The 56,613-nt window shown below is 72.7% G+C and carries 48 protein-coding genes, 5 tRNA genes, 1 pseudogene and 1 riboswitch (2 of these 55 cut by a window edge); of the genes and pseudogenes, 23 read left to right on the forward strand and 31 right to left on the reverse strand.

Annotation, left to right across the window (positions count from 1 at the left end; genetic code table 11):
• Positions 1-25 carry the beginning of a PP2C family protein-serine/threonine phosphatase gene (locus tag ACIBH3_RS10085; protein ID WP_396311457.1) on the reverse strand. It extends 1,529 nt beyond the left edge of the window, so 25 of the gene's 1,554 nt are visible here — the first part of the coding sequence; its start codon is at positions 23-25; its stop codon lies off the left edge, out of view.
• A gap of 564 nt (positions 26-589) precedes the next feature.
• On the opposite strand from ACIBH3_RS10085, the gene ACIBH3_RS10090 reads away from it, so the two are divergent.
• On the forward strand, positions 590-1,243 hold the full coding sequence (locus tag ACIBH3_RS10090) for a bifunctional DNA primase/polymerase (protein ID WP_396311458.1): 654 nt from the start codon (positions 590-592) through the stop codon (positions 1,241-1,243).
• A 188-nt stretch (positions 1,244-1,431) separates the two neighbouring features.
• Here the strand turns inward: ACIBH3_RS10090 and ACIBH3_RS10095 are convergent, their stop codons facing one another.
• From ACIBH3_RS10095 to ACIBH3_RS10110, 4 genes are all read right to left on the reverse strand, one after another.
• Positions 1,432-2,424, reverse strand: coding sequence for a DUF5926 family protein (locus tag ACIBH3_RS10095; RefSeq protein WP_396311459.1), 993 nt, complete (start codon positions 2,422-2,424; stop codon positions 1,432-1,434).
• Between the two features lie 57 nt (positions 2,425-2,481).
• Complete coding sequence (locus tag ACIBH3_RS10100) at positions 2,482-3,099, reverse strand: ATP-binding protein (RefSeq protein ID WP_396311590.1); 618 nt, start codon at positions 3,097-3,099, stop codon at positions 2,482-2,484.
• A 312-nt stretch (positions 3,100-3,411) separates the two neighbouring features.
• Entirely contained in the window at positions 3,412-4,311 is a 900-nt protein-coding gene (locus ACIBH3_RS10105; protein ID WP_396311460.1) for a glycerophosphodiester phosphodiesterase family protein, read from the reverse strand.
• Positions 4,312-4,481: 170 nt separating this feature from the next.
• On the reverse strand, positions 4,482-5,870 hold the full coding sequence (locus tag ACIBH3_RS10110; RefSeq protein WP_396311461.1) for a purine-cytosine permease family protein: 1,389 nt from the start codon (positions 5,868-5,870) through the stop codon (positions 4,482-4,484).
• 43 nt (positions 5,871-5,913) lie between these two features.
• A riboswitch (TPP riboswitch) is annotated at positions 5,914-6,065 on the reverse strand.
• 265 nt (positions 6,066-6,330) lie between these two features.
• Here ACIBH3_RS10110 and ACIBH3_RS10115 point away from each other — a divergent pair.
• The 5 genes from ACIBH3_RS10115 (at position 6,331) to ACIBH3_RS10135 (ending at position 11,426) form a co-directional block, all read left to right on the forward strand.
• Entirely contained in the window at positions 6,331-8,070 is a 1,740-nt protein-coding gene (locus ACIBH3_RS10115; RefSeq protein WP_396311462.1) for a S1C family serine protease, read from the forward strand.
• A 73-nt stretch (positions 8,071-8,143) separates the two neighbouring features.
• Positions 8,144-8,231 (forward strand) — tRNA-Ser (locus ACIBH3_RS10120).
• A 259-nt stretch (positions 8,232-8,490) separates the two neighbouring features.
• A complete protein-coding gene (locus ACIBH3_RS10125; protein ID WP_396311463.1) occupies positions 8,491-9,084 on the forward strand; it encodes a hypothetical protein in 594 nt (197 codons plus the stop codon).
• A 779-nt stretch (positions 9,085-9,863) separates the two neighbouring features.
• On the forward strand, positions 9,864-10,049 hold the full coding sequence (locus tag ACIBH3_RS10130) for a hypothetical protein (RefSeq protein ID WP_396311464.1): 186 nt from the start codon (positions 9,864-9,866) through the stop codon (positions 10,047-10,049).
• A gap of 531 nt (positions 10,050-10,580) precedes the next feature.
• A complete protein-coding gene (locus tag ACIBH3_RS10135) occupies positions 10,581-11,426 on the forward strand; it encodes a S8 family serine peptidase (protein WP_396311591.1) in 846 nt (281 codons plus the stop codon).
• 432 nt (positions 11,427-11,858) lie between these two features.
• Here the strand turns inward: ACIBH3_RS10135 and ACIBH3_RS10140 are convergent, their stop codons facing one another.
• Positions 11,859-12,242: a hypothetical protein gene (locus ACIBH3_RS10140; RefSeq protein WP_396311465.1), complete on the reverse strand. Its 384-nt coding sequence runs from the start codon at positions 12,240-12,242 to the stop codon at positions 11,859-11,861.
• A gap of 608 nt (positions 12,243-12,850) precedes the next feature.
• Between ACIBH3_RS10140 and ACIBH3_RS10145 the strand changes: the two genes are divergently transcribed.
• The 4 genes from ACIBH3_RS10145 (at position 12,851) to ACIBH3_RS10160 (ending at position 17,033) form a co-directional block, all read left to right on the forward strand.
• A complete protein-coding gene (locus ACIBH3_RS10145) occupies positions 12,851-13,705 on the forward strand; it encodes a MerR family transcriptional regulator (RefSeq protein ID WP_396311466.1) in 855 nt (284 codons plus the stop codon).
• A 110-nt stretch (positions 13,706-13,815) separates the two neighbouring features.
• Positions 13,816-15,228: an FAD-binding oxidoreductase gene (locus ACIBH3_RS10150; RefSeq protein WP_396311467.1), complete on the forward strand. Its 1,413-nt coding sequence runs from the start codon at positions 13,816-13,818 to the stop codon at positions 15,226-15,228.
• Positions 15,229-15,712: 484 nt separating this feature from the next.
• Positions 15,713-16,042, forward strand: a complete 330-nt coding sequence (locus ACIBH3_RS10155) for a hypothetical protein (RefSeq protein WP_396311468.1) — start codon at positions 15,713-15,715, stop codon at positions 16,040-16,042.
• A gap of 280 nt (positions 16,043-16,322) precedes the next feature.
• A complete protein-coding gene (locus tag ACIBH3_RS10160; protein ID WP_396311469.1) occupies positions 16,323-17,033 on the forward strand; it encodes a pyridoxal 5'-phosphate synthase in 711 nt (236 codons plus the stop codon).
• A gap of 204 nt (positions 17,034-17,237) precedes the next feature.
• Here ACIBH3_RS10160 and ACIBH3_RS10165 read toward each other — a convergent pair whose 3' ends face one another.
• Positions 17,238-18,371, reverse strand: coding sequence for an EamA family transporter (locus ACIBH3_RS10165; RefSeq protein WP_396311470.1), 1,134 nt, complete (start codon positions 18,369-18,371; stop codon positions 17,238-17,240).
• 151 nt (positions 18,372-18,522) lie between these two features.
• Between ACIBH3_RS10165 and ACIBH3_RS10170 the strand changes: the two genes are divergently transcribed.
• The 3 genes from ACIBH3_RS10170 to ACIBH3_RS10180 all read left to right on the forward strand — a co-directional run bounded on the left by ACIBH3_RS10170 (position 18,523) and on the right by ACIBH3_RS10180 (position 22,707).
• Positions 18,523-19,404, forward strand: coding sequence for a DUF1906 domain-containing protein (locus ACIBH3_RS10170; RefSeq protein ID WP_396311471.1), 882 nt, complete (start codon positions 18,523-18,525; stop codon positions 19,402-19,404).
• Positions 19,405-19,481: 77 nt separating this feature from the next.
• On the forward strand, positions 19,482-20,873 hold the full coding sequence (locus ACIBH3_RS10175) for a hypothetical protein (RefSeq protein WP_396311472.1): 1,392 nt from the start codon (positions 19,482-19,484) through the stop codon (positions 20,871-20,873).
• A gap of 172 nt (positions 20,874-21,045) precedes the next feature.
• Positions 21,046-22,707: a long-chain fatty acid--CoA ligase gene (locus ACIBH3_RS10180; protein ID WP_396311473.1), complete on the forward strand. Its 1,662-nt coding sequence runs from the start codon at positions 21,046-21,048 to the stop codon at positions 22,705-22,707.
• A gap of 106 nt (positions 22,708-22,813) precedes the next feature.
• Here the strand turns inward: ACIBH3_RS10180 and ACIBH3_RS10185 are convergent, their stop codons facing one another.
• Entirely contained in the window at positions 22,814-26,800 is a 3,987-nt protein-coding gene (locus ACIBH3_RS10185) for a PAS domain-containing protein (protein ID WP_396311474.1), read from the reverse strand.
• 177 nt (positions 26,801-26,977) lie between these two features.
• Here ACIBH3_RS10185 and ACIBH3_RS10190 point away from each other — a divergent pair.
• The 3 genes from ACIBH3_RS10190 (at position 26,978) to ACIBH3_RS10200 (ending at position 27,539) form a co-directional block, all read left to right on the forward strand.
• Positions 26,978-27,068 (forward strand) — tRNA-Ser (locus ACIBH3_RS10190).
• 252 nt (positions 27,069-27,320) lie between these two features.
• Positions 27,321-27,393, forward strand: a tRNA-Arg gene (locus tag ACIBH3_RS10195).
• A gap of 70 nt (positions 27,394-27,463) precedes the next feature.
• Positions 27,464-27,539, forward strand: a tRNA-Arg gene (locus tag ACIBH3_RS10200).
• A 77-nt stretch (positions 27,540-27,616) separates the two neighbouring features.
• On the opposite strand, the gene ACIBH3_RS10205 is transcribed toward ACIBH3_RS10200, so the two are convergent.
• Both ACIBH3_RS10205 and ACIBH3_RS10210 read right to left on the reverse strand, forming a co-directional pair.
• Positions 27,617-28,819, reverse strand: coding sequence for a globin domain-containing protein (locus ACIBH3_RS10205; protein WP_396311475.1), 1,203 nt, complete (start codon positions 28,817-28,819; stop codon positions 27,617-27,619).
• Positions 28,820-28,829: 10 nt separating this feature from the next.
• Positions 28,830-29,249: a globin domain-containing protein gene (locus ACIBH3_RS10210; protein ID WP_396311476.1), complete on the reverse strand. Its 420-nt coding sequence runs from the start codon at positions 29,247-29,249 to the stop codon at positions 28,830-28,832.
• 277 nt (positions 29,250-29,526) lie between these two features.
• Here ACIBH3_RS10210 and ACIBH3_RS10215 point away from each other — a divergent pair, with 277 nt between their 5' ends.
• Together ACIBH3_RS10215 and ACIBH3_RS10220 are read left to right on the forward strand one after the other, a co-directional pair.
• Complete coding sequence (locus tag ACIBH3_RS10215; protein WP_396311477.1) at positions 29,527-30,414, forward strand: hypothetical protein; 888 nt, start codon at positions 29,527-29,529, stop codon at positions 30,412-30,414.
• A 188-nt stretch (positions 30,415-30,602) separates the two neighbouring features.
• A complete protein-coding gene (locus tag ACIBH3_RS10220) occupies positions 30,603-31,928 on the forward strand; it encodes an SPFH domain-containing protein (protein WP_396311478.1) in 1,326 nt (441 codons plus the stop codon).
• Between the two features lie 136 nt (positions 31,929-32,064).
• On the opposite strand, the gene ACIBH3_RS10225 is transcribed toward ACIBH3_RS10220, so the two are convergent.
• Positions 32,065-33,033 (reverse strand): aldo/keto reductase, encoded by a 969-nt coding sequence (locus ACIBH3_RS10225; protein WP_396311479.1) that lies wholly within the window; start codon positions 33,031-33,033, stop codon positions 32,065-32,067.
• A 162-nt stretch (positions 33,034-33,195) separates the two neighbouring features.
• Here ACIBH3_RS10225 and ACIBH3_RS10230 point away from each other — a divergent pair, with 162 nt between their 5' ends.
• A complete protein-coding gene (locus ACIBH3_RS10230; RefSeq protein ID WP_396311480.1) occupies positions 33,196-33,396 on the forward strand; it encodes a hypothetical protein in 201 nt (66 codons plus the stop codon).
• A 36-nt stretch (positions 33,397-33,432) separates the two neighbouring features.
• Here the strand turns inward: ACIBH3_RS10230 and ACIBH3_RS10235 are convergent, their stop codons facing one another.
• The 8 genes and pseudogenes from ACIBH3_RS10235 to ACIBH3_RS10270 form a co-directional block, all read right to left on the reverse strand.
• The gene (locus tag ACIBH3_RS10235; protein WP_396311481.1) at positions 33,433-34,461 is read right to left on the reverse strand and encodes an endo alpha-1,4 polygalactosaminidase; all 1,029 of its coding nucleotides are present in this window, start codon (positions 34,459-34,461) and stop codon (positions 33,433-33,435) included.
• Positions 34,462-34,582: 121 nt separating this feature from the next.
• Positions 34,583-35,281, reverse strand: a complete 699-nt coding sequence (locus ACIBH3_RS10240) for a spherulation-specific family 4 protein (protein ID WP_396311482.1) — start codon at positions 35,279-35,281, stop codon at positions 34,583-34,585.
• Positions 35,278-36,198: an NAD-dependent epimerase/dehydratase family protein gene (locus tag ACIBH3_RS10245; protein WP_396311483.1), complete on the reverse strand. Its 921-nt coding sequence runs from the start codon at positions 36,196-36,198 to the stop codon at positions 35,278-35,280. Before ACIBH3_RS10245 ends, ACIBH3_RS10240 begins: the two co-directional genes overlap by 4 nt.
• Before the next feature lie 155 nt (positions 36,199-36,353).
• A pseudogene (locus ACIBH3_RS10250) lies at positions 36,354-37,055 on the reverse strand (NDP-sugar synthase); the annotation flags it as partial.
• A gap of 54 nt (positions 37,056-37,109) precedes the next feature.
• Positions 37,110-38,102, reverse strand: coding sequence for an SDR family NAD(P)-dependent oxidoreductase (locus ACIBH3_RS10255; RefSeq protein WP_396311484.1), 993 nt, complete (start codon positions 38,100-38,102; stop codon positions 37,110-37,112).
• Positions 38,103-38,155: 53 nt separating this feature from the next.
• Positions 38,156-39,676: a hypothetical protein gene (locus tag ACIBH3_RS10260; RefSeq protein ID WP_396311485.1), complete on the reverse strand. Its 1,521-nt coding sequence runs from the start codon at positions 39,674-39,676 to the stop codon at positions 38,156-38,158.
• A 40-nt stretch (positions 39,677-39,716) separates the two neighbouring features.
• The gene (gene pelF / locus ACIBH3_RS10265; protein ID WP_396311486.1) at positions 39,717-41,225 is read right to left on the reverse strand and encodes a GT4 family glycosyltransferase PelF; all 1,509 of its coding nucleotides are present in this window, start codon (positions 41,223-41,225) and stop codon (positions 39,717-39,719) included.
• Positions 41,226-41,331: 106 nt separating this feature from the next.
• Positions 41,332-43,644 carry a hypothetical protein gene (locus ACIBH3_RS10270; RefSeq protein ID WP_396311487.1) on the reverse strand — a complete coding sequence of 771 codons (2,313 nt, stop codon included), beginning with the start codon at positions 43,642-43,644 and terminating at the stop codon, positions 41,332-41,334.
• Positions 43,645-44,089: 445 nt separating this feature from the next.
• Between ACIBH3_RS10270 and ACIBH3_RS10275 the strand changes: the two genes are divergently transcribed.
• On the forward strand, positions 44,090-45,028 hold the full coding sequence (locus ACIBH3_RS10275) for a tyrosine-protein phosphatase (RefSeq protein ID WP_396311488.1): 939 nt from the start codon (positions 44,090-44,092) through the stop codon (positions 45,026-45,028).
• 115 nt (positions 45,029-45,143) lie between these two features.
• Here the strand turns inward: ACIBH3_RS10275 and ACIBH3_RS10280 are convergent, their stop codons facing one another.
• The 8 genes from ACIBH3_RS10280 to ACIBH3_RS10315 all read right to left on the reverse strand — a co-directional run bounded on the left by ACIBH3_RS10280 (position 45,144) and on the right by ACIBH3_RS10315 (position 50,338).
• Complete coding sequence (locus ACIBH3_RS10280; RefSeq protein ID WP_396311489.1) at positions 45,144-46,091, reverse strand: RNA polymerase sigma factor SigF; 948 nt, start codon at positions 46,089-46,091, stop codon at positions 45,144-45,146.
• A 191-nt stretch (positions 46,092-46,282) separates the two neighbouring features.
• On the reverse strand, positions 46,283-47,275 hold the full coding sequence (locus ACIBH3_RS10285; protein WP_396311490.1) for an RNA polymerase sigma factor SigF: 993 nt from the start codon (positions 47,273-47,275) through the stop codon (positions 46,283-46,285).
• A 276-nt stretch (positions 47,276-47,551) separates the two neighbouring features.
• Positions 47,552-47,845, reverse strand: a complete 294-nt coding sequence (locus ACIBH3_RS10290; RefSeq protein WP_396311491.1) for a Dabb family protein — start codon at positions 47,843-47,845, stop codon at positions 47,552-47,554.
• A 130-nt stretch (positions 47,846-47,975) separates the two neighbouring features.
• Positions 47,976-48,140, reverse strand: a complete 165-nt coding sequence (locus ACIBH3_RS10295; protein ID WP_396311492.1) for a hypothetical protein — start codon at positions 48,138-48,140, stop codon at positions 47,976-47,978.
• A 491-nt stretch (positions 48,141-48,631) separates the two neighbouring features.
• Positions 48,632-48,721 (reverse strand) — tRNA-Ser (locus ACIBH3_RS10300).
• A gap of 41 nt (positions 48,722-48,762) precedes the next feature.
• Positions 48,763-49,296 carry a tRNA adenosine(34) deaminase TadA gene (tadA, locus tag ACIBH3_RS10305; protein WP_396311493.1) on the reverse strand — a complete coding sequence of 178 codons (534 nt, stop codon included), beginning with the start codon at positions 49,294-49,296 and terminating at the stop codon, positions 48,763-48,765.
• A 42-nt stretch (positions 49,297-49,338) separates the two neighbouring features.
• On the reverse strand, positions 49,339-49,905 hold the full coding sequence (locus ACIBH3_RS10310; RefSeq protein WP_396311494.1) for a hypothetical protein: 567 nt from the start codon (positions 49,903-49,905) through the stop codon (positions 49,339-49,341).
• Positions 49,906-50,101: 196 nt separating this feature from the next.
• Positions 50,102-50,338, reverse strand: a complete 237-nt coding sequence (locus ACIBH3_RS10315; protein ID WP_396311495.1) for a hypothetical protein — start codon at positions 50,336-50,338, stop codon at positions 50,102-50,104.
• Positions 50,339-50,514: 176 nt separating this feature from the next.
• On the opposite strand from ACIBH3_RS10315, the gene upp reads away from it, so the two are divergent.
• Positions 50,515-51,150: a uracil phosphoribosyltransferase gene (gene upp, locus ACIBH3_RS10320; protein ID WP_396311496.1), complete on the forward strand. Its 636-nt coding sequence runs from the start codon at positions 50,515-50,517 to the stop codon at positions 51,148-51,150.
• Positions 51,151-51,230: 80 nt separating this feature from the next.
• Here upp and ACIBH3_RS10325 read toward each other — a convergent pair whose 3' ends face one another.
• Both ACIBH3_RS10325 and ACIBH3_RS10330 read right to left on the reverse strand, forming a co-directional pair.
• The gene (locus ACIBH3_RS10325) at positions 51,231-51,917 is read right to left on the reverse strand and encodes a LytR C-terminal domain-containing protein (RefSeq protein WP_396311497.1); all 687 of its coding nucleotides are present in this window, start codon (positions 51,915-51,917) and stop codon (positions 51,231-51,233) included.
• A 244-nt stretch (positions 51,918-52,161) separates the two neighbouring features.
• The gene (locus tag ACIBH3_RS10330) at positions 52,162-52,458 is read right to left on the reverse strand and encodes a type II toxin-antitoxin system VapB family antitoxin (protein WP_396311498.1); all 297 of its coding nucleotides are present in this window, start codon (positions 52,456-52,458) and stop codon (positions 52,162-52,164) included.
• Positions 52,459-52,709: 251 nt separating this feature from the next.
• On the opposite strand from ACIBH3_RS10330, the gene ACIBH3_RS10335 reads away from it, so the two are divergent.
• Entirely contained in the window at positions 52,710-54,320 is a 1,611-nt protein-coding gene (locus ACIBH3_RS10335; protein ID WP_396311499.1) for a helicase HerA-like domain-containing protein, read from the forward strand.
• 59 nt (positions 54,321-54,379) lie between these two features.
• Here ACIBH3_RS10335 and ACIBH3_RS10340 read toward each other — a convergent pair whose 3' ends face one another.
• Complete coding sequence (locus ACIBH3_RS10340; RefSeq protein ID WP_396311500.1) at positions 54,380-55,546, reverse strand: hypothetical protein; 1,167 nt, start codon at positions 55,544-55,546, stop codon at positions 54,380-54,382.
• A gap of 187 nt (positions 55,547-55,733) precedes the next feature.
• Complete coding sequence (locus ACIBH3_RS10345) at positions 55,734-56,465, reverse strand: rhomboid family intramembrane serine protease (RefSeq protein ID WP_396311501.1); 732 nt, start codon at positions 56,463-56,465, stop codon at positions 55,734-55,736.
• 101 nt (positions 56,466-56,566) lie between these two features.
• Here ACIBH3_RS10345 and ACIBH3_RS10350 point away from each other — a divergent pair, with 101 nt between their 5' ends.
• On the forward strand, positions 56,567-56,613 hold the start of the coding sequence (locus ACIBH3_RS10350; RefSeq protein WP_396311502.1) for a YbhB/YbcL family Raf kinase inhibitor-like protein. It continues 472 nt past the right edge of the window; only the first 47 of its 519 coding nucleotides appear in the window; the start codon lies at positions 56,567-56,569; its stop codon lies off the right edge, out of view.

Consider the following 56,613-nt stretch of genomic DNA (forward strand, 5'->3'; position numbering starts at 1 on the left):
CCGCGGCGGGACGGGACTCGCTCATGCCGTCACTCCCAGCACGGTGGTACGGGTCATGCGTAACCCCCAGGTCCGGCCAGATGGCTTGATTCGCTGCTACTCGTCACTACTCGTGATTGATCGTCAGGAATGCCACCACTTCTACACAGGCCATTTGGGGCATGTCCAGGATCGGCCCCCGGCCGGGTGGCTGGTTCTGCGTCCCGGAGCCCGCATGGAATCCCGGGGAGCGGGCAGAGTGCCAGTGACGGGGTTCGCCGCCGGTCGCTCCGACGACCGGTTCGGTGGCCGTCCGGATCGTATGCTTCCGCCGCCCGTGGGCCGGGCTGGCCGGAAGTCACTCACTCGTACGGTGGAACCAGCAGCTTCTGAGCAGCGTCCATCTGGTCGCATGAGGGATTCTCGTTCCGAGGGACCGATGTTTCGGGACCCTTTCATGTCGTGTTCCATGTCGTGTTCCACGTCATCGCGGCACATCCCGCGCGCCGTCCGGCGCGTTCCGCGTACTGCGGTGATGGCCGGTCCCCGAGGCCGTGACGGCTACGGCGGGGCCGGCGAACCCAGCGGCCACGGAAAGGAACGAACGCTCATGCGTGAGACCCGTGAGACCCGTGAGACCCGAAGGGCACGACGGGAGGCCCGCGCCGCCCGGCTCGCCGCGGCGCTGTCCGCCGCCGTCGAGTACCGCTGGCCGGTGGTGCCCGGGGCGCCCGCGCCCGGTGGCCACTGCACCTGTGACAGCGCCGAGTGCCCCGTCCCCGGCGCGCACCCGCACGACCCGCCGCTGCTCGCGGCCACCACCGACCCGCGCATGGTGCAGTGGTGGTGGGAGCGGCAGAACCCCGACGCGCCCGTCCTGGTGGCCACCGGTCGCGCCGTCTCGGCGGTGAGCCTGCCCGCCGAGGCCGGTGCGCGGGCGCTGGCGTACTTCGAGGCGCTGCGGATGCCGCTCGGCCCCGTCCTGGCGATGCCGGGCCGGTACGCCCTGCTGGTCGCCCCGTACTCGCTGGACGCGCTCGCCGAGCTGCTCTCGCAGCAGGACTGGGTGCCCGGCTCGCTGCGCTACCACGGCCCCGGCGGCTACCTGGCGCTGCCGCCTGGCTGCGCGCAGGGCCGGGTGCGCTGGGTGCTGGCGCCCAAGGCGGCGCCGGGCGGTGGGGTGTGGCTGCCGGAGGTCGGCCCGCTACTGGAGGAACTGGTCACCGCGACCGCGACACAGGACAGCGGACACCCGCGATTCTGACCCCCTCCGGGGCGTCCGGGAGGCGCGGGAAGGCGGAAAACAAAGATCCGGCCGCTGGCGACGGGGGATGCACCAGCGACCGGACTCTTCAAACATAACAAGGATCTGCCCCCGCGCCAATTTCCAAGACCCCGCCGCCGCCCGGAAATTGCGGACGGCGGCGGCAATGTGACGCGTATCACCAACCGTCAGTTGAGCGTTACCTGACGGTTCACCAGGTTGGCACGGGCGCGACGCTCCTCGGCCGTGAGCGGCGCGTCACCCTTCAGAGTGGCGGCGAGGCGCTCGGCGAACTCGGCCGCCGGCTTCTCGCAGTCGGCCGCCGTCATCTCCAGCGGCAGGTCCCACACCGGCACGGTCAGCCCGTGTGCCCGGAACGAACCGACCAGCCGGGTGTCCGGGCCGATCGAGGACCGGTCGGCGGCGGTCAGCCTGGCCAGGGCGTCGAGCAGTTGCTCCTCGGGGACGGTCATGACCCAGCGCAGGTGGTTCTTGTCCGGGGTGCCGCACCAGTACGCCGAGTCCACGCTCGACAGCTTCTCGGTCGGGATCGCCGAGGCGTTGGCCCGCTCCAGGGAGGCGGCCACCTCGCCGGTGGCGGACTCGGCGTCCTCCAGCCAGAACTCGAAACCGGTGTGCACGGCCGGGGCGAACGAGGCCTGCGGGTCGAGCAGGTCCTGCAGGCGGCGGCCGCCCGGGACGGTCCGGCGGGCCGGCACGGGCGAGCCCGGCTCGGTGGCCAGCGCCAGCTCCAGGGCGTCCGCGAGGTCGCGGCTCAGGTCACCCGAGGAGGACTGGGTCTGCAGGCCCAGCAGGATGGAGCCGTCCTCACGGCGCAGCGCCGGCCAGGCCAGCGGCAGCACGGTCGCCAGCGTCACCGAGGGCACCTCACCGGTCGCCTCCCGGACGACCCCGGCCGCCAGCGTCAGCGGCACCGTGGCGGCCGGCACCAGCTCGCGCAGCGCCACCCAGTCCGCCTCGCCCGCCAGGCCCTCGAACGGGCGGTGCACGAGCTCCTGGACGGCGTGCGAGGCCTCCCGTCCGTGGCACGCCTTGTACCGGCGGCCCGACCCGCACGGGCACATCTCGCGGGCTCCGACCACGGGGATGTCGCCCGTGGCGCTGGCGGTGGTGGCGGACTGGCTGCGCTGCGGCGCCTTCTTGGCGGCCTTCTTGCCCATGGTGCGGCTCTCCCGGGGACGATGACGACTTGCTCCCGGCAGCCTACTGAGGTTTGCTCACGCGCTTCGCGCGTCGCTCCCTCCGCGCCGGGCGTGCCGGGCCCGCGCGGGCAGCGCCGCCCACACCGTCACCTCGCCAGGCGCGTCACGCACGCCCCAGTCGCTGGCCAGCCGGTCCACGATGCCCAGGCCGCGCCCGCCGCGCGCGGTGACGGACGGGCTCGCGGGCAGCGGACGGGTGATCCCGCCACCGTCGGTGACCTCCACGGTCAGCATGCCGTCGGCGTGCAGCCGCCAGCCGACCAGGACGCCGCCGTCCGTACCGCCGTGCGGGCCCTGGCCGTGGCCGCCGTTGCCGTGGATGCCGCCGCCGTGCGGGCCACCGCCGTGGGCGCCCGAGCCGTGGCTGCTGCCGGAGGGCACCCCGGCCAGGACCGTCTCGATCACCTCGGCCCCCGCGTCGTCGCCCAGGCCGGCCAGCGGGCCGAGCGGCCGCGCATAACGACACGCATTGCTGAGCAGTTCCGAGAGGATCAGAACCGCATCGTCAATCACCGTGTCCGGTATCTCTCGATCGCCGAGATCTCGACGCAGTCGGCGCCGCGCGGCCCCGACACTCGATGGGCCGTGCGGTACCGCCATGGTCGATGAAGTCGGCACTTCACGCGCCATCATCAACGCCACCCCCGGACCTCCTTCAGCGTATGCCGAGGGATGGATGCCCCTTGGGAATGCGTCGGAAACGACCGGGGAGCGATCCCGCGCGGACATTTCAAGACTCGCGACGCACGGTACTCAAAAGGTCATTCAACGCTCACCCTCGGTGCAATTCCGGGTCGGTATCGGACGGAAACCTGATGCGCGCTTCGGGGCACGGACCCGTACGCGAGCCGGTGCACGGGCCGATGCTCGGTGGTCGATCCGCATGGACCGATGCGCGTGGACCGATGCGCGTGGGCCGATGGCGCCGGCGGCCCGGCCACCGGCCTACCGGCCGAGTTGCGCGAGCACCTGCGCCGGACGATTGGTGATGATCGCGGACACCCCCAGCTGCACGCACAGCTCGACATCGGCGGGCTCGTCCACCGTCCAGACGTGCACCTGATGCCCCGCCGCCCGAAGTGCCGTCACCAGCCCGGGCCGGGACCGCACCAGGTCGATCCCCGGTCCGGCGATCCGGGCCCCGCCCGGCAGCGCCCGGCCGGGGCCGAGCGGCAGCGCGACCATCCGGTCGAACAGGAACACCCGGTCGAGCTGCGGCGCGGCCCGCCGTACCCGGCCCAGGGCCAGCGCGGAGAAGCTCATCACCCGGGCCTGCGGCCGTCCCGGCCCGGCCGGCGATCCGTCCGGCCCGGAGATCCCGAAGCGTTCCAGCGCCCGCAGCAGCTCGCTCTCGACCCGCCCCCGGTAGCGGACGGGGTGCTTGGTCTCGATGGCGAGGTCGACCCGACGCCCGCAGCCGGCCACCAGCTCCAGCAGGCTCTCCAGCCGCAGTACGCCCCTGGCTTCGGGGTCGTCGGCGATCTCGGGGGCCCCGATGCTCCCGGCGTTCCCTTCGTTCCCTTCGTTCCCGGCGTTCGGGGCCTGGGCCGCCGGTCGCTTCCAGGAACCGAAGTCGTACGTCTCCAGCTGCGCGAGGCTCATCGCGGAGACCACCCCGCGCCCGTTCGAGACCCGGTTGATCCGGCGGTCGTGCACGCAGACCAGCTGCCCGTCCGCGGTCAGCCGGACGTCGCACTCGACGGCGTCCGCGCCCTCGTCGAGCGCCCGGCGGTACGCCGCCAGGGTGTGTTCGGGCAGTGCGTCGGAGGAGCCTCGGTGGGCGATCACCTGGACCTGCCGCGCGGTGCGGGACGAGGTGGTCGGGGAGAGGTCGGGAGCGGTCACACGATCAACGATAGGCGGCGGAAATGACGCAAAGGCGAAGGCGGCCCCAACTGCGGGGGCCGCCTTCGTCCGTTCGTATCCGTCGTCCGTCGTCCGCGCACGTCCGTCGTCCGCGCACGTCCGTCGTCCGGGCGCGTGCGTCGCCGAGGCGCGTGCGCCCCCGGGACGGGTCAGGACGCGGTCGGCGCCGTCGCCTTCGTGGTGCGGTTCAGCGGGCCGAGCGCCCAGGTGGCGAGGGCCGGCACCAGGAAGCCGAAGAGCGAGGCCGAGGTCCACTCCTGCGGGGTGAAGCCCAGCGCGCTCTGCGCGCCCGTCCACAGGTCCACCCACCAGGAGCCGATCGCCGACGGCGAGAGGAACTGGTACACGGCGAAGCCCAGCGCCCACGGCAGCAGCATCAGCCAGCGCGAGGGCGCCTGCTCGGAGAGGTCCCAGCCGCGGCGGCCGGCGCCGAGGAAGTAGTCCACGGCGAGCACGGCGAACAGCGGCACGAAGACCGAGCCGATCAGGCCGAGGAACGCGTAGTACGAGGCGGTGAACTCGGTGATCTGCAGCGCCAGCGCCGTCACCAGCAGACCGATCCCGCCGGTCAGCAGCCGGCGGTCGACCCGCGGGAAGAGGTTGTGGATCGACATCGCGGTCGAGTACACGTTCGCGAACGACTGGTCGCTCTCGCGCAGCACCAGCACCAGCAGGAACAGCCAGCCGGCCGCGACCCCGGTGAACGAGGAGAAGACGTCGCCGCCCGACTGGAGCAGCGCGATCAGGCCCAGCACGTAGCACCAGACCTGGGCGATCGTGTAGCCGGAGAACGAGCCCCAGAACGAGGCCTTCCCGGTGCGCGAGTGCCGGGTGTAGTCGGCGGCCAGCGGCACGAAGGAGATCGAGACCGCGATGATCGCGTCGGTGGCCCGCAGGAAGCCGTGCCAGTTGCCCGCGCCCGGGTCCGGGAAGCCCTGACGGCCCAGCTGGACGGTGAAGTACACCATCGCCACGCCCACGGCCGCCGCCACGTACCGGCGCAGCACGGCGATGGAGCCCAGCGGCCAGATCGTCAGGGCGGTCGTCAGCGCGCCGGCCAGCAGCACGAACAGCCACCGGTAGTCGGCGGTGCCCGCCACCGTCTGCGCGCCCTGCGCGATCACGGTGAGTTCGAACACGCCCCAGCCGATGCACTGCGCGATGTTGAGCACGGTGGGGACGTACGACAGCTTCGTTCCGAACAGCCCGCGCAGCACGGCCATGGCCGGCGCGCCCGTACGGGCCCCGATCAGCGCGGCCACGCCGAGGCTCGCGGTGCCGATCACCGTGCCGACGACGATCGCGAGCACCGAGGCGGTGAAGGACAGCTCGGCACCCGGCTCACCCAGCACCGTCGCGGCGCTGGTGAAGCCGATCAGGCTGACGCCGAGGTTGGCCCAGAGCGCGAACTGGTCACGGAAGGAGAGCGTGCGCGGCGGCGCGGTGTCGAGCACGAGCGGCGCCTCGGCGCGCTCGACCGGTCTTGGACGCTCCAGTACGGCGACATCCGAGTGAACGGCGTCGGACGGCTGGGGCAAATCCGTGGACGCGGACGCGCCCGAAGAAGAGGATGGCGAAGCAGACGGCATGGCCGATACTCCCTACGCCGGCATTACCCGGACAGGTTCCGGCGGTCAGCGCTCCCTCGCCGCCCACGTCACGGTTACCGTGGCGTACGGTCGATCAGCGCACTCTCAGCCTGGAATGGGGTCCAAGCTCCCGCGTGTGTCAGTTTGGAGCGTCAGGGTAGCCGGACCTGCGGTGAACGCCAAGGCCGGGCGGTGTGCCGTCCGGATCGCGGGACACGTCGGGGCCGCTGCCGGGCCGCTGCCGAAGGGCCGTCGGGTGGGTGGTCGGCCGGTGGTCGGGCGATGGTCGGGTACGGCCGTTCGGTCCGGCTAAGGATTCTTAGGAGTTCTTCAGAGGGCCCCTTACGGCAAACGAATCCGCAATACGAAAAACTATGGTTCCTGGTTCTGTCAGCTATGGAGGTCGTCCGTGAGCACCGAGCGCGAGAGTGGGTCCACCGGGCCGCAGGGGGATGGCACCCCGGCGGACGCCCGGGGGGCGGGGGAGCCGACGCCGACGCTCGCCTTCGGCAGGCTGAAGTCACCCGAGGCGGCCGGCGCGGTTGAGCCTGCGGCTCCTGCCCCTTCAGCCCCTGTTGCCTCTGCCGCCTCCGAGGTGCCCGCCGCGCCGACCGCAGCCGCGCCGGCCGCCGAGCAGCCCCCGGCGTACCTGGACGCCCCGCCGCCGGTCCTGCCACCGGCTGCCTCGGCCCCCGCCGCGCCGGCCCCCGCCGCGCCGGCCCCCGGCGCACCCGCCGGGTACCCGTACGCGGCGCCGGCGCCCGCCCAGGCCGTTGCCCACGATCCGTACGCGGCCGCCCGCGACCCGTACGGCGCGCCGCAGGACCCGTACGGGAACCCGGCCCCGGTCCAGGCAGCGCCCGCCGCCGGTCCCGCCGAGCACGCCGCCCACAGCCCGTTCGGTGCCGGCCAGCCGCTCGGCGGCTGGGGCGCCGCCCACGCTGCCGCCCACGGCGGTGGCCCGGGCGGGCCCGGCGTCCCCGGCTACCCCGGTGAGTACCCGGGCGGCGCACCCACCGGCCCGCGTAAGAAGCGCGGCGGCCTGGTCGCCCTGATCGCCGCCGTGGCGCTGGTCGCGGGCGTGGCCGGCGGCGCCGTCGGCGTCGTGGTCACCGACCACAACCAGCCCGGCAGCGCCTCCGCCAACGACCACCGCAGCACCACGGTCCAGGCCGGCAACAACCAGAAGATCGAGCGCGCGGCCGACTCGGTCGCCGGCATCGCCCAGAAGGCCCTGCCCAGCACCGTCACCATCAAGGCGCAGGGCAACGGCGAGTCCGGGACGGGTACCGGCTTCGTCTTCGACACCGAGGGTCACATCCTCACCAACAACCACGTGGTCGCGCCCGCCACGAACGGCGGCAAACTGACCGTCAAGTTCGCCGACGGCAGCAGCTACAGCGCCTCGGTGCTCGGCCGGGCCGAGGGCTACGACGTCGCCGTCGTCAAGCTCGACAACCCGCCGAAGGGCAAGCTCACCCCGCTCCCGCTGGGCGACTCCGACAAGGTCCAGGTCGGCGACACCACCATCGCCATCGGTGCCCCGTACGGCCTGGAGTCGACCGTCACCACCGGCATCGTGAGCGCCAAGGACCGTCCGGTCGCCTCCGGCGACGACACCGGCGCCCAGGCCTCGTACATGAACGCGCTGCAGACCGACGCCTCGATCAACCCCGGCAACTCCGGCGGCCCGCTGCTCGACAGCAGCGGCTCGGTGATCGGCATCAACTCCGCGATCCAGTCCAACACCTCGGGCTCCGGCCGGGCCGGCAGCATCGGCCTGGGCTTCGCGATCCCGATCAACCAGGCCGGCTGGGTCGCCGACACGCTGATCAAGACCGGCACGCCGGTCTACGCCAAGCTCGGCATCCTGCGCAACGACGACTACAAGGGCGACGGCGCGCAGATCCAGACCAACTCCATCCAGGGCCAGGCGCCCGTCACCCCGGGCGAGGCCGCCGACCGCGCGGGCCTCAAGCCCGGCGACGTCATCACCAAGCTCGGCGGTAGCCCGATCGAGAACGGCCCGGCCCTGGTCAGCAAGATCTGGACGCACAAGCCCGGCGACACCGTCGATGTCGAGTACACCCGCAACGGCCAGACGGCCACCACCAAGGTCACCCTCGACAAGCGCACCGGCGACCAGTAGCCACCCGCACCACCCCCACCCCGCAAACCGAGTGCACCGAACCCCGCCGGACCCGTTAGGCTGACCTCCGCCTGGAGAGCTGCCCGAGCGGCCTAAGGGAACAGTCTTGAAAACTGTCGTGCGGTGACCCCGTACCGTGGGTTCGAATCCCACGCTCTCCGCCGGAGAATGGCCCCTGACCAGCACATCTGGTCGGGGGCCGATGCCGTTGGTAGCTGTGACCGCCTGCTGCTCGCTGTCACTTACCACCCGCTGGGGCACGGAGGGGGCACGGCTGGATTCAGCTGACGGAGGGGCAGACAGCGGATCTACCGACATGGCTGCAAAGCCTGCCGGAAGATCGGCGTATTAGAGCGACCGGCAGTAGGTGCGGAGGGTGGTCGCGACGAGGGGTGGCAGCAGAACGGGCACAGGCCCCGCGTGATCATTGAGTTCTCTACGCTCTGTGATCGCGAAGGACGACTGTGCCCGCGCTGCCATCATGCCTGCTCGAACCTGCCTGGGACCAGTTCAGGGCCCTGCTACCCGACCGGGCCGAGTTCGACCCCCGGCATCCGCTCGGTTGCCATCGGCGGCTCGTACGTGCCAACTGACTGCTACCTGGACGCGTGGGCCCGAACCGAAGCTGATCTGGAGCGACTGACCGCCGCCTTTCCCGAAGCTCGCCTCAAGTCCTTCGGCAAGGAGAGCGGCGAATTTCCCGTATCCGTGACGGTGAGCCTGAGAACCTTCGGGCAGGTGGCTGACGCCCTTCGCATCGGTGTGGGAATCTGCCCGCTCTACGTGCTGTGGCACAACATGACGTGGCCGTGTGTACCCGAGCTGGGTCTTGAACAGGAGCACAAGTACGCCGAGCTGCAGATCGCCTGCAACAGCCACGACATCTTTTGTGAGACTCCCACGCCTGAGCACACCGTGTTCCTCCACTCGCGTCACGGAGACGACGAACGTGTCGCGTGGCTGGCATCCAAGGTCGGTGCGCAGATCGCTGGACCGTCAGAGCTCGGGTGGTAGAACTCAGTCCTCGGGTCCCCAGGCCTCGCTACCTGGGCTGACGGACAGAGAACAACAGATCTCAAACGCGGTCTCAGGTCGCTGGGCAAGCCCGTCGTGCAGAAGAGCTTGTTGAGTGCGGGCCCCAGGCTCTGCAGACAGTTCGTCGCGCGCTCTGACCTGCGCTCGCGGGTGGTGGAGCGGTTTTGGCCGGCGTCCTGTCTGGTCTGGGTCCGAGCGTGATCGGGAGGCCGTAAGCTCATCGCTTCTCGGTCAGGGCCTTTGGGCCTGACCGCAATTTGGCCGAGTGGCCCCCTGGTCTTGCTCAGTGCGGGACCCGGTCCTCGGCCCGGTCCTGGCAGGTGGGTAGACCGTGGAGCCGCCCTTCCTGGACCCGGTGGGGTTGGTCCTGAGGTCTGCTCCCTCGCCCTCCTGTACCGGGGAGGGGGTAAGTCTGGACGACTCGACGGAGACCATCGACTGCCTCGCCGCAGCCGTCGCCGGCGTGCCATTGCCTGCGGGCGACTTCTCGGAACCGGGCAATATGGAACAGAACGCCATGATCTCCATAAAGGTTCAGCAACACTAACATCCTGGCATGGACGCGACGCAAACCCTCAAGCGGCGCTCAGATTTCCACATTTCTTGCACAAGCTCTGACATGATCGAGAACGTTCCGATCACGCAAGCAAAGAAATGAGTGAGTCGTGCGCATTCGCCGGGCAATATCCGTGGCGGCTTTCTCGGTCGCGGCGGTAATGGGCGGGGCGGCCGGCGCCAGCGCGGCTTCCCCTGCCTCTGTGCAGTACGGCCAGTGCGGCTACGACGGCCCCGACGGGTGCACCACATACTTCCAGCCGACTCGGGCGGCCTGCGAGGGCGTCATCTCCTGGTACAACTCGGGGTACCACGGGGACGCCTACTTTGAGTACAAGTACCGTACCTGCGTCACCAAGTTCGCTGGCGGCTGGGGCGGCCGGGGCTGACCTGCGGCTCCTTCCGGAGGGGCCGACCTCAATCCGGTCGCCCCCTCCCAACGAATACGGGGCGCTCAGCAGGCGGGAAAGTCAACGCGAACCGCCCATAGGGGATCGCACCCAGCAGCCCGAGCCCGGGCCAGCATGAAAGCGCCGCTCACGGATCAGGAAATGGGATATGGGCTCCGTTCTCGCACTTCTGGCAGGATTTGCAGCCGTGGCAGCAACGTCCGCAATATTCCTGTCCCGCAGGGACAGGAATCGCAGCCGTAATCCGGACGACGGCACCGGACTCCTGATCGAGCGGCAGCGCACCGCGAACGCCGCCCAGCTACGCTCGACATATTCCAGCTCTGCCGTCCACCACGGCACGGGTATGGCTGCAGACGAGCTGTACCGGCACTACTCGTAGGAGCGCACCCCGTGGCACGCAGGACTCGCATCCTGGCCTTGGCCGCCCTCGTGGCAGCACTGTGCCCGGCAGCGGACAGCTCGCCCCGAGTGCTTCGGCCGACTACGCTGCCCTGGCCGCTGCGGGCCATGCACGCCGAGGCGGCCTGGCGTATCTCCACCGGCGACGGGGTGACCGTGGCGCTCGTCGACAGCGGCGTCCAAGCAGATGCCGACCTGACCGGGCCACGCCTTCCCGCAGTCGATTTCACCGGCTACGGGTCTCCGGAGACCGACGACGATCAGGTCACCTCCCACGGCACCATGATGGCGGCACTGATCAATGGAGCTCGCGGTCTGCCGGGCCTGGCGCCCAAAGCCACGCTGTTGCCGCTCAAGGCCGTCATGTCCAGGCCGAGGAGCCAGCACGGCGACAGCGATGCCATCCGCTACGCGGCTGACCACGGCGCGAAGGTCCTAAACCTGTCCTTCGGGCTACCTTCCTCCCCGGACTCCTGGCAGGAGGCGGTGCGTTACGCCGTCAGCAAGGATGTCGTGGTCATCGCGGCCGCCGGAAACTCCGGCGCCTACCAGTCGCCTCTGAACTACCCGGCCGCCTATCCCGGAGTCCTGGCGGTCAGTGCGACAGGACCCGACGGTCGGCTGTCGACCCTCTCCACCTGGGGCCCAGGCCTCGGCCTCGCCGCCCCAGGCGCACGAATGCCCCTCTACAGCCGAGGATGCACGAACTCCACCGCGTACTTCGCGGTCTGTGCCACCGGCGACGGCGGAACCAGCGCCGCCGCCGCCTACACCTCGGCCGCCGCCGCCCTGCTTCGTTCGGCCCATCCGGACTGGGACGCCAACCGCGTCATCGCCCACCTGCGCAACACCACCAGGCCACCGCACGGCGACACCGGAAAGTACGGCGCCGGAATCCTGGCTCCCGACCTCGCGCTCAGCACGCCAGAGGCCGCAACCTCCACTGCTCCGTGAGTGCGCTCCTGTAGCACGTCTCCGCAGCCGACTGGCATGGCCACGGTCGTCGCTCTGCTCTCACTTGAGCTCCCCCGCTGGGAGGAAGGCGCTGATTGACAGGCCCGAAACGCCGCATCGCCGTGGACCGGCTGTGGACCAGCACTGCTGCCCCCGTGCAATGGCGAGCGCTTCGCAGCGGCTCACTGGCCAAGGACGTGCTGCCTACGGACTCGTTCTTGAAAACTGTCGTGCGGTGACCCCGTACCGTGGGTTCGAATCCCACGCTCTCCGCTGGTAGGAGATCCACCTGCTCAAGGCGGGTGCCGGAAGCCCTACGGCACCCGCCTTCTGCGTTCCCCGCACCGAGCGGTCTGCCGGACGGCACGCCGAGGGGCCCCGACCGGTGGCGTGCTCGGGGCCTCGACGGGCACGGGCGCGGCTGAGTACTCGTCAGCCGACGCCGATGCCCCACGTCTCGTCGCTCACGACCGTCCAGTCGCCGCTCTGCTGCGCCGGGATGTTGGCGGTGCCGTAGGTCACGGCGCCGTTGACGGGGCAACCCGCGCCCTTGTAGCCGTAGATGGAGACCTTGCCCACCCACCACCAGCCGCTGACGTAGTTGTCGTGGTTGGGCGTGGGCGCGCACTTGGACACGTACTGGCCGCTGTTGTTGTAGCCCGTGATGTTGACCGAGCCCGCGATGCCGAGGCTGTCCCGGAAGATGATCTGTTGCCCGTTGGTGCCCGCGCTGGCCGGTCCGGCCGCACCCACCATGCTCCCGGCCGCGATGCCCAGCACCGCGGCACCGGTGGCGAGCCTCCTGCTGATCTTCATATGTCCCCCTCCGAAGATTTCGCCGCCCGCCCGTTCGATGACGGCGGCGGAGTGATGGTGCGCCTGCCTTCGCCGAGGTGGAGCCGTCCCGGCAGCACGCAGCAGATCCATCCGGACCCGGGCGGGCGCAGAACCAACATAGGCATCGGTGATCACCATGACGAGGGTCAGATTCAGCAGGGGATGGTCCCAATCCCGTCCCAAGGATCTGACCTGCGGATTGGGACATCGACTGGCGATGAAGTGGGTACGACCCACGCCCGCCGCCCGGCCCCGAGGCCGCCGCTGCCGCGGCCGATCCGCCGTGCGGGCGGGTCTATTCGAGGGCGGATGGTTGCAGGGGGTCGGCGCGCGCGAGCATGACGGGGAGCGGGGTGCAGGTGCGGGCGGCGGCGGGGCGGCGAAGTCGTGCCCGGCGCAGTGCATCAGCTCGGCGCAGCGGGGGCAGGCGTGGCCGCGCGGGGAGGGGTGACGCTTGAAGGAGCTGCGGCAGTTCAGGCAGACGTGGTGCAACCGGTAGTGGACCATCCCGTAGAAGCACACCCGGGCACCGTACTCCACGCCGGCTTGACCCTGACACGGTGTGAGGCCCTGCACTGGGAGACATCATGTTCAACATCGGAGACTTCGCCAGGCTCGGCCGGGTGTCGGTCCGGATGCTGCGTCACTACGACGCCATCGGGCTGCTGCGCCCCGCCGATGTCGATCCGTTCAGCGGGTACCGCTCCTACGAGGCGGCGCAGCTCGCACGGCTCAACCGGATCATCGCCCTCAAGGACCTCGGCTTCACCTTGCAGCAGGTGCAGGCGGTCGTGGACGAGGAGGTGGGCGCGGAGGAGCTGCGCGGGATGCTGCGGCTTCGGCGGGCCGAGCTGGCGGCGGCGATGGCGGCGGACGCCATGCGGCTGACCCGGGTCGAGGCGAGGCTCCGGACGATCGAGAGCGAGGGGCAGATGCCTACCGAAGATGTCGTGGTGAAGCGTGTTCCGGCGGTCCGGGTGGCCGAGCTGACGGCGGTCGCGGACAGCTACGACCCCGAGCACATCGGGCCGGTGATCAGCCCGCTGTACGACGAGCTGTGCCGGCGGCTTCCCGCAGCCGGGATCCGTTCGTTCGGGCCGGGCATCGCGTACTACGAGGACGCGGCGGCCGGCCGGGTGCAGGAACAGGAACAGGAGCAGGAACAGGAGCCGGTGCTCGTCCATGCGGCGATGACGGTGGAGGTGGAGGCGCGGGACGGGTTCGACTTCGAGATCGTCGACCTGCCCGCCGTCGAGCAGGCCGCGACGATCGTCCACCGGGGGTCGATGGACGCCGTCCTGGCGACCGCGCAGCACCTGGCCCGCTGGATCGACTCCAACGGCTACCGCCCGGTCGGGCACGCGCGGGAGCTCTACCTGGAGTGCCCGGACGATCCGCAGCTGTGGGTGACCGAGCTCCAGCAGCCGATCGCCCGGGGCTGACCGACGGGGCCCCGTGCCTGCGGCAGGCGGCCCCTACTTGCCCCGCCCCGCCGGGCGGGGCAGAGTGCGGAGCGGGGCGCGGCGTGGTACGAGGAGCATCGGAGACTGCGGTGAGTGACCTTACGGACCGGTTGGCGAGCGGACTGCCGCAGGGGGCGCTGGCGGTGGATCCGGACGTCACGGCCGCCTACCGCCATGACATGGCGGGCTTCTGCGAGGCCGGGGCGCCGGCGGTGGTGGTGTTCCCGGAGACCGTCGAGCAGGTGCAGCACATCATGCGGACCGCCACCGACCTGCGGGTGCCGGTGGTGCCGCAGGGCGCCAGGACCGGCCTGTCCGGGGCCGCGAACGCGGTGGACGGCTGCATCGTGCTGTCGATGGTCAAGATGAACCGGATCCTGGAGCTGGACCCGGTGAACCGGATCGCGGTGGTCGAGCCGGGCGTGGTGAACGCCGAACTGTCCCGGGCGGCAGGAGAGCTGGGCCTGGCGTACCCGCCGGACCCGTCCAGCTGGGAGTCCTGCACGATCGGCGGCAACATCGGCACCGGCGCGGGCGGCCTCTGCTGCGTGAAGTACGGCGTGACCAGCGAGTACGTACTCGGGCTGGACGTCGTGCTGGCCGACGGCCGGCTGCTGTCCACCGGCCGGCGTACGGCCAAGGGTGTGGCGGGCTACGACCTGACCCGGCTGCTGGTCGGTTCGGAGGGCACGCTGGGCGTGGTGGTACGGGCCGTCCTGGCGCTGCGACCGGCACCCGCACCGCAGTTGGCGCTGGCGGCGGAGTTCCCGAGTACGGATGCGGCCTGCGCGGCTGTCTGCGAGGTGATGGCGCGGGGCTTCGCGCCGTCGCTGATGGAGCTGATGGACGGCGTCCATGTGCGGGCCGTCAACCGGATGGCGCAGATGGGGCTGCCCGAGTCGACCCGGGCGCTGCTGCTGGTGGCCTTCGACGGACCTGATCCGGCGGCCGACCTGGCGGCGGTCGGGGAGCTCTGCCTGGCGGCCGGGGCGACCGAGGTGGTGCCGGCCGAGGATCAGGCGGAGTCCGAAATGCTCTTGCAGGCACGGCGGTTGTCGCTGCCCGCGATGGAGCTGCTGGGCACCACGATGATCGACGACGTCGCGGTGCCGCGTTCGCGGATGGCCGAGATGCTGCGCGGCGTCGCAGAGATCGCCGAGCGGCGGAGCCTGACCATCGGCGTGGTCTCGCACGCGGGGGACGGCAACACCCACCCGATCGTCGTCTTCGATGCGGACGACCCGGACGAGACGGCGCGGGCCCGGCAGTCCTTCGACGAGATCATGGCGCTGGGACTGGAGTTGGGCGGGACGATCACCGGTGAGCACGGAGTCGGGCTGCTGAAGCGGGACTGGCTGGCGCGCGAGCTGGGGCCGGTGGGGCTGGAGATCCAGCGGGGGCTGAAGGCGGTGTTCGACCCGCTGGGAATCCTGAATCCGGGGAAGGCCATCGGCGGCCCGGTTGCGGATGGGGCGGCGGCGAGTGGCGAATTCAGCCGGTGATTTCTCGCCACAGGTGAATGATCGCAGGATCACTCCATGGCCTGATCGCCTCGTCACCTGATCGCCTCATCGCCTCACCGCCTCGCCAGCTGATCGCCTCGCTGTGATGCCGCATTGCTCGCCGCCCAATTTGTCGACATGGACGGCTGACCACCCCCTGGAGGGGCGTGTAGTGGCGTGACGTGCGCTGGGGTGGTGCGTGCAGTGGTGCGCGGATCCGGCCCGAGCGGGTGCCTGGTCGGCCGCGATCCGCGCCGTTCGGGCGAACTGCCAACCCGCCACCGGTGCGTCTGTCTACGAACGGTTGGCCCTGTAGGTATGCGCGACGGGCGGGATGTCACGCTAACGAGCGAAAAGCCCGGTCGGGGCTGGCGCTTTGTCGATTTGTTGCGGAATTCTGATCTCGGCGTCGCAGCCCGCCGGGGTTCGTCTGGCCACGAACTCCCGCAAACATTGCATGATTTACAGCTTCTTGGAGGCTCTTATGACTCGCATCCGCGCCAGGCGTCTGGTCGGTCTTCTCGCCGCGGCACCGCTTGCTGTCGGTCTGCTGCTCGCCGGGGCGGGCGCTGCGGCTGCCGACAACGGCGCGCTGGCAAGCGACAGTTCGAACAGCAGCGTGGTGTCGAACATCGGCAGCGGCAATATCTTCGGTTCGGTGGACGGCAACTACAACTCGACGCAGCAGACGGCGACGGGCTCCGGCGCCTCCAACCAGAACAACACGCTCGGCGTGAAGGACAACGCCGGCTTCGTCTACGCGGACCAGTCCAGCAGGAACCTCCACGTCGTCCTCGTTCAGGTCTCGCACTGACGGCGGGGGCGCCGTAGGTGGGCCGGCGCGGGTGAGCTGAGCACCCGCGCCGAGCTCGAAGACCGCACGACTGGACGACCGTACGACTTGCTTCACCGGGTAGCGGAAAGGGTCACCGCGAACCGGCCTCGTGGGCGGTGCCGATCATCGGCACCGCCCACGGGCATGCATGCCCGGGCGCCGACACCCTCCCCGGTACGGTTGCGCTCGAACACCGCCTGCCGGGCGTACCGACGCCGGGCGTGAGAGGGCGGCGCGGAGCGAGCGCGTGGGAGGCACCGTGACACAGTCGACGGACGGCCGGGCGGCGACCGGCGGACCACGGACGGTGCCCGAGCTGTTGCTCGGCCGGCCGCCGATGGCCCGCGAGCTGCCGAGCTTCGACCCGTACCGGGCCCCCGCCGGGCCCGGGCAGCTCTTCGTCGACTGGCTGGTGGACGCCGTCGAAGCGGAGGTTCCGGACCACCAGGTGGTCACGCTGTCGACCGTCGACGCGGACGGCGCACCGGACGCGCGGGTACTGGTCCTGCGGGACGTGGACGTCGCGCGGTGCGGCTGGGTGTTCGCCACCGCCGACGACAGCCCGAAGGGGCGGCAGCTGGCCGCGCACCCGGCCGCGGCCATGACCCTCTACTGGCCGCTGCTCGGCCGGCAGGTGCGGATCCGCGGCGAGGTCGAGCAGGCGCGGTCGGAGGTCGCGGCGGCCGAGTTCCTCACCCGGTCGCCCGGCGCGCGGGTGGCCGCCCTGGTCGGCCGGCAGAGCGAGGTACTGGAGTCGCCCGCCGTGTACGAGGCCGCCGCCGACGTGGCTCGCCGCGCCCTCGCCCAGGAGCCGGGCACGATCGCCCCCGGCCACGCCGTCTACACGCTCTGGGCCCACGAGGTGGAGTTCTGGCAGGGCGACGCCGACCGCCGCCACGTCCGCCTGCGGTACGTGCGAAGCGGCGACGGACGTCGGGATTCCTGGGCCCGGACCATGCTCTGGCCCTGAGGTCTCATGGGTGACGGCTGAGGGCTTGCAGCTGACAGAGAGCGGCTGACGGCTGACAGATGACAGAGAACGGATGACAGCTGACAGAGAACGGATGACCGGAGACGGCTGGCGGACGACAGAGAGCCGATGACCGACGACGGACGCTGACCACCACGCGCCACCGCCACCCGTGCCGCCCTGCCACCCCCGCTACCCCGCCGCCTAGCGGCGCCCGGTCAGCGTGGCGCCCACGCTCGCCGCCACCACGCACGCGATGCCGGCCAGCTGCGGCCACCCGAGCAGCTGGTGCAGCACCAGCAGTCCGACCAGCGCACTGACCGCCGGCTCCAGGCTCACCAGCACGCTGAACACCCGCTGGGGCATCCGCCGCAACGCCGTCATCTCCAGCGCGTACGGGATCACCGGCAGCAGCAGCGACACCCCTGCCACGGCGAGCAGCAGCAGGACCGGCGAGGCGGTCGGGGCGGTCAGTCCGTCCCAAGCCTGGCCGAGCCCGAAGGGGGCGAGCGTCAGCGCGCCGACCGTCATCGACACCGCGAGGCCCTGGAAGCCCTGGAACGCGGCACCGACCTTGTCGGTGAAGAGGATGTACGCCGCGTAGCAGGCGGCCGCGCCGAACGCGTACGCCAGGCCGACCGGGTCGAGCGAGGAGCCGCCCTCGCCCCCGGCGAACAGCGTCAGCAGGGCGACCCCACCACCCGCGAGCAGTGCCCAGAGCAGATGGGCGGCACTCCGGGCGAAGACCAGCGCGACGGCGAGCGGCCCGAGGAACTCGATGGTGGCGGCCGTCCCCATCGGCAGCCGGTCGATCGCGCCGGCGAACAGCAGCGTCATCCCGGCGGACGCCATGCCGAGCAGCGCGGCCGCGCCGAGGTCGCGCGGGCTGCGGCCGCGCAGTTTGGGCCGGGTGACCGCCAGCAGCACGACGGCCGCGAAGCTCAGCCGGAGGAAGGTGGTGCCGCTGACGCCCAGCGGCGCGAACAGCGGCTTGGAGAGGGCGAGGCCCAGCTGCACGGTGAACATGGCCATCAGACAGAGAAGCGGCGCCGGGATTCTCTCCGGGCGCCGCAGCAGCTTCGAGGTCCGCCGGCCTGACGACCGGCCGGCCCCTGTCCCCGGTGGCGCTGCGGCAGGCCCACCGCCCGCCTGGCCGCCCGCACCGCTGCTACCCGCGCCGCTGGCGCCCGCACCACTGCTCCCGGCACCGTCCGCGCCGCTTCGTCGCCAACCACCACGCTCGCCGGCGGGCTCGCCCTTGGGGGCGGGCGGCATGGCAAGGGACTCGGCGGTGGCCGGGACGGTGGCGAGGGCGTCGCCGGGGATGGGAGTGGGCATGGTGGCGAGTGTGCCGTAAGGAGTCCAGGTGGCGCAAGCTCGTTACCAAAATGTGGACGAACCTGGATGAGTGCGGCCGAACGTGTGGGGGCGGGGGAGGCCCGGCGCGGCTGTCCGCTCGATCCGATGAGCCGTCAGTATCAATGACCCTGTGCGCTATCTTCGTCCGGCCGCGCTTACCGCCGCCTCCCTGGTCCTGTTGCTCGCCACCGACGGGACGGGGGGCGCCAGCGCCGAGGCGACCGCATCCGGCGGTGGGGCCCACCGCATCCGGCGCACCGTGCTGCCGGACCGTGCCGCCGCCAGGCTCGACGAGCTGCCGCAGGAGGTCTTCACCGGGGCCGGGTTCGACGTCTGCACCGCGCCCTCGCTGGAGACCCTGCGGGCCTGGCGCACCGCGTCGCCGTACGGCGCGCTCGGCATCTACAGCAGCGGCGGCCAGCGGGGCTGTGACCAGCCGCGGCTGACCGCCGACTGGGTCCGGATGGCCCGCGGGATGGGCTGGCGGCTCATCCCCACCCACGTCGGGCTCCAGGCGCCGTGCAGCACGCTGAAGGGCAAGCCCAAGCGGATCGACCCGGCCCGGGCCGTCCAGCAGGGGCGGGACGAGGCGGCCGAGGCCGTCCGCGGCCTGGAGAGCCTGGGCTTCGGCAAGGGCAGCCCGGCCTACCTGGACATCGAGTCCTACCCCACCGGCGACCGCGGCTGCGGCCAGGCCGTCATCGACTTCACGCTCGGCTGGACCCAGGCGCTGCACGACGCGGGGTACCGCTCCGGGTACTACTCCAGCGTCGGCTCCGGCATCGCCGACCTGGCGGCGGCCGAGCGTGTGGGCAGCTTCCCGCTCCCGGACGCCGTCTGGTACGCCCGGTGGGACGACCGTGCGGTGACGGACGGTCAGGGCGCGCTGGATCCCGGGCAGTGGGACGCGCACCAGCGGATCCACCAGTACCGCGGCAACGTCACGGAGACCTACGGCGGCGCCACCCTCACCATCGACCGCGACCGGCTCGACTCGCCGGTCGGCGTCTAGTCCGGCGAGCCGGGCCGCCGGCGGCCCCGGGTAAGGTGTGGCGCGCCGGCGAGCACAAGGCAAGCAAAGGGGGCGGCATGCCGAATGGGCATGGGCATGGGCAGGGCCGGGCGTACGGCCAGGGTCAGGGCCAGGGCCAGGCGTACGGCCAGGGCGAGGCGTACGGCCAGGGGTACAGCGGCGGCGGATACGGCGCCCCCGCGCAGAACCCGTACCAGCAGGTTCCCCCGCCGCCACAGAACCCGTACGGCGAGAATCTCTACGCCCAGAACCCATACCAGCAGCAGGCCCCGTACCAGCCGGCCCCGTCCGCCCAGGCAGCCCAGGCCGGGCCACCCGCCTACGCCCAGCCGGCCCCGCCCGCGTACGCCCAGCCCGCCCAGCCCGCCCAGCCCGCCCAACCCGCCCAGCCCGCGCCGCGGAGCCCGTACGAGCAGGCGCCTTCGATCGCCGCTCCCGGCGGGGGATTCCCCGGCCCGGGGCCGCGCCGTAGCCGGACCGGCGTGCTGGTGCAGTTCGTACTGCAGTGGATCTACGCCCCGCTCTGGATCGGCGCGCTGGTCGCGCTCTTCGCCCTCCTCCTGTTCGCAGGCGGCGGCGGGCCCTCCGGGCCCGAGTCCGACACCTGGCTGAAGCCGAACCGCTACTTCATCCCGCCGCGCCGGCTGCGCGCCGAGCTGACCGGCCGGCCCGAGGACTGGGAGGCGTACCTCGCGCCGATCCTGGCCCGTCGGATCCGCGCCGCCGAGGCGAAGCACGCCTGCGGCGACGGGGTCGTCCAGGCCGACGACAGCCGCGAGGTGGGGCTGCGTCTGCCGGTGCGGCTCTACCGCGGGCTCGGGCCGGCGGGGGTCGTCCGGCTCGCCGAGCGGCACGGCTGGTCGGGCGTGCCCGGCGGCGCGGACGGCGAGCACACCTCGTTGCGCCGCCGCTTCCCCGCCCCGCCGCAGGTGTACGGCCCGGCTCCGCAGGATCCCCCGCCCGCTCCCGGCACCCCGTGGGGGCCGCGGCCGTCCCGGTTCTTCCTGCTGCTGCCCTTCATGCTGGTGCTCCAGCTCGTGTACATCCCGGTGGTCTTCCTGCTGACGGCCTGGAGCAGGACCACGGACCCGGAGTACTGGGACCTCTGGGGCGCGCGCTGGGCGGTCGGCCCGCGGGCGATCTGGCCGGAGCTGACCGGCAGCACGGCGGCCTGGGACCGTCACGTCCGACGGATCCTGGAGCGCGAGGTCACCAAGGCGACGGCGAACACCCCGACCGGGGCCGCCCGTGGGGTCAGCCGCCCCGACGGCAGCGTCTCCCGCCGGGTCAAGATCAACCTGGCCACCTACCGTGGCATCGGTGCCCACCACGTCCTGCGTATCGCCGCCGAATCCGGCTGGCACCTCGACCCGGCCTACACCCCCCGCCCCGACGTCTCCGTCCGCCTCACCCGCGCGGACCGTCCCGGCGACGCGCCCAGGCCGTGACCGCGAGCTCGCCGCGGCCGTCGCGAGGCGGCCGCGGCCGGAGGCCGTGACGGGGGCAACGGGGTGCGGGTGCTGACAGGGGCTGCGAGGGGCGGCACAATCAGGCTCGGCTGGCCCTCGTTACCGTCGGGTAGCCGTGACCCATGTGCCGCCTGGTCAAGGAGGACCCCGCGTGTTCAGCACGATGCAGGACGTACCGCTCACCGTCGCCCGGATCCTCACCCACGGGGCGAGCGTCCACGGGCGCTCCGTCGTCAGCACGTGGAACGGTGAGTCCGCGGACGTCCGCACGTTCGCCGAGGTCGGGGCCAGGGCCGCGCAGCTCGCGCACGCGCTGCGCGACGAGCTCGGGGTGACGGAGGACGACCGGGTCGCCACCCTGATGTGGAACAACGCGGAGCACCTGGAGGCCTACCTGGCCATCCCCTCCATGGGCGCCGTGCTGCACACCCTCAACCTGCGGCTGCCCGGCCAGCAGCTGTCGTTCATCGTCAACCACGCCGCCGACCGCGTCATCATCGTCAACGGCAGCGTGCTGCCGCTGCTCGCCGCCGTGCTGCCGCAGCTGAACCCGACCCTGCGACACATCGTGGTGAGCGGGCCCGGCGACCGGTCGGTGCTGGCGGGCTTCGCGGGCGCGGTGCACGAGTACGAGGACCTGATCGCCGGCCGTCCACTCGACTACCCCTGGCTCACCGACATCGACGAGCGCCGGGCCGCCGCCCTCTGCTACACCTCCGGCACCACCGGCGACCCCAAGGGCGTGCTCTACAGCCACCGGTCGGTCTACCTGCACTGCCTGCAGGCCAACGCGGGCGACTGCTTCGCGCTGACCGCCGCCGACACCGCGCTGCCGGTCGTCCCGATGTTCCACGTCAACGCCTGGGGCATCCCGCACGCCGCCTTCATGTCCGGCGCCAACCTGCTGATGCCGGACCGCTTCCTCCAGCCGAAGCCGCTCGCCACCATGATCGACCAGGTCGGGCCGACCGTCAGCGCCGCCGTCCCGACCATCTGGAACGGCCTGCTGGACGAGCTCGACACCGGCGACTACGACACCTCCGCGCTGCGGATGGTGGTCATCGGCGGTTCGGCCTGCCCGCCGGCCCTGATGCGCGCGTTCCGGGACCGTCACGGCATCAACGTCGTGCATGCCTGGGGCATGACCGAGACCTCCCCGCTCGGCACCTTCGCGCTCCCGCCGGGCGGTCTGACGGACGAGCAGGAGTGGTCGTACCGGGTCACCCAGGGCCTGTTCCCCGCCTCGGTCGAGGCGCGGCTCTCCGGCCCCGGCGGCGAGCGGATGCCGCACGACGGTGCCTCGGCCGGCGAGCTGGAGGTGCGCGGGCCGTGGATCGCCGGCGCGTACTACGGCGGCGCGGGCAACGACCCCGAGCGGCCGGACGACAAGTTCAGCGAGGACGGCTGGCTCCGCACCGGCGACGTCGGCACCATCACGCCGGACGGGTACCTGACCCTCACCGACCGCGCCAAGGACGTCATCAAGTCAGGCGGCGAGTGGATCTCCTCGGTCGAGCTGGAGAACCACCTGATGGCCCACCCGGAGGTGGCCGAGGCCGCCGTGGTCGCCGTCCCGGACGAGAAGTGGGGCGAGCGGCCGCTGGCCACCGTCGTGCTGCGGGCCGGCGCCGGCGCCGGCCTCCGCGAGCTGCGGGCCTTCCTGGCCGAGCGGGTCGCGTCCTGGCAGCTGCCCGAGCGCTGGGCGCTGGTGGAGAGCGTGCCGAAGACCTCGGTCGGGAAGTTCGACAAGAAGGTCATCCGCGCGAACCACGCCGCCGGCGAGCTGGACGTCACCGTCCTCGGCAAGGACTAGCCGGGGGCCCCACCACGCACCGCCCACCGCGCATCACGCACCGCTCCTCGCTCACCGGCCGCGCGGCCGGTGAGCGAGGAGCGGTGGGCGATGGCCCGAACGGGCGCTACTGGCCGCTCGCCAGGCCCAGCGCGCCGGCCGCCGGCATGCCGGGGACGCTCTGCTCGCCGATGGTGCCGATCCGGCCGAGCAGGTCGACGATCCGCGACTGCACGTCCGCCGTGGTGGCGCGCTCGGCGAGGAAGAGCACCGTCTCGCCGGTGCGCAGCCTGGGCAGCTCGCGCGGGTCGAGGCCGGTCGAGGTGTAGACGACCAGCGGGGTGCGGTGCAGCCGGTCGTTGGCGCGCAGCCAGTCCAGCAGGCCGACCCGGCGGCGGCGGATCTGCAGCAGGTCCATCACCACCAGGTTGGGCTGCACGCTGCTGGCGCGGGCGACGGCTTCGTTCTCGTCCACCGCGTGCTCGACGTGCATCCCGCGCCGTTCCAGGCTGCTGATCATCGCGGCCGCGATGTCGGGGTTGCCCTCGACCAGCAGTACCCGGGGTGCGTGGTTCTCTCCGTCGCGCGGCGCCAGGGCGCGCAGCAGGACGGCCGGGTCGGCTCCGTACGCCGCCTCGCGGGTGGCCTGGCCGAGGCCGGCCGTGACCAGTACGGGCACCCGGCTGTTCAACGCCGCCGTCCGCAGGGACTGCAGCGCGGTACGGGTGATCGGGCCGGTCAGCGGGTCGACGAAGAGCGCGGCGGGGTAGGCGGCGGCCTGGGCCTCCACCTCCTCGCGGGAGCGGACGATCACCGGCCGGTAGCCGCGGTCCTGGAGCGCCTGCTTGGTGGACGGGTCGGGCTCCGGCCAGACCAGGAGCCGGCGCGGGCGCCCGTCCACGGCGGGGGCGACCATCGTGGGGTCGTCGGCCGGTGCCGGCAGCGCCGGTTCGCCGCTGCCGGCGGCGGCCAGCTCGGCCATCGGGCGCGGCGGCGTACGGGACTCCACCGGCGCGCCGACCTGCATGCCTACCTGCATGCCGCCCGGCGCGCCGACCTGGCTTCCGGCCTGCCCTGCGCCCTGCGGGGCGGGCGGCTCGGGCGCCTCGGTGGCGGGGAACGCCGCGGGGAAGGCGCCGGCGAACGCGCCGCCCGCGCCCATCGGACGCGGCGGTGCGAGTTCGCCCAGTCCGCTGCCCACCGGCTGCGGCTGCTCGGGCTCGGCGCCACCCACCCCGGGGCCCTGGGGCCCGGTGGAGGCGGCCGGCAGCGCGGGGCGGGCAGGCTCCAGCGCGGAGCCGACGGCCGGAGCGCTACCCGGGACGCCCGGCTGCGGCGAGCCGTCCTGCTGCCCCTGCCCGTCCGGCGGGAGGCCCTGGGGGTTGCCCTGCGGGCCGACCTGCTGCGCGGCCCGGCCGGGCTGCTCGTCCGGCCGGACGGCCGCCTCGCCACCCGGCGGTACGGCCAGCCGTCGGCGCCGGCCGGTGGGCTGGGCCGGGGCGGGCTCGGGCAGGGCGGGCGCGGGGCCCGCCGGGAGGGCGTTCTCCAGCCCGGGGTAGAGCGGGGTGCCGGCGTCGGGCACGCCGGGGATCGAGAAGCCGCCCGAGGAGTCGTCCTGGGCGGGCAGCGCGCGCCGCCGCCCGGACGGCTGCGCCTGCTCCGGGCCGGGCTCGGCCTGGGCCGGGGGAGCCTCGACGGGGCCTGCGCCCAGGGCGATCGGCCCGCGTGCGGACGGTTCGCCGCCCTCGCCCTGCGGGGGCGAGGTGGGTGCGGCGGGCGCGGTCGGCGTGGCCTGGCCGGAGGGGCCGGGGCCGAGCGCGATCGGTCCGGCGGGCCTGGCCTCCCGGGACTCCCCGGCCTCCGGGGCCGCCCGGTCGCGCTCGTCGCCCGCCGGGCCGGCGGGTACCGCGTACGCCGTGCCACTGCCGTCGTCGCCGCGCCACGGGTCGGCCTCGGGGCCGTGCGGCGCGCCGGCGGGGGGCCTGCCGTACGCCGGGTCGTTGCCGTTGCCGTTCCACTGCTCGGGGACGGCCCGCCCGGCTCCGCCGGTGCTCTGCCCGGGACGGCCGGGGGCCTCGTTCCACTGCTCGGGGGAGGGCGGCCGGTCGGCGCCGCCCCACTGCTCCGGGCCGCCGTCGGGACGGGGCGGAGCTTCGTTCCAGTGGTCGTGCCCGGCGGCGGGCCGTCCGGCCCCCGTGTCGCCGGGGTCGCCCGCTGCGGCCTTGGCGGCGCGGCGTGCGGCACGCTCCGCCCGCCCGCTGGTCGCGGGCCCGTCTGCGGGTTCGCCCGAGTCCATGGCCGAGCCCGCGCCGGTACCCGCGCCGCTCGCGCCTACGCCCGCACCCGTACCGGCGCCCGGCTCCGCACCACCCGGTCGGGTGGCACCCGCGGCACCCGCGGCGTCGGCCGGGCCGGCCGAGCCGGAGCCCGGGGCGTCCTGCGTCGGCGAGGCCGTCGGCAGCAGCTCCGGAATGCCCGGCAGGTCGGGCAGTACGGCGGTGTCGCTCTCCTTCGGCGCGTCCCGGCGGCCACCGGCGGCGGCGCGCTCGGCGGCGGCCTTCGCGGCGACCGGATCCAGCGGAAGCTCGACCACATACGTGGTGCCCGCCCGGTTGGGCAGCTCGTGCCGCTGGAGGACTCCGCCGTGCCGCTCCACCGTGCTGCGGGCGATCGGCAGGTGTACGGGGCTGCCGCCGAGGCCGGGGCCGCGGATCTCGATCCGGGCCACCTCGCCGCGCTGCGCGGCGGCCAGCACCACCATGGGGGCGTCGCCGCCGACCGGCGGCAGCGCGGGGGTGCCGGACACGGGGCCGTCGGTGGCCGCCGGGCCGGCGTCCAGCGACAGGGCGACCCCGCTGACGTCCGCGACCAGGTGGGCGAGCGCCTGCGCCAGCCGCTCCCGGTCGGCGATCACCTCGACCGGCGCGGCGTGCACCGAGAAGCGCACCCGGCCTGAGCCGACCAGCTCACCGGCCCGCTCGACGGCCTGCCGCACGACGGCGTCCAGGCCAACCGGCTCCCGCTCCAGGGTGCCCTGCCCGTTCTCCGTCCCGGCCTCGAAGCGCTGGTAGGACAGCACCCCGTCGATCAGCTTGCCGAACCGCCGGCACTCGTCGGCGAGCCGCCGCAGCGTCCAGTTGGCCTCCGGCCAGAGCTGGCCGGCCGGGTCGCCCGCCAGGGCGTCGATCCGCCGGTGAAGTGTCGTCAGCGCCCCGCCGAGCTCGCTCTCCAGCACCGCCGTGAGGTGCTCGTTGCGGGCGACCAGCGCCAGCTCCCGGGTGCGGTCTGTGAACGTCATCACCGCGCCGACCAGCTGGTCGCCGTCCCGGACGGGGGCGGTGGTGAGGTCGACGGTGACCGGGCGGCCGTCCTTGCGCCACAGCACGGTGCCGCGCACCCGGTGTTTGCGGCCGGAGGTGAGGGTGTCCAGCAGCGCGGACTCCTCCAGGTTCAGCGGCGTGCCGTCGGCCCTGGAGTGCTGGATCAGCGGGTGCAGCTCACGCCCACCCAGCTCGCTGGCCCGGTACTCCAGGATGTGCGCGGCGGCCGGGTTGACCAGCACACAGCGCCCCTCCAGGTCCACGCCGAGCACGCCCTCGGCCGCGGCCCGCAGGATCATCTCGGTCTGCTTGTGCTGGCGCCGCAGCTCCGCCTCGACCCCGAGCCGGCTGGAGAGGTCCCGGACGAGCAGCAGGAGCAGATCGCTGCCGGAGGGCCGCGAGCCCTCCCGGTACGGGTCGTACGGCACCAGCGGGGAGAGCGCGTAGCCGCGCCCCTCGCTCGCGCCGTCGTCCGCGAAGTCGTTGCCGGACACCTCCACGGGGAAGGTGGTGCCGTCGGTGCGCCGGGCGCTCATCCGAACGGGGCGGTCGAGCTCGTCGGCCTCGCGGGGGGCGGGGCGCATCGAGCCTGGGATGCGGCTCGGATCGAACTCCGGCAGCAGGTCGAGTACGCCCATGCCGACCAGCGACGTGCCCGGAGCCTGGAGGCTCTGGACGGCGGCGTGGTTGGCATCGACGACTGTGCCGTTGCTGTTCACCAGCAGCAGCGCGTCGGGCAGGGCATCGAGTATGGCGGCGAGGCGAGCAGCGCCTCGGATCGGCCTGCTGCTCACGTCGACAGGTCTCCTCGGCTCAGGGCAGCTCCTCCGGAGACTGGAGTATCTCATTCTTCTTTGCGGTGGGGGCGACCCGCCTAGTAACGTAAGCGGTGGTTGGTGCCGGGCCGGTAGGCTGTGGCATCATCACAGGCACACGGAGCGGATCCGCCATGCGGAGAAGGTCCTTGTGGAGGAGGCTTCGCCTAGTCCGGTCTATGGCGCCGCACTGCTAATGCGGTTTGGGCCTTAAAGCCCATCGAGGGTTCAAATCCCTCAGCCTCCGCCTCCGGGAGCCCCGTCGACCATCAGGTCGGCGGGGCTCTCTGCATCTGCGGACGCCCCGCCGGTCAGGGCCGGCCAGGGTCAGGAAGGGCCGACCAGGCAGGTCGGGGGCAGATGCCGGGCAGCGGGCCCGGCAGGGGCCTGGTGGGGTTCGCGGCCCCTCCGGTGGGGCGGGATCAATCGATTTCGCCCCGCGTCGCAGGTCATGTAATGTTGTCCCCGCAACGCCCCGGTGGCACTGACACCAGGGCGAGCGCTCATAGCTCAACGGATAGAGCACTTGACTACGGATCAAGAGGTTGCAGGTTCGAATCCTGCTGAGCGCACAGCGATCATGAGGCCCCAGGCTCAGGCCCGGGGCCCTCGTGATGCCGAAGGCGCTGCAAGGCCCTGAGGGCGCTCATAGCTCAACGGATAGAGCACTTGACTACGGATCAAGAGGTTGCAGGTTCGAATCCTGCTGAGCGCACCAGCTGAACAGAGGCCCCGCCGACCACCAGGTCGGCGGGGCCTCTGTCGTTTCCACGGTGCTCGGGTCCGGGCCCGCCCTCACCCCAGGTCGGTGCGGTTGATCCAGGGCACGTCCCGCAGATCGAGGAACCAGTCGGAGGAGGTCAGCGGCCGGGTCCGGTTGAAGGTCTCCGGCCCCGGATCGTTCCTGATCAGGGCGGGGTCGGCGCCGAGGCCCAGCAGCAGCTCGGTCAGCTCGGGCGCGAGCTCGGGCGGTCCGCAGAGGTGGATGTCCCAGCCGTACCAGTCGCCGTGCCCGGACAGGCTCTGCCTGACCAGCGCGGCCGCCGCGTCGCGGCCGGCCCCGGTCTCGGGGGCGGCCAGCAGCACGTTCAGTCCGCGGTGCCGGTCCACCAGCCGCTGGACGGCGGCCAGGTCGTACTGGTCGGCGTCGTCGCGCGCGGCCAGGTAGACGGTGACCGGCCGGTGGTCCAGCTCGGGGCCGAGCTGTTCCAGCAGGGCCTTGATCCGGCTCCACCCGGTGCCGCCGGCCACCGCGAGCAGTGGACGACGGGAGCGGGGGCCGAGCACGGCGTCGCCGAGCGGTGGGCCCAGTCGTACGTGTTCGCCGGGCATCAGGTCGTTGACCAGCGCGGTGCTGAGCAGCCCGCCGGGCACCCGGCGCACGTGCAGCTCCAGGCTGCCGTCCCGGCGGGGGGCGTTGGCGATCGAGTACGGGCGCCAGACGCGCGGCACCCGCGGCGAGCAGAGCGTGAGGTACTGCCCGGCCGTGTAGGGGTACGGGCGGCCGGGGGCGAGGGTGAGCACCACCACGTCGGGGGCGGCCCGGCGGCGCTCCAGTACCACGGCCTCCCACCAGGCGGGGGCGGAGTCCGGTACGGCCTCGGCGGCCGCGGTCATCACCTGGGTGATCACGGTGTACGCCTCGGTCCAGGCCTTCTCGATCTCTGGCGTCCAGGAGTGCCCGGAGAAGTGCCGCAGCGCGGCGATCAGGCTGGCCCCGACGGCCGGGTAGTGCTCGGGCGCGGCGCCGAACTTGCGGTGGTCGCGTCCGAGCGCCCGCAGGTACCCGGTGAGCTCTCCGGGGCTCTCCAGCCGCAGCACGAGCTGGGTGAGCGCGGCGAACAGCCGGTCGCGCTGCTCGGCCATCTCGGCGGGGAAGAGCTCACGCACGTCGGGGTTGTGGGTGAACAGGTGGGCGTAGAAGTACTTGGCCAGGTGGTCGGCGCGGCGCTCGACGACGGCGAAGCTCGCGCGGATCACCGCGGGGTCGAAGGGCACCGCGGCGGCCTCAGCCGGCGGCCTTCGCCGCTGTCAGCGCGTCGGCCATGGTGTCGGCGACGACGGCGTAGACGGCCGTCCAGGAGGCGTCGGTCTCCGGGGTCCAGGCCTCCCCGGCGAAGTGCCGCAGGGTGGCGAGCAGACTGGCGCCGACGGCCGGGAAGTGCTCCGGCAGGGCGCCGTACGCCGCATGGCGGCCGCCGAGCCCCTGTAGGACCGCGACCAGCGCCTCGGTGTCCTCCAGCTGGGTGACCAGGGTGCCGAGCGCGGCCCACAGGCGGTCCTGCTGCTCGTCGAGGTGCTCGGCGAACAGGCCGCGCACGCCGGGGTTGTGCTCGAACAGGTGCCGGTAGAAGTACCCGGCCACCTCGGGGCCGTGGGGTTCGACGACCGCGAAGCTGCTCTTGATGAGAACGGGGTTTATGGTCACGGGCCCCGACTCTACTGAGCGAGTGGCCAATTCGAACAGGGAAGACCAATGAATGGTCAAGCACTGGTCAGTTGCGGCCAGTTGTATTCGTTCCGACTGGCCGGAATGCGTCGGTGCCGGAGGGCTTCCCGCAGATCCGGGCGAGTGCCCGCCAATTGGGTAGGAACTCCGCAATGGCGCTGGTGTCGCAGTATTACCGGCTCAGGATCGTGATTCCGTTTTGTCGGATCTTGTGTCCTGACTGCCGCCCAGGCGGCCGACACCGAAGGAGAGCCGGATGCGCCGACAGTTTGCCCGCGACACCGAACTCTCCGTACCCGGTGCGCGGTGGTACGGGCCCGGAGCACACCGGCGGCGCCTGGTCGGCACCGGCGTTTCGGCCATACTGGTGGCCGGACTGCTGATCGGCTGGAATTCGCCGTTCTCCGTGGCGCAGCAGTCACCTGACACCTGGTCGGCCGAACGCCGCGCGGTACTTCCCGCCGGACTCGCCGTCCAGCTGGACTTCTCCGCCGTGCCCGGGGTGAGCGCCGCCGCCGAACCGGGCCGGCTGGCCGAGCGTGCGGGAGGGGGGCGCGGCGAAGGGCCTTACTCCGACGGGCTGAAGGCCGGCGACCCCGCCGAGACCTTCCGGATCACCGAGGACCGTCCGCAGACGGATGGTTCCTGGCGGACCCCGGGCGCCCTCCAGCCGACCTTCTCCCGACCCGTGCGCAATCCGAGGCCGCACGTCAGCGGGCTGGCCGCGCTCGCCACCGGCAAGGGCGGCAGCACCTCCGGCGCGACCCGACTGACCGTCACCGGCGGTACGCCGGGCGCACCGTCGCTGGCAGGCCGCACCGGCTGGCCGGGCTGGACGCTGGTCGGCAACGCGCTCGCCCCCGCCGTCGCGGACGGCAGCGCCGACGGCGCGCCGGACGCCGAGGGCAGCGTGCAGCTGGCCGGCACCTTCACCGCGCCGCCCTCCGCCGACCAGGCCCGCGCCCGCGCCCTCGCCGCTCTGCCTGCACCACCTGCACCACCCGCCCCACCCGTGGCGGCCACCGGCCGCTCCGCGTCCGGTGGCCGGCGGGCCGCCCTCGGCGGTGGCCTGCTGCTGCTCGCGGCCGTTGGGCTGATCACCCGTCGGGTGTTCGGTCGCGGTCCGGGTGGCCGCAGGCGCTGAAGACCTCCACCCCACCAACCCCCACGTGTCCGATCGTCAGATCACCTGCGGACGGCTCGTCAGCCAATGTCGACACCGAAAGTGTCAAATGTCGCATTTGACGACGTATGAACTTAGCCTGGCTTTGGCGCCGCCTGTCAGGCCAAGGCCGCCCGTTGCGCGACACGCCGAACCCTGAGGATCCGTGCATGGACGTCACTCGCGATTCTTCGCAGCGACCCGACACCCTGTCCGAGCCCCTGCCGCCGGTGCTCACCGACCCCGCCCGGGCCGGTGCGAGCCCGATGCCCAAGCTGACGAAGCCGCCCGGCGGCGCGCCGGCCGGGCCGGCGGCTCCACGCCCCGCGCCGGACGAGGGGCCGGACACCGAGCCGCTGGCCCTCCGGTTCAGGGGGGCCGACGGCCTCCCGGGCCCGGCCGCCCCGGCACCGGCTGCCCGTCCCGCGTCGTTCGACGGCAGCCTCGGCGGGGCCGGCGCCCCGCCGGCGAGCACCACCCGCCGACCGCCGCGCGTCGACCCGGCCCTGCGGGAGTCCGCCGCCGTCACCCTGCCCGGCTGGATCGCGCTGCTCGCCCTGCTGGCCGGGGTCGCCGCCGTGCTCCTCGTCCTCGCCAGGACGGGGGCGCTCCCGCACTGGGACGCGCTCCCCGACGTACGCAGCGCCGCCGTCAAGCAGCGGGGCGGGGCCGAGGTCACCACCACCCGGGCGCTCGCCGCCGTCGCCGCGAGCAGTCTGCTGGCCATCCTCGCCCTGGCCGGGCTGCTCGCCAACGCCGGCGGCGAGACCCGGGTGCTCACCCGCTGGGGCCGCTACCGGGGCACCGTCCGCCGGGCCGGCCTGGTCTGGGTGAACCCGCTGCTGCACCGGCACCGGGTGGACGTCCGGCTGCGGCACTGGCGCAGCGAGCCCGTCCACGTCGTCGACCGCGCGGGCACGCCCATCGTCGTCCGGCTGCTGATCGTCTGGCGGGTCAAGGACACGGCGCGGGCGCTGCTGTCGGTCGCCGACCACGAGAACTACCTGCGTGAGCAGGTGCACGCGGTAGTCACCCGCACCGCGTCCACACTGCCCTGCGACAGCAACGCCGTCCCCGGGCCGGCCCTGCGCGACGGCCACTGGTTCGCGGACGAGATGACCCGGTCGCTGGCCGCCGAGGCGGCGCCGGCCGGTCTGGAGGTCTACTCCGTCCAGCCGCTGTCGCTGGAGTACGCGCCCGAGGTCGCGGAGTCCATGCGGCGGCGCCGGCTCGCCGAGCTGGACGCGGGCCTGCGCACCGTGCTCGTCGACGACGCCGTCGAGGCGGCCGCCCTCGCGGTGCGCCGACTGGAACGGGCCACCGCGCACGAGCTGGACGAAGCCGCCCGCAGCGCCCTGATGAAGCAACTGCTGGTCGCCTTCGTCGCCCCGGCGGGAGTCGCCGCCTCGGTGCCCTCCCCCAGCCTCCGGGCCGGGGGATCACCGTCGCCCGCCCGGGCCGGCGGACGCAAGCCGACCCACCTCGGCCGCCCGTAGCGGGACCGGCAGCGGGCTGCCGACGGGATCGGTGGCCGATCGGCCCGCCGCCGCCCGATATCCACAGGCTGTGGACGGCGCCGCACCGCGAGTGCGGGCCGTCCACAGCCTGTGGGCGTGCCGGGAGGGAGGAGCGTCAGGCGGAGGCCTCGTCCAGCAGCTTCAGCTGCTCGGCCGTCAGGCGCAGTCCGGCGGCCGCGAGCAGCGGGGGCAGCTGCTCGACCGTACGGGCGCTCGCGATCGGGGCGACGACGGTCGGCCGGGTCGACAGCCAGGCCAGCGCGACGGTGGCGAGCTCGACGCCGTGCTCGGCCGCGACGGTGTCCAGCGCGGCGAGCACCCGGGGGCCGCGCGGGTCATCGAGGTAGCGCCCGGCGCCCTGGGCGCGGGCGCTGCGCACCCCGTCCCCGCCCGGGCGGTACTTGCCGGTCAGGAACCCGGAGGCCAGCGCGAAGTACGGCACGCAGGAGAGGCCGTGCTCGGCCACCACCTGCGCCGGCGGGCCCTCGTAGGTGGCGCGCGAGACCAGGTTGTAGTGCGGCTGGACGGCCACGTACTTCGCCAGGCCCTCGCGCTCGGAGCAGGCGAGCGCCTCGGCCAGCCGCTCCGCGCTGATGTTGGAGGCGGCTATCTCGCGGACCTTGCCCTCCTGCACCAGCTGGTCGAGGGCGCCGAGGAACTCCTCCACGGGCGTCCCGGTGTCGTCGCGGTGGGTGTAGAGCAGGTCGATGCGCTCGATGCCCAGGCGGCGCAGCGAGTCCTCGGTCGCGGACTTGATCGTGTCGGCGCGGAGCCCCGTCGCCTCGGGGTGGCTGCCGACCTTGGTGGCGACGACGATGTCGTCCCGGTTGCCGCGGCTGTGCAGCCAGTTGCCGACGATCGTCTCCGACTCGCCGCCGGTGTTGCCCGGCACCCAGGCCGAGTAGACGTCGGCGGTGTCGATGAAGTTGCCGCCGCCGGCGGCGTAGGCGTCGAGGACGGCGAAGGACTGCTCCTCGTCCGCCGTCCAGCCGAAGACGTTGCCGCCGAGGGAGAGCGGGGACACGGCGAGGTCGGAGGTGCCGAGCGTCACACGCCGGTGGGCGTCACTGTGGAATTCGGTCATGCCCGAAGTCAACCTGATGGGGCGTACGGCCATTCCGGTGACGGCGGCGTCCTCACGAGCCCGTCGTGCCGGTGTCGCAGTCGGGTGAGGGCGGGGTGTGGGTGGGATCCGACGGGGGTCCGGGGTGTCCTCGGGGCGGGCGGGTTCGTTAGAGTCCTCGCCATGGCTGACAACGACTACGACCCCGCCGGCAGCACCCAGATGTTCCGGGCGTTCGTCGAAGAGACCCCGGCCCAGCAGGCGCCCGGCTCCGTTTCCACCCACGGCAGCAGCCGCGGCGGCAACCGCACCGGCATGATCGCGGTGGTGGCCGTCGCCGTGGTGGCCGTGCTCGCCGCCGTCGTCTGGCTGGCGGTCAAGTAACCCCCCCGTTCGGTCCGCCTGGCGGCAAGCCCTCGTTCAGCAGGGCTTTCGCCAGGCGTCCAGTTCAAGGCGCTTCTGCATCGAGCTGAGGCCCAGCGACTTGGCCTGCGCGCAGAACTTCTCCGTGCCGACCTTGTACTCGACGTGCAGGACGGCCTTGCCCGCCTTGATGAACGGGCTCAGCTTGTCGCACTCGTTGAACTGGGCGCACTCCTCGTTCACCGCGAAGTCGAAGTCCCCGACCAGGGCCGGGATCTGGTCGAGGTCGTTCTTCAGTGCGACCGCCAGGCCGCGCTCGTGTGCGAGCGCGGCGAGCATGCGGTTGTACTTCAGCTGGTCGTCACCGGTGAGCGGGAAGCCGGTGTCGTTGATGTACGCGTCGGTGGTGTCCGGCTCGACGCCGTCGAAGCCCTTGGCCTTGCACATGTCGAAGCGGGCGGCCATCACCGGGCGGAGCTTGTCCAGCTGCCTGATGTCGAGCCACTTCTCGCCGCGCCAGCCGTTGTCCTGGCCCTGGAGGGCCTTGGGGACGGCGCCGGCGTCGGGGCGGAAGTCCTCCGAGGAGCCGGCGTTGATGTAGCAGATCACCTTGCGGCCCTTGGCGTGCAGTGAGGCGACCACCGAGGCGTCGTTCTCGAAGCCGTCGATGTCGTACACCGGGGCGTCCACCGACTCGTCGACCTTGCCGTCGAGCTGCCACTGCCAGGTGACGCCCGGCTTGGGCTGCCACACCGTGCCGGCGGGCGCCGGCGGGGCGGTGGTCCGCCCGGGCGGGGTCGTCGCGGTGCCGCCCGCAGTGGCGGTGCCGGACGGGGTGCCGGGGGCCGCCGTGGACGGGGTGCCGGACGGGCTCGCGGACGCCGTACCGGACGGGGTGTCGGACGGGGTGTCGGTCGGGGTGCCGGGCGCCGGGGTCTGCGGCGCGGTGGCGACCGGCGAGGCCGGGACGGACGCGTCGGCGGAGGCGTCATCGTCCTCGCTGCCCGAGCTGCTGCACGAGGTGGCCAGCAGGGCGGTGGTCAGGGCGATGGCGGCGGCCAGCAGCGGCCTGGAGCGGCGGGTCACGGTGCTCGGACTCCGGATCTGGTCGGGGCTGGGGTACGGGTGCTGATGGGGCGGGCGGTGCCGGCCATGCGGTTGGGCAGGTGGTGCTGGTGGGGCGAGTGGCTCCGGTGGTGCCGGTGGATCAGTGCTGCGGCTGGGCGGCCGACAGTCCGAACGGCAGGGTGGACCACGGGTTGTCCCCGGAACCCGGCACGGTGCAGCCGACCCCGGCCCGGCGGGCGGCGATCAGCGCCGCGGCCTCCTGGGCCTGCTCGGCGGGCACGTCGTAGACCAGGTGGCAGAAGCGTGCCGCCGCGTGCCGGCCCGTCCAGAGCGGCAGGGTGGACGCGAGGTACGTCTGCCAGTCTCCCTCGAAGGTGACCAGCAGGTCGGCCAGGCCGACCTCGGCGTAGCCGGGGTCGGGGTGGTCGCCGTGCCCGAAGACGACGGTGGCGCAGCCGGCCGCGCGGGCGGCGGTGGCCAGCCGGCGGTAGTGCGCCAGCGCGCCGGGGTGGGTGGCGACCTGGTCGAAGTAGACGCCGTCGATGCCGTGCCGCTGCCGGTACGTCAGCAGCTCCGCCACCACGGTGGCGTGCGGCCGGCGGCCGTAGTCGGTGTCGGCGTAGCCGAGCAGGCTCAGGCCCGCGGCGCGCAGTTCCTCGGCCGCCTCCGCGAAGACGTTGTCGGGGGTGTCCCCGGGGCCGTCCGCGAGGTTGAGCACGACGGCCGCGATCCGGGTGGGGCCGGCGGCGGCGACCGCCCGCCAGGCCGCCGGGTCCACCGCGGGGTGGACGTACAGCGGCACCAGCAGGCGGCCGTCGGTGGTGGTTCCGGCCGTCATGCGACGCCCGAGGTGGCGGGCGCCGGGGCGGCGTCCGGTTCCAGGCTGAGCCAGAGGTCGCGCAGGGTGTCGGCGAGCGGGGTCCGCGGCTGCCACCCCAACGCGGTGGCGGCAGCCGTGATGTCGGCCTGCTGCCAGGAGACGGCGGCGGACCGCTCGGAGCCCGCGCCGCTCTCGTCGATCCGCCCGGTGAAGCCGGCGGCGGCGGCCAGCCCGTCCGCGATGGCGCGCACCGGCTGGGCCTTGCCGCTGGCCAGGTTGAGCACCCGGGGCAGCGGTCCGCCGGCGGTGACGGCCAGGCCGACGGCCAGGGCGATGTCCCGGGCGTCGACGAAGTCGCGGTACGCGGAGAGGTCGCCGACCTCCACCACGCCCTCGGGCCCGACCCGGCGCAGCTCGGCGGCGAGCCGGCCGGGCAGCGAGCCGGCCGGCGAGCCGGGGCCGACCGGGTTGAACACCCGCAGGACCACGGCGTCCAGCGGCGATCCGGCCACCGCGAGGCTGCCGGCCAGCTTGGTGGCGCCGTACACCCCGACCGGGCGGGCGTCCGCCGACTCCGTCAGCGAGCTGCCCGGCTCGCACACGCCGTACTCGCCGGCCGAGCCGATGTGCACCAGTCGCGCCTGCGGGGCGCCCTCCCGGAGCGCCTCGCAGAGCACGGCCGGGCCGCGGGCGTTGACCTCGGCGAGCTTGACGGCGCTGCCGGCCACCGCGCCGGCGAAGTTGACCACCGCGTCGACCGCGAGCGCGGCCAGTTCGCCGGCCAGCGTGGACGCGTCGGCCGTCGCCAGGTCGACCCGCAGGTCGTGGGCGGGTCGGCGGCCTCCGGTGAGCACCACGGCGGCGGGCAGTGCGCGGAGCACGTCGGCGGCGTGGCGGCCGAGGAAGCCGTCCGCGCCGAGCAGCAGGACTCTCACGCGGCCCGCCCGTCGGCGGCGTCCGGCTCGCCCTCGCCGCGGTCGGCGGCGGGCGTGGCGTCCGCACCGGCCGTGGCGTCCGCCGCGGCGCGGGGCGCGCCGAGCGGCTGGGCCGGGCCGGGCACGGCGTGCAGGCCCTCGGCGATCTCGAACGGCAGCAGCAGCTTGCGGTTGAGCGCGAACTCGGCGTTCGCCCGGTCGTAGTCGTCGGGGCGGCCGATGTCGAGCCAGTAGCCGTTGAACTCGTACGCGGACGGCGGGGTCTGCGCGGCCAGCAGGTCGAGCACCAGCTCGTCGAAGCCGAGCGGCAGGCCGGGGGTGTACTTGGCGAGGGTGGAGCGCGAGACGCCGTACACGCCCATCGAGACGCGGTAGTCGATGCTCGGCTTCTCCTGGAAGCCGGTGATGCTGCTGCCCTCGGTGGTCAGCACGCCGAAGTCGATCTTGACCTGGCGGGCGTAGGTGGCGATGGTCAGCGGCGCACCGGACTCCTCGTGGTGCTTGAGCACCCCGGCGAAGTCCAGGTCGGTCAGGATGTCGCCGTTCATCACCAGGAAGTGCTCGGGCAGCCGGTCCTGCATGGTGAGCAGCGGGCCCATGGTGCCGAGCGGGCTGTCCTCGACGGCGTAGCCGACGCGCAGCCCCCACTGCGAGCCGTTGCCGACGTAGGCCCGGATGATGTGGCCGAGGTGGCCGATGGCCAGGGTGACGGTCTTGAAGCCCGCCGAGGCGAGCTGGCGCATCACGATCTCCAGGATCGCGTGCTGGTCGCCGATCGGGACGAGCGGCTTGGGCAGGGCGGTGGTGTACGGGCGAAGACGAACGCCCTTGCCGCCGGCCAGGATCACTGCGTGCATGGTGGTTCCCCCACGGAAGACGATGCCTGAGTGCTGCGGGACGGGGTAGGACGGTCAGACGTTGTACAGGTCGGTCTTGTAGCGGGCCAGGTTCGCCGGGTCGCGGAAGAACTCGATGGTCTGCTCCAGGCCCTCCTCCAGGGAGTGCCCGGGCGCCCAGCCGGTGGCGGTGCGCAGCTTGGTGGCGTCGGCGACCAGACGCATCACCTCGGAGTTGGTCGGGCGGATGCGCTGCTCGTCCTCCTTGACGGTGACGTCCACGCCCATCAGCTTGCCGACCAGGGTGACCAGGTCGCCGACCGAGATCTCGCCGCCGGTGCCGGCGTTGAAGGTCTGGCCGACCACCGTCTCGGCGGGCGCGGTGCCGACCGTGCGGAACGCGGCCGCGGTGTCCTTGACGAAGGTGAAGTCGCGGGTGGGCCGCAGGTCGCCGAGGGTGATGGTGGTCTCGCCTGCGGCGAGCTGGGCGATCACGGTCGGGATGACGGCCCGCATCGACTGGCGCGGCCCGAAGGTGTTGAACGGGCGCAGCGTCACGACCGGCGTCTCGAAGCTCGCGTGGTAGCTGTCGGCGAGGCGGTCGCCGCCGGCCTTGGAGGCGGCGTACGGCGACTGGGTGTTGATCGGGTGGTCCTCCGAGATCGGCACGGTCTGCGCGGTGCCGTAGGTCTCGCTGGTGGAGGTGTGCACCAGGCGCGGGATGTCCAGGTGGCGCACGGCCTCCAGCACGTTGAGGGTGCCGGTGACGTTGGTCTCGATGTACGAGTGCGGAGCCCGGTAGGAGTACGGGATCGCGATCAGGGCGGCCAGGTGGTAGACCGCCTCGGTGCCCTTGACCAGGCCGTTGACCGAGCCTGGGTCGCGGACATCGCCGAGGACGATCTCGACGGAGTCGAGCACGTCCTTGTCCAGGGTCTCCAGCCATCCGAAGGACGAGAAGGAGTTGTACTGGACCATGGCACGGACCTGGTGGCCGTCGGCGACCAGGGTCTCGACGAGGTGGGAACCGATGAAGCCTTCGGCTCCGGTGACGGCGACGCTGCTCATGAAGGGTGATTCGCTTTCTGGTGAGGAGACAGGACGGGTGAGCCTGTGGTGACTCAGCGGTGCTTGGTGGTGCGGCCGAGGACGGGCCCGGCGATGGAGGTGAGGACTAGGGCGGCCGCCCCGCAGCCGATCAGCTGCAGGGTGGTCGGGTCGACGCCGGCCAGCAGACCGGCGCTCTCGGCGACGGCGGTGGCCAGGCAGATCAGTGCGGTGCTGCGGCTGAGCCCGAAGGCGTTCAGGAGCAGCGCCAGCCAGAGCGCGCCGCCGAGCAGCAGCAGGGAGCCGAGCCCGGCGATGCCGAGGGTGGGAGCGCCGGGCCAGAGCAGGGTCGCTCCGGCGTCCAGGGCGGCCACCGTGGTGAGGTAGCTGAGCAGGCAGCCGAGCAGCACGCCGCCGGTGCGGCGGGTGAACTGGCCGGGCGTGTGGCTGGTGCGCAGGGCGGCGACGGCCAGGCTCCGGTAGCGGAACAGCAGCCACTCGGCCAGCCCGAGACTGAGCGTCAGCGCGACCATCGCCGGGCCGGTCGGGCTGGCGGTGGAGCCGGGCGGCACCCCGACGCCGACGGCCTGGTGGATCGTCGTGCCGAGACCGGCGATCAGGGTGAGCGTGCCGACGGCCAGCCCGAACAGCGCGTGCGGCACCTCGGGGGACACCGGCAGCCGCAGCGGGGCGGCCTCCTGCGGGGTGCGCAGGCAGCGGATCGCCTCGCGGGCGGCCAGAGCGGTGGCGAGCGCGACGGTGGCCAGCAGCACCACGGTGCGGACGATCTGCGGTACGTCCACGGCGAGTACCACGCCCGCGCCGACGGCCGACGGTGCGAGTGCGAGCAGCAGCGACCGCTCCCGGCCGAGCACCAGCAGCACGGTCGCGGCGCCGAGGTAGCCGGATTGCCCGGCCGCGAAGCACAGCGCGCCGAGTGGCCCGCCCACCACGTAGCCGGCGGTCGCCGCCACCAGCGCACCGGCGGGCGCGCCGATGGCCAGGCAGCGCCCGGCCTCCCGCCGCCGGCCGCGGCCGAGGAGGGAGTAGGAGCGGTGGGCGAGCGCCTGGTTCCAGGACCAGCTGACCAGGGTGGCGACGGAGAGCGCGACCATCCCCGACGGGAGGCCGAAGCGCATCCGGTCGGCCGCGAAGAGGTTGGCGCCGAGCAGGTAGCCCAGGCCCGGCAGGGCGAAGACCAGCCCGCGCAGCAGGCAGCGCCACGGGTCGGCCCGCCAGGGGTTGGCGAACTCCGCGCTCGGCCCCGGGTAGCGGCGGTCGATCCGGGCGAACAGCTCCTCGGCGAGGGTGAAGGAGTCCGGCCGTCCGTAGAGCAGCGCGGCCTGCTCGTCCGTCAGGCCGTCGGACTCCAGGAAGGCCGCGATCTCGTACGGGTGCACGGCGTCGGCGCAGATGTCGGCGAGCCGGTCGGCGAGTTCGTCGAGCGGGTCGGGCGAGACCTCCGGGGTCTCGTCCTGCGGCGGGCCGGGCAGGACGGGGCGCCGGCGCTGGCGCGGCAGGGTGCGCAGCGCCATCGTCTGCTCGGCCCAGTCGGTCCCGGCCTCGTCCGGTACCAGGCGCAGCGGGCCGCTCATGCGCCCACCTCGCGACGCCCGCGCCCGTTCGTCCGGCTGCTCATCGGGCCTCCTGAAGCTTCTCGGTACGGGCCCAGCTCGGGACCTTGCGCGTCGGCGGTGCCTCGGTGCCGACGGCGACCACGCCCTCGGGCAGCCAGCGCGCGGTGCCCAGCAGCTCGGTGTAGATCCCGCGGAAGCCGTCGATGTTCTGGCGCAGGGTGAACTGGTCGATCACCCGGAGCCTGGCCTGCTCGCCCAGGCGCGCCCGGCGCTCCGGGTCGCGCAGCAGCTCGATCGCGGCGGCGGCCATCGGCTCGGGCTCGCGCGGCGGGACGACCAGGCCGGTGTCGCCGACGGCCTCCCGCACGCCGCCCACGTCCGTCGAGACGGTGGAGCGGCCGCAGGACATCGCCTCGATCAGGGTGAACGGGAAGCCCTCGCTGATGCTGGAGAGCATCACGACGTTCCCGGCGGCGTACGCGTCGGTGATGTCGGCGACCCGGCCCTCGAAGACCACCGCGTCGCCGACGCCGAGTTCGGCGGCCAGCTCGACGCAGCCGTCGCGGTAGGCCTCGCCGCCCTTGGGGGTGCCGCCGAACAGCCGCAGCATGGCTTCGGGTATCTCGCGCCGGACGATCGCGAAGGCCCGGATCAGGGTCTCCAGATCCTTGATCGGGTCGACCCGGCCGGCCCAGCTGAGGGTGGGGGTCTCGGGCTCGGGGCCCGCGGGCGGGAAGGCCGCGGGGTCCACGCCGTTGTAGACGGTGCGGATGTGCGCGGACGGCGTGCCGCCGCGCTCCTCCCAGCGCCGGTTGTACCGGTTGCCGGGGGTGACGAGTGCGGCCCGCCGGTAGCTCTCCTCGGCGAGCATCCGGTAGAAGCCGAGCAGCAGGGCCTTGACCGGCCAGCGGTACGGGCCGGTGCGGTAGCCGAGGTAGCGCTCACGCAGGTAGATGCCGTGCTCGGTGAGGAGAAACGGTACGCCGTACTGCTGGGAGGCGATCAGTCCCGGCAGGGTGGCGAGCCCGCCGCTGGCCGCGTGCGCGACGCCGTCCTGCGGCGGCTCGACCGACAGCGGACGCAGCGCGTGCTCCAGCAGGTCGGTCGCGTTGAGCGCGTCGTGCAGCGTCGGACGGGAGGCGGCGGTGGGCAGGTAGTCGCGGGTCCAGACGTGCTGGAGGGTGCGCAGCGCGCCTTCGCTGCGCAGCGCCGGGCTGAGCAGTCCGCGCCGGGCGAGGTCGGCGAAGCCGTACAGCTCGGTGCCGAAGTGGGTGGTGTAGACGGGGTCGAGGATGGAGTGCAGGAAGCGCTCGTAGGCGTCGAGGAAGCGTCGCAGCTCCTTGCGGCGCGGTGGCTTCGCGGCGGAGGCCGGGCCCCACAGCGGGGCGGCCGTCACGGATCGGACGTTGGCCGGCAGTTCCCAGGCCAGTGCTTCGTTACCGGTGCCGGTCACCGCGATCACGTCGAACTCGACGTCGGGCATGCCCGTGACCAGCTGGTCGCACCAGACGCTGACGCCGCCGTGCTGATGTGGATACGTGCCTTCGGTGAGCAGGGTGACGCGCATCCCTGACCCCCCTCCTCTTCCCCTCAAGAGCGCCCGCCGTGGTGGGCGGGCGCGGTGCCGGTGGTGGGGTGGGATCAACCACCCCACCACCGGTGCGTGTTGCGTACTACCTCTTGCCGGTCTTGGCGGCAGGCTGCTGTGCCGTGCTCTTGCCCCCCGTGCTCTTCGCCGGGGCGTTGCCCTTGCGGTTCTTGTCCGTCATGGCCTTGCCGAGGACCGGGGCACCGCTGCCGGGCACCAGGACCGGCGCGTCGGTACGGGCGGTGTCGCTCGGGCCGGCCGGCACGGCCTGGGTGGTCCCGTTCGGCACGACGGTCTTGTCGGCCGGAGCCGCGAGCGGCGCGGCGGCGGGCGCGGCGGCCGGAGCGGCCGGGGTACCGGCGGCGTTCAGCTTCAGCGTCACGCTGCTCTGCAGCGAGCCCGGCTTGACCCAGCCGGAGAGCGTACCGGCGTACGCGGTGCCGAAGGCGCCGCTGCCGAGGGTCAGCTTCTGGGTGGTGCCGGTGGGCATGGTCGCCTGGACCTGCACGCCCGAGGGCGCGGTGACGGTGACGGTGTCACCCATCCGGTACGCGGTGACCTGGCCGGCGGCCAGGGCCTTGTTCCAGGCGGCGCGGCGCTGGAACTCCGCGCCGATCTCCTTCTGCGGAAGGTTCACGATCGGGGCGTTGTCCGCGTGCAGCGCGCGGTAGGTGGAGAGCACCTTCTCCAGGACCGGGTAGACGATCCGGTCCTCGGCCAGGTTCGACTGGTGGATGAAGTGCGGGCGCGGGTCGTTGCTGAGCACGTGGCCCAGGTCGATCCGGGCCTCCAGCGGCACGATGTACGACTGGTAGCCGGTGGTGGTGTCCAGCGGCGTGCTCAGGCAGGTGGAGTTGGCGTTGTTCTCGCAGACTCCGCTGCCGCCGTTGGCCACGCTGGTGTAGATCCAGTTGTACTCGTCGGCCTCCTCCTTCGCCGTACCGGCGTTGTAGAAGACGTTCATCGGGTAGCGCGGCACGGTCAGCGTGGAGCTGCCCACGGCCCGCTGGCCCGACTCGCGGGAGGCGTCGCTCGCCGTCCACTTGACCCCGTTGGCGGCCAGAGCCGGCGCCAGGTACGGGTTGTCGCTGGTCTCCTGCGGCGCGGTCAGCAGGCCCGAGTGCTCGCCCGTGACGAGCTCGGCCTTGTCGATCGTGATGTGGTGCGCCGCGGCCCAGTCGATGTTGTTCTTGACCTGGGAGTTGATGGTGGCCTGGTCGACCCAGACCGTGTTGCCGCCCGCGTCCTTGGTGCACTTCCACGGCACCACCGAGACGTCCTGCAGGCAGCCCAGGTACGGGTGCGTGTAGGTGTGGTTGATCCACCGGTAGGAGGCCTGGTCGGCGGCCATCTGGTCCACCACCGGGTCGGCGGTGACGGAGTGGTCGGTCTTCCAGTCCTCGCTGCCGCCGCCGTTGAACACCATGTCCATGGTGAAGTTGTTGGCGCTCTGCCACTGCTTGGCGTACTGCGCGTCGGCCGGCGTCATCCGGATCGGGTTCGCCGACTCGGGGGTGCCGGGCGGGCAGGTGACGTCACCGGGGGTGCACTTGAGGGTGGTGTCCCAGCGGTCGTCGGCCAGGAACACGTCGTCCACGTGGGCCGCGAAGTAGTTGCGGTCGTAGCCGAGGTGGACGCCCTGGGTGATCCAGTCCACGATGCCGCGCGCCAGCAGCCGGTACTGCTGCTGGTACTGGTTGTAGACGAAGGTGACGACCAGCTCCTTGCGGCCGTCGTGGCTGTACTCGCCGACCAGCGACCCCTTGGCGGTGCTGCCCGGGATCGGCGCCTCCACCAGCGGGGTGAAGCCGGCGCCCGCCAGCGGCGTCGCGAGGTAGCCGTAGCTCTCGGAGACGTTCGGGTCGTTGTCCTCGAAGGGGACACTGCCCTTGAGGTAGCCGAACGGGCCCGCGGTGCCGGCGGAGGTGACCTGCCCCTGGGTGCCGTCGAGCGTTCCGATGAAACCCGGGTCCTGTGCCCAGTTCAGACCGACGTCCGGGCGGGCATAGGTGTAGGCATCGACCTGACGGATGCCGAACGTGGCCTCGAAGGTGGCGAGGGCCGCCATCTCCGCCGAGCCGGCCGGGAAGGGGTTGTCGTTGGGAAGGACAACACCCTGGAACTTGGCGCGCGGCGCGCCGTTGACGGTGTCGCTCAGGAAGGCGGCGTCGATCACCGGCCGGTTGGCGTCGTTCAGCTTGACGACCTTGAACGGGGCGCCCTGGCTGGTGAGCTCGGCGGCGATCGCGGCGGTGGCGGGGCCACCGTCGTCGACCACCAGGATCGTGAGGTCGATCCGGTTCGGGGTCGCGCCGTGCGCGAGGGACGACTGCAGGCCTGCGCCGGCCAGCAGAACGGCTGCCGCGCAGGCGGCAGCTCTTCGGGTCGCTCGACCCATGTGTGATTCCTCCCCTGGGCAGGCTTGGACCGCTGCTCCGCGTCCGCCTGCCCTGTCGCTGTTCGAAGGCAGCAGACTGCCCGCGCCTATCCTCGTTGAGCCCCAGGGGTGCTTGGGGCCAAATGGGTGATAGTGCAGCGAATTTGTTACCAACGTTCATGGCTGTGCCATAAAGGGGCGGATTGTGGCCAGGGGGACACCATCTGCGCAAATTATGAAATACAAATTAGAAGTGCCGGTCGGTGACAGCAACTGCCCTGCCCCCCGCCTGTAAACCGGCTTTCCCCCTGGTCACCCCCCATGGCCGCCACCGCACCGGCAACCCTGCCTAGACTGGCGACGCCGTGCCACTCTCGCACATCCGTGCCCCCGGGTGGGCAGGTTCATGCAATATTGCGCAGGGTTGTGCGCCGAAGCAGTTTCGATATCCCATGGAGGCCGCGCCGTGACCGAGCAGCAGACCGAGATCGCAGGACCGGCCGAGGCGGTCGGGGCGGTGGCCGAAGCACTCGCCGAGGCGCGCAGCCTCGGACTGCGCGGAGCCGTGAATGCGCGCGACCTCGGCGGCTACCGGACGGCCGACGGAATGGTGCTGCGGCACGGCGTGGCGCTGCGCAGCGACGGCCTCAACCGGCTGACCGACGCAGATCTTGACGCACTGTCGGCCCTGGGTCTGCGTCAGGTGGTGGACCTGCGCAGCCTGGACGAGGTCCGCGAGGCCGGCCCGGACCGCGTCCGCGGTCTGCCCGTCGCCGAGATCGACAGTGCCGAACTCTCCGCCACCCCGGTCACCGTCGAGCGCACCACCCCGGACGGTGTGACCCTGCACCACCTGCCGGTTTTCGCCGCCGATTTCGACATCTACGTGGCCCTGCGGAACGCCCTGGCCGACCGCAGCCCCGAGAAGCAGCGCGCGCTGCTCGGCGACGGCAGGGCCGCCGCGATGATGATCGGCCTCTACCGCTGGTTCGTCACCGACCCGATCGCGCGCGAGCGGTTCGCCACCGTGGTGCGCCTGCTGGCCGCGCCGGACGGCCCGCCGCTGCTGTTCCACTGCTCGGCCGGAAAGGACCGCACCGGTTGGACGGCCGCGATCATTCTCACCGCGCTCGGCGTGGATCACGACACCGTCTTCACCGACTACCTGCTGACCAACGAGCGCTCCGCGGCGATCATCGAGAACATCGTGGACAGCTTCGGCACCCGCGGACTGATGCGGGAGCCCGAGCTGCTGCTGCCGGTCTTCCGGGCCGACCGCCGCTACCTGGAGGCCGCGTTCGAGGAGGTGGCCCTCGGCTGGGACACCTTCGAGAGGTTCTGGCAGGACGGGCTCGGGCTCGACGACGAGGTGCTGGCCGGCCTGCGCGCCAACCTGCTGGCCTAGGCCTGTCGGGCGCTCAAGGGTGCTCCTGGGCGGCCCGGGGCACGCCGAAGCGTCCCGGCGGGGCTCGGCCCCGCCGGGACGCCTGCCCGGCCCCGCTACGCCCCGCTACGCCCCGCTACGCCTCGCTGATCAGGCCCTCGCGCAGCTGCGTGAGGGTCTTGGTCAGCAGTCGCGAGACGTGCATCTGGGAGATCCCGATCTCCTCGCCGATCTGCGACTGCGTCAGGTTCCCGAAGAACCGCAGCATGATGATCCGGCGCTCGCGCGGCGGCAGCTTGGCCAGCAGCGGCTTGAGCGACTCGCGGTACTCCACGCCCTCCAGTGCGAGGTCCTCGTAGCCGAGCCGCTCGGCCAGCGGCCCGTCGCCGTCCTCCTCGCCGGGGCTGGAGTCCAGCGAGCTGGCCGTGTACGCGTTGCCGACCGCCAGGCCCTCCACCACGTCCTCCTCGCTGACGCCGAGGCAGGCCGCCAGCTCGGGGACGGTGGGGGAGCGGTCGAGCTTCTGGGCGAGTTCGTCGCCGGCCTTGGTGAGCGCCAGGCGCAGCTCCTGGAGCCGCCGGGGCACCCGGACCGACCAGCTGGTGTCCCGGAAGAAGCGCTTGATCTCGCCGACCACCGTGGGCATCGCGAAGGTGGGGAACTCCACCCCGCGCTCCGGGTCGAAGCGGTCGATCGCCTTGATCAGCCCGATCGTGCCGACCTGGACGATGTCCTCCATCGGCTCGTTGCGGCTGCGGAACCGCGCCGAGGCGTACCGCACCAGCGGCAGGTTCAGCTCGATCAGCGTGTCGCGGACGTAGGTGTGCTCGGCACTGCCCGCCTCCAGGGTGGCCAGCCGCAGGAAGAGCGAGCGGGAGAGCGTGCGGGTGTCCAGCGCGGGGCCGGGCGACGGGGCCGTGACCGTGGTCGTGCCCGCGGCGGCGGCAGCGGTCGCGTCGGTGGCCGTGGTCCCGCTGCCGTCCGCGGTCGGCGGTGGGGCCTGCCGAGGGAAGCCCCGGACCGGGATCTGATCGACGACCGCCGTGGTGCCGTGGATCTCAGCAGTGCCCAGCTCTGCGGACATGCGCCCACCCCCTTGTGACTGGCTGTTGAACGGGTGTCACCGCGCGGCGGTTCCCGCGTGGCGCCCTCCCCCTCCATACCGGAACACAGTCCCCTGCAAACCCGAACGTCGCAAGATGTCACGTGGCGGTAACGCGTAGCAATCTAGCCGTGGACCGGTCGAATATGGCGGTATGTGAGGTTCTGTGTCGGTCAGTCTTCCCAGGAATTGCCGGTTCGAAGCCTCGTCAGGATCCGGGACAGCAATCGCGAGACGTGCATCTGCGACATCCCGAGCTCGGTGCTGATCTGGGACTGGGTCAGATTGGCGAAGAACCGCAGCATGATGATCCGCCGCTCCCGCTCGGGCAGCTGGACGAGCAGGTGGCGCACCATGTCCCGGTGCTCGACCTCGGCCAGGGCGGAATCCTCGTAGCCGAGGCGGTCCAGCAGGGCCAGCCCGCCCTCGTGCTCCTGCGCGGCCTCCAGCGAGGCCGCGTTGTAGGCCCGCCCGGCGTCCAGGCAGGCCCGGACGTCCTCCTCGGGGATCCGCAGGCTGGCCGCGATCTCGGGGACCTTGGGCGCCCGGCCGTGGGCGATCGTCAGCTCCTCCATGGCGCCGCTCACCTGTACCCAGAGCTCCTGGAGGCGGCGCGGTACGTGCATGGTGCGGACGTTGTCGCGGAAGTACCGCTTGATCTCGCCCAGGATGGTCGGCAGCGCGTAGGTCGGGAACTGCACGCCCCGGCCGGGGTCGAAGCGGTCGATCGCGTTGATCAGCCCGATCGTGCCGACCTGGACGACGTCCTCCATCGGCTCGCTGCGGCTGCGGAAGCGGGTCGCCGCGTAGCGCACCAGCGGAATGTTGGCCTCGATCAGCGCCGCCCGTACGCGCTCGCGCTCGGGGGCGTCGGGGGGCAGCTCGCCGAGGCGCTCGAACAGCACCCGGGTGAGGGTGCGCACGTCCACGGCGGAACGCGGCTCGCCGATCCTCGGCTCCGGGGCGGCGGGCCCGGCCGTCCCGGGTGCCGTGCTCCCCGCCTCGCCGACTCCGGGTTCGCCGGCTCCGGGTTCGGCGGTTCTGGGCTCGGTGTCCCCCGGCTCTGCGGACGGGCCCACGACGGCGTCCGGCGGCTCGTCCGGCGGCTCCTCCGGTGCCGGTCCGGCGCCGGTATCAGGCGCGCTCCCTTGTGTCCGCACGGACACGTCACCCCTCCCAAAGTCGTCTACGGCGGGACTGCGGGTCGGGTGTCGCGTCTCGTTCACCACCTCGCCATGTCCGGCAAAACCGGTCATAGCATCACAAGGTGGGCGTAGTACGTTCAAGCACCGGACGGAGGTGTGTTGGTGGCCCGTTGGGGCATCCGGCGCAGCGTCGCGCGGCCCGCACCGCACACGCGTCGGCGCCCCGCTCCGGTCGGAGGCGGGGCGCCGCAGGGGTGTACGGGCGCGACCGGGAGGCCGGGCGCCGGATCGGAGGCCTCAGACCTCGATGTCGGCAATCACCCAGGTGGCGAACTCCCGCCAATGGGCCGCCGCGGCCTGGTGGGCCGGATGGGCGAGGTAGGACTGCAGTGCCTCGCGGTCCTCGACCAGGCTGTTGATCGCGTAGTCGTACGCGATGTCGCGCTCGGTGCCGTTCCAGCCGCACTCCCACTCGCGCAGCTCGGGGACGAGCGGGCCGAGCTCCGCGAAGGCCTTGGCGCCGGCGAGCGCCCGGGCGTCGTCCTTGCCGACGCCCTCGTTGAGCTTGAACAGGACCAGGTGCCGGATCACGATGCCGCTCCTAACGGCCGGGGTCATTGACCCGGCCACGTTAGCCGTCGGCCGGCCCGGGCCGCCCCGGCGGTCCGCTCCTCGGCCGACGCCGCTGCTCCTCGGCCGCGCTGCGCCTCGGCCGGAGCCGCTACTTGACCAGCCCCGTCATGAAGGTGCCGACCGCTTTGGCCGCGATGGAGATCCCCTCGAAGCCCGACTGGACCAGTTCGGCGGCCCGGGCGGGCGAGGTGATGATCGTGTAGAGCACGAAGATCAGCAGGAGGTACATGCCGATCTTCTTCGCCTGAGCCATCGATTGACCTGCCTCCCTGCTGTGGGCCGCCGTCATCCGGTCCCCGAGCGCCCCTCTGCCTGGCGGCAGCTTATCCACCGGACGGCCTATCCAGTGAGCAACGCGTTCGGCCGTCCGGGACGAAGGTCCCGGCGGGTGGGGCCTTTCTCCGGGTGCCCCGCGCGGGGTGGTGCAGCACGATTGTTGTGTACCGGGAACCTGGCAGGAATTCCCGGTACGTGGATCCGGAGTTCCCCGCTGTGGGACCGGTGCCGCGGCTTCCCCCCGACGCGGCACCGGTTGTGGGACTCCGCCGGGGGAGCGGTTCAGTCCCCCCGAGGCCGCTCCCCCTCCAGGCTCCGTACTCGTCGGGCTCCGGTGGTCGTCGGCCCGGGTACGGGGCCTGACGCCGTTCCTGGCGCCGCTCCTGACGCCGGGCCGACGACGGCCGCGCCGGGCAGTACGACGAAGGGCCCGTCCGGAGTGATCCGGACGGGCCCTTCGTCATCAGCTGGCGGTAGCGGTGGGATTCGAACCCACGGTGGAGTTGCCCCCACACACGCTTTCGAGGCGTGCTCCTTTGGCCGCTCGGACACGCTACCGAGGGAGACTCTACCGGACGGGTGCGGCGGTCACGAAATCCTTAGCGGTGACCGTCGAAGAAGGCCCGCAGTTGGGCGCCGCACTCCTCGGCCAGCACGCCCGGCACCACCTCGGGGCGGTGGTTGAGCCGGCGGTCGCGCATCACGTCGAAGAGCGAGCCGGCGGCGCCGGCCTTCTCGTCCAGCGCGCCGTAGACGACCCGGTCGATCCTGGAGAGCACGATCGCGCCCGCGCACATGGTGCACGGCTCCAGGGTGACGACCAGGGTGCAGCCGCTCAGCCGCCAGGCCCCGAGGGCCAGTGCGGCCTCGCGGATCGCGACCACCTCGGCGTGGGCGGTCGGATCGCCGACCGCCTCGCGCTCGTTGTGGCCGCGCCCGAGCACCGATCCGTCCGGGCCCAGCACCAGCGCCCCCACCGGTACGTCACCGGTGGCGGGCGCCAGCGCGGCCTCGGCGATGGCCAGGCGCATCGGCGCCGCCCACCGGTCACGGACCGGGTCGGGGCGGACGGGTGCGGGCAGCGGGGCGATCGACGGTGCGATCGGCGGGCTGGTCTGCGGGACGGACTGCATGGCATCCAGTGTCGGGCATCCGGCACCCGGCCCGGCCGCCGGCTACCGCACGGCCTCCAGGATCTCGCCGCAGCCCAGCGCGTCGGCGATCTCGGCCAGGGCGTCGCCCGGCACCGCGCCCTCGCCGCTCAGGTCGAGCAGGTCCTTGGCCGCGAGCCCGAACTCGGTGAGCAGCTCGCTGTCGCCGAGCGGTCCGACCGGCACCCCGCCGGGGCCGGTGGCCGGGCCGTCGTCCTCGTCGGCGTCGTCGTCCGCGCCGTCGGACGCCTCGTCCTCCTCGTCCAGTTCGGCGACCAGGTCGTCGAGGTCGTCGAACTCGCTCTCGCCGGCCTGCTCGACCAGCTCGTCGGTGAGGACGGACCCGTAGGAGCTGCGGGCGGCTGCGGCGCCGTCCGAGACGAAGATCCGTGGGTCCTCCTCACCGTCGACGCGGACGATGGCGAACCACGCGTCCTCCTGTTCGATGAAGACCAGCACGCTGTCATCGTCCTGCGCGGCCTCACGGGCCACGTCGGCCAGGTCGGCCAGTGTTTCGACGGCGTCGAGTTCCGTCTCGCTCACATCCCACCCGTCCTCGGTGCGAGCAAGCACTGCAGCGAAGTACGCCACCAGGGACACTCCCAAGATTGGTCTCGGCTGTAGGCGATCTCGGGCGAAGCGGTCTGGCCGCCCCCGCGCCAGAGGCGGCCCGCTGTTCGGACCGTCCCATCGGAATCGTGACAGAAAGCCTGCCGTTGCGGGGGGTGTTCGGCAGCGCGTCTTCGCAGGTCGTGTCGGAAGGGCCGGTGAAGGGGGTGGCGCCCGGTCAGATCCGGAAGGTCCGCATCCGCATGGCCTCGCGCATTCGGCGCTCCTTGGTGCGCCTGGGCTGCACCCGGGCCCGTAGCTCTCGCGCCTCGGTGAGCTCGCGAAGGAAGACGGCCCGCCGCTTACGGCGTTCCGTCTCGGTCTCGTGGTGGCCCGGGGTCTGACCGGCGGCTTCGCCCGGTGGGCCGGTGCGCCCCGCCGCCGAGCCGCTCCCGGACTTCGGGTTGCTCGTCATACGGTCTGACTTTCCCAGAATGGGCCGGTTGATACCAGGCGAGGGCCGTCGGCACCGGCATTCACGCTCGGTCATGGCGCACGGCCCGGGAGCGAGAGATCCGTCACGCTCGGTACCGTTCGCGCCACGGCGGGTGGGCGGTCGTACGGGCGTCCGGCCCCGGCTATCGTCGAACCATGCGGATCCACGTCGTCGACCACCCCCTGGTCGCCCACAAGCTCTCCACCCTGCGCGACGAGCGCACCGACTCTCCGACCTTCCGTCGCCTGACCGACGAGCTGGTCACGCTCCTCGCGTACGAGGCGACCCGGGACGTCCGCACCGAGGAGGTGGAGATCACCACGCCCGTGGCGGTCACCACCGGCACCCGGCTCAGCTACCCCCGCCCGCTGGTCGTCCCGATCCTGCGGGCCGGCCTCGGCATGCTGGACGGCATGACCCGGCTGCTGCCGACCGCCGAGGTCGGCTTCCTGGGCATGGTGCGCAACGAGGAGACCCTGGAGGCCTCCACGTACGCCACCCGGATGCCCGACGACCTCTCCGGCCGCCAGGTGTACGTGCTCGACCCGATGCTGGCCACCGGCGGCACGCTGATCGCGGCGATCCGGATGCTGATCGAGCGCGGCGCCACCGATGTCACCGCGGTCGTGCTGCTGGCGGCGCCCGAGGGTGTCGCGGTGATGGAGAAGGAGCTCACGGGCCTGCCGGTGACCGTCGTCACCGCCGCCGTCGACCAGCGCCTGAACGAGAACGGCTACATCGTCCCCGGCCTCGGCGACGCCGGCGACCGCCTCTACGGCACGGCCGGCTGACCCGACCCGCACCACCCCCGCCCACCACGCGAAAGCCCCCGGCCTCAGGGCCGGGGGCTTTCGTACGTTCCGTGCGGGTGTCAGCAGGTGCCGTTGGTGGTGGCCGTCGGGGTGGGCTTGGTGGCCAGGGCCAGGGCGGCCGCCGCCTGGGTCTCGTCGAGCAGCGCGTTGTAGCTGTCGCCGATGACGAAGTCGACGCTGGCGTCCGTACGGGCGTCGGCGGTGGTGGTGGCGCCCGCGATCTGCGAGCTGAGCAGCGTCACGGCGCCGGCGGCGGCCGGACCGCCGACCACCTGGGCGGTACCCGGCACCTTCTTGTCGAGCTCGGCCGGCGCGTTGCCGACCTTGCCGATGGTGAAGCCGCGCTTCTTCAGTTCGTCGGCGGTGCGCGCGGCCAGGCCGGACTTGGCGGTGGCGTTGTAGACGTTGACGGTGATGGTCTGCGGCTGCGGGATGGCCTTCGGGTCCACCGGTGCGGCCGGGGAGGCCGAGGCCGACGCCGAGGGGGCGCCGGAGGCCGGGGCGGCCAGCGGCTTGCCGGACGCGCCCGCCGACGGCGAGGCGCAGGCCTGGGCCGAGGCGTGCTTGCCGCGGCCGCTGAAGATGTCGTAGAGCTGCACGCCGCCGAGGGCGATCAGGGTCAGCGCGAGCAGCGCGCCGATCGCCGCGAAGACCTTGCGGCTCTTCTTGGGGGGCCGCCCGAGCCGCGGATACGCGGTGCCGGTGACCCGGTACTGCTTCCCCTTCAAACCTTGGGGAGTCAACATGCTCACAGTTTGTCTCCCCCTCGTGCCAGGGCGGGGCTCGGTGACGGGTGGGGCCGGTCAGGCGTGGCGCCGTGAGGAATCCGGCCGGTACTCAGCAGACTAGTGCGGGACCGCTGTGAAGGTACTAAATGATCATCATCTGGAGTACGGCGGCACCCGAAAGGATGTACGGCGTGCGCGTGAGCGGCCCCGGGGGAGTGGCGGCGGGGCCGGGAAGAGGGGGGAGCGGGCAGGCGGGTGCCCGTTACTCCATGTCGAGGACCCGGGCGTGCAGCACCTGACGCTGCTGCAGGGCGGCCCGCACCGCGCGGTGCAGCCCGTCCTCCAGGTAGAGGTCGCCGCGCCACTTCACCACGTGGGCGAAGAGGTCACCGTAGAAGGTGGAGTCCTCGGCCAGCAGAGTTTCGAGGTCCAACTGCCCCTTGGTGGTCACCAGCTGGTCCAGCCGCACCGGACGCGGAGCGACGTCTGCCCACTCGCGGGTGCTGGTCCGGCCGTGATCCGGGTACGGCCGTCCGTTGCCGATGCGCTTGAAGATCACACGGAAAGCCTACCGTTTGGGTGGCGGATGGTGCAGCAGACGTGGCCCGCCTTCGCTGCCCGCGGGTGGCCGACCTGCGTGGATACCCGTGACAAAGGGTGAAATGTTCCTGTGTGGCCGGGACGGGACGGCGGGTGGCGGGGGCTGCGGGCGGGAGATTGCGGTTGTTTGATGGTAATTGCCGCAGTCGTTGCCGAAACCTGGCCGGATCTGTCCGCCGCTGTCCGTCCCTGCCCCGGGAGTGTGCCCAGATGCCAACCGCCGAGACCCCCTCCGCCGAGCTGCCGCCCGCCGTCCGGGAGATCGCCGACGGCTACGCCTTCACCGGCCCCGCGCTCGACCTCGGTGCCGCCGTCCAGGGCACCACCGCCTACCCGGCCGCCCGGATCCGCATCCCGCTCGGCGTTCTCAACCGGCACGGCCTCGTCGCCGGGGCGACCGGCACCGGCAAGACCAAGACGCTCCAGCTGATCGCCGAACAGCTCTCCGCCCAGGGCGTGCCGGTGTTCCTCGCCGACATCAAGGGCGATGTCTCCGGCATCGGCGCCCCGGGCGCTGCGGGTGAGCGGGTCGGTGCCCGCGCCGCCGAGGTCGGGCAGAGCTGGACGGCGCAGGGCTGCCCGGCCGAGTTCTACTCGCTCGGCGGCCAGGGCACCGGCATCCCGATCCGAGCCACCGTCACCAGCTTCGGGCCCCTGCTGCTGGCCAAGGTGCTCGACCTGAACGAGACCCAGGAGTCCTCGCTCGGCCTGGTCTTCCACTATGCGGACCGCAACGGCCTGGAGCTCTACGACCTCAAGGACCTGACCGCCGTCATCTCCTTCCTCACCTCGCCGGAGGGCAAGGAGGAGCTGAAGAGCCTCGGCGGCCTCTCCGCCGCCACCGCGGGCGTCATCCTGCGCTCGCTGACGGTGCTCGACAACGAGGGCGCCGGCGCCTTCTTCGGCGAGCCCGAGTTCGACACCGCGGAGCTGCTGCGTACCGCGCCCGGGGGCAGCCCGGGCCCGGAGGGCGAGGGAGGGCGCGGGGTGGTCTCCGTCCTGGAGCTGCCCGCCGTCCAGGACCGGCCGCGGCTGTTCTCCACCTTCCTGATGTGGCTGCTCGCCGACCTCTACCAGGAGCTGCCGGAGGTGGGGGACCTGGACGAGCCCAAGCTGGTCTTCTTCTTCGACGAGGCCCACCTGCTCTTCAAGGGCGCCTCCAAGGCCTTCCTGGAGGCGATCACCCAGACCGTCCGGCTGATCCGATCCAAGGGCGTCGGGATCTTCTTCGTCACCCAGACCCCCAAGGACGTGCCCTCGGACGTGCTCGCCCAGCTGGGCAACCGGGTGCAGCACGCGCTTCGCGCCTTCACCCCGGACGATGCCAAGGCCCTGAAGGCGACGGTCTCCACCTTCCCCAGGTCCTCGTACGACCTGAGCGAGGTGCTGACCTCGCTCGGCACCGGCGAGGCGGTGGTGACCGTGCTGTCCGAGAAGGGCGCGCCGACCCCGGTGGCCGCCACCAGGCTGCGGGCGCCGCAGTCGCGGATGGGGCCGCTGGAGCCGGCCGCGCTCCAGGCGGCGGTGGACGGCTCCGCGCTGACCGCGCGCTACCGCGACCCGGTCGACCGCGAGTCGGCGTACGAGAAGCTCGCGGCCCGCGCGGCCAGGCCCGCCCCCCAGGACGCCGCTCCGCCACCCCCGGCCCGGGAGCAGGAGCAGGAGCGGCGCAGGGCGGGGACGGCGGAGCAGGGGGACGGCGGGCTGCTCGGCTCGCTGCTGAGCAACCCGGCCCTGAAGTCCTTCGCCCGCTCCGTCGGCAGCCAGCTCGGCCGGGAGATCTCCCGCAGCCTGTTCGGCACCTCCCGCCGCCGCCGGTAGCGCCGCCGGCAACCGGAGTGGAAGTCGGACCGGTCGACCGCCCACTCCGTGCGGCGTCCTCAGCCGCCGAGGGCCGCGCCGATCCGGTCCATCGAGGAGAGCCGCATCAGGCCGTAGTTGTAGAACTCGACCTCGGGGACGCCCAGCTCGCGCAGAGTGTCGATCTTGGCGGCGAGGTTGGCCGGGCCGTCGCAGTCGGAGGCCATCGGGCGCAGGATGACCGCCATGTCCCGTGGGGCGACGCCGTGCAGGGCGAAGGCGGCGACCTTCTCACGGACGGCCTGCGGGGTCCTGGCGTAGCCGAGGGTCTCGATCCGGTGGGCGGCCTTGGCCAGTGCGGGCAGGTCGATGCCGCTGAGCCAGCCCTTGCCGGGCCCGCCGCCGTCCATGAAGGTCAGCCGCATGCCGAGGTCCGCGGCGGCCTCGGCCAGCTCGGCGGTCAGCGAGGTGACGGTGCCCGCGGCGGCGTCGACGTACGCGGCGAGCGCGCCACCCGCCAGGCTGTCCAGCGCCATGTGCTCGGCGGCGGCCGCCTCGTCGCTCAGGCGCCGGCGCAGCTCCGCGCGGACGGCCAGGCGGACCTCCTCGGCGGGCACGCCCGCGCGGACGGCGTTCGCCCGGCAGTGGTCGCAGAAGCAGATCCCGAGCAGTGCCTCGGCGAACGGGCCGAGCTCCTCGAAGTAGCGCTCGTGGTGGTAGCCGTGGCGCAGGCCGTGGAAGTGCAGCGACTCGGCGCGGATCGCGTCCACCCCGTACCGGGCCAGCTCGCCGACCAGGGTGCGGGCGTACTCGCGGACCTCGGGGTCGGCCGGGCAGAGTTCGGTCAGGTGGCGGTCGCCGAAGGCGTTGGCGGGGGTGCAGTCGGGGTGCTGGAAGCCGAGCCGGTCGTTGTGGCAGAAGACCGTCCAGGCGTGCAGCTTCATGCCCCGGCGCCCGGCCTCGGCGGCGGCCTCGGCGAACGGGTCGCGCTCGCCGATCGCGGTGGAGGGCGTGGGGGCCAGCCGACGGCCGGCCCAGCGGGCCGGGTCGGGGCGGAAGTATGCGGCGCCGGGCTCCAGGTAGCGCACCACCCGCTCGGGGTGGTGCGGGAAGACGTCGCGGGCCGCGTGGTACACCGAGGCGAGGGTGACGCCGCCGACGCCGGCCCGGTCGATGAGGTTGCCGAAGAAGGTGTCGGCGCCCTCGTCGATCAGGTCGGTGGCGAAGGCGAGGACGGAGGACTCCACGGTGCGGCTCCGGAGCAGGGGTGCGGGGGCGGGGTACGCGGGGCCCCCACGCTAGCCCGCCCCTCCACAATTGGTCTATACCTGGCGGGGCGGGCGGCCCCGGACGGGTGGGGGCCCTGGGCCGGGTGGCGGTGTCGGGCGGCGGGGCGTGTCGGCCGGCGCGAGCCGGGCGCGGGCCGTCGCCGCCTCAGAGCCCCAGGTCCTTCAGCTCCTTGAGCAGCTCGTCCCGGGTGCTCGGCGCCTGCGCCGGTACGGCGTCGGGGCGCGGCGTCCCGGCGCCGGCCCGGGTGCTCCCGGCCCCGGCTGCGGTGCGGCCCGCCCGGTCGCGGAAGATCCACGCCCCGGCCAGCCCGCCGAGCAGCCCACCCAGGTGGCCCAGCCAGCTGACCCCCGGGGTGCCCGGCACGGTCGCCGTGAGGGTGTAGGCGAAGGACGCGCCCATCACCACCCCGATCAGGGTGTCGATCAGGTTCCGGTCGAAGATCCCGCGCAGCACCACGTAGCCGAAGTAGCCGTAGATCACCCCGCTGGCCCCGACCGTCACCACGTTCTGGGCCTCGAACAGCCAGACGGCGGCGCCGCTGGTCAGCGCGACCAGCAGGGTCAGGGCGAGGAACTTCTTCACCCCCCGGTACGCGGCCAGGAACCCGAACACGAACAGCGGGCCCGAGTTGCCCTCCAGATGCTCCCAGTTCACGTGCAGGAACGGTGCGCCGAGCAGGTCCGGCAGCCGGTCCAGGTGCTGCGCGCGGATGCCGTACTCGCCGGTCAGCCGGTAGTCGTCGGCCCAGTTGGCGAGCTGCACCAGCCAGATGACGCCGAGCACGCCGACCATGGTGAAGAACGCTCTGCGCGCCTCCGCGATCATGCGCGCGGGGTCCAGGGTGGTGCTGCCGCTCATGCGGTCGTCCATGGCCATGGTCCCGACTGTAGGCCGAGGTGCGCGGTAGGGGGAGAGGGAGCCCCTAGAGTGATTTCGCCACTGAGCCCGATTCAGCCCTTGGAGAGGTGACCAGCACGATGAGCGTCCGTCCGCCGCTGCCGTACGAGTTCCTGCCGCAGGTGCC

This window comes from Kitasatospora sp. NPDC050543 (assembly GCF_044457565.1).
Classification (GTDB): Bacteria; Actinomycetota; Actinomycetes; order Streptomycetales; family Streptomycetaceae; genus Kitasatospora.

Excerpts from the sequence above, each read along its gene's own strand:
- ACIBH3_RS10345 (WP_396311501.1), bottom strand. The coding sequence starts at position 56,465 with ATGGCCATGGACGACCGCATGAGCGGCAGCACCACCCTGGACCCCGCG.
- ACIBH3_RS10255 (WP_396311484.1), bottom strand. The coding sequence starts at position 38,102 with ATGAGCAGCGTCGCCGTCACCGGAGCCGAAGGCTTCATCGGTTCCCAC.
- ACIBH3_RS10220 (WP_396311478.1), top strand. The coding sequence starts at position 30,603 with ATGGACGTCACTCGCGATTCTTCGCAGCGACCCGACACCCTGTCCGAG.
- ACIBH3_RS10100 (WP_396311590.1), bottom strand. The coding sequence starts at position 3,099 with ATGATGGCGCGTGAAGTGCCGACTTCATCGACCATGGCGGTACCGCAC.
- ACIBH3_RS10270 (WP_396311487.1), bottom strand. The coding sequence starts at position 43,644 with ATGGGTCGAGCGACCCGAAGAGCTGCCGCCTGCGCGGCAGCCGTTCTG.
- ACIBH3_RS10280 (WP_396311489.1), bottom strand. The coding sequence starts at position 46,091 with ATGTCCGCAGAGCTGGGCACTGCTGAGATCCACGGCACCACGGCGGTC.
- pelF (WP_396311486.1), bottom strand. The coding sequence starts at position 41,225 with ATGCGCGTCACCCTGCTCACCGAAGGCACGTATCCACATCAGCACGGC.
- ACIBH3_RS10140 (WP_396311465.1), bottom strand. The coding sequence starts at position 12,242 with ATGAAGATCAGCAGGAGGCTCGCCACCGGTGCCGCGGTGCTGGGCATC.
- ACIBH3_RS10295 (WP_396311492.1), bottom strand. The coding sequence starts at position 48,140 with ATGGCTCAGGCGAAGAAGATCGGCATGTACCTCCTGCTGATCTTCGTG.
- ACIBH3_RS10315 (WP_396311495.1), bottom strand. The coding sequence starts at position 50,338 with ATGACGAGCAACCCGAAGTCCGGGAGCGGCTCGGCGGCGGGGCGCACC.
- ACIBH3_RS10165 (WP_396311470.1), bottom strand. The coding sequence starts at position 18,371 with ATGCCCACTCCCATCCCCGGCGACGCCCTCGCCACCGTCCCGGCCACC.
- tadA (WP_396311493.1), bottom strand. The coding sequence starts at position 49,296 with ATGCAGTCCGTCCCGCAGACCAGCCCGCCGATCGCACCGTCGATCGCC.
- ACIBH3_RS10095 (WP_396311459.1), bottom strand. The coding sequence starts at position 2,424 with ATGGGCAAGAAGGCCGCCAAGAAGGCGCCGCAGCGCAGCCAGTCCGCC.
- ACIBH3_RS10225 (WP_396311479.1), bottom strand. The coding sequence starts at position 33,033 with ATGACCGAATTCCACAGTGACGCCCACCGGCGTGTGACGCTCGGCACC.
- ACIBH3_RS10155 (WP_396311468.1), top strand. The coding sequence starts at position 15,713 with ATGACTCGCATCCGCGCCAGGCGTCTGGTCGGTCTTCTCGCCGCGGCA.
- ACIBH3_RS10325 (WP_396311497.1), bottom strand. The coding sequence starts at position 51,917 with ATGTTGACTCCCCAAGGTTTGAAGGGGAAGCAGTACCGGGTCACCGGC.
- upp (WP_396311496.1), top strand. The coding sequence starts at position 50,515 with ATGCGGATCCACGTCGTCGACCACCCCCTGGTCGCCCACAAGCTCTCC.
- ACIBH3_RS10215 (WP_396311477.1), top strand. The coding sequence starts at position 29,527 with ATGCGCCGACAGTTTGCCCGCGACACCGAACTCTCCGTACCCGGTGCG.
- ACIBH3_RS10175 (WP_396311472.1), top strand. The coding sequence starts at position 19,482 with ATGCCGAATGGGCATGGGCATGGGCAGGGCCGGGCGTACGGCCAGGGT.
- ACIBH3_RS10230 (WP_396311480.1), top strand. The coding sequence starts at position 33,196 with ATGGCTGACAACGACTACGACCCCGCCGGCAGCACCCAGATGTTCCGG.
- ACIBH3_RS10240 (WP_396311482.1), bottom strand. The coding sequence starts at position 35,281 with ATGACGGCCGGAACCACCACCGACGGCCGCCTGCTGGTGCCGCTGTAC.
- ACIBH3_RS10260 (WP_396311485.1), bottom strand. The coding sequence starts at position 39,676 with ATGAGCGGCCCGCTGCGCCTGGTACCGGACGAGGCCGGGACCGACTGG.
- ACIBH3_RS10335 (WP_396311499.1), top strand. The coding sequence starts at position 52,710 with ATGCCAACCGCCGAGACCCCCTCCGCCGAGCTGCCGCCCGCCGTCCGG.
- ACIBH3_RS10145 (WP_396311466.1), top strand. The coding sequence starts at position 12,851 with ATGTTCAACATCGGAGACTTCGCCAGGCTCGGCCGGGTGTCGGTCCGG.
- ACIBH3_RS10090 (WP_396311458.1), top strand. The coding sequence starts at position 590 with ATGCGTGAGACCCGTGAGACCCGTGAGACCCGAAGGGCACGACGGGAG.
- ACIBH3_RS10135 (WP_396311591.1), top strand. The coding sequence starts at position 10,581 with ATGCACGCCGAGGCGGCCTGGCGTATCTCCACCGGCGACGGGGTGACC.